Origin of the sequence: Streptococcus sp. HMSC066E07, assembly GCF_001814695.1 — a bacterium.
Taxonomy (GTDB): domain Bacteria; phylum Bacillota; class Bacilli; order Lactobacillales; family Streptococcaceae; genus Streptococcus; species Streptococcus hominis.
In genome coordinates this window covers 62484-120154 of the sequence record NZ_KV817464.1, presented here as the reverse complement: position 1 = coordinate 120154, position 57671 = coordinate 62484, and the positions used below count along the sequence as shown (strand labels likewise).

At 38.9% G+C, this 57671-nt stretch carries 48 protein-coding genes and 2 pseudogenes (1 of these 50 only partly in view); 9 read left to right on the top strand and 41 right to left on the bottom strand.

The features are described 5' to 3' along the window. Together HMPREF2984_RS08260 and HMPREF2984_RS08255 are read right to left on the bottom strand one after the other, a co-directional pair. On the bottom strand, positions 1–68 hold the start of the coding sequence (locus HMPREF2984_RS08260) for a DeoR/GlpR family DNA-binding transcription regulator (protein ID WP_070671076.1). 676 nt of this gene lie to the left of the window's left edge; only the first 68 of its 744 coding nucleotides appear in the window; its start codon is at positions 66–68; its stop codon lies off the left edge, out of view. A 166-nt stretch (positions 69–234) separates the two neighbouring features. Then, positions 235–2778, bottom strand: a complete 2544-nt coding sequence (locus tag HMPREF2984_RS08255) for a M1 family metallopeptidase (protein ID WP_070671074.1) — start codon at positions 2776–2778, stop codon at positions 235–237. A gap of 126 nt (positions 2779–2904) precedes the next feature. Here HMPREF2984_RS08255 and HMPREF2984_RS08250 point away from each other — a divergent pair, with 126 nt between their 5' ends. Continuing rightward, positions 2905–3873 carry an NAD(P)/FAD-dependent oxidoreductase gene (locus HMPREF2984_RS08250; RefSeq protein WP_070671072.1) on the top strand — a complete coding sequence of 323 codons (969 nt, stop codon included), beginning with the start codon at positions 2905–2907 and terminating at the stop codon, positions 3871–3873. Positions 3874–3926: 53 nt separating this feature from the next. Here HMPREF2984_RS08250 and HMPREF2984_RS08245 read toward each other — a convergent pair whose 3' ends face one another. From HMPREF2984_RS08245 to HMPREF2984_RS08160, 18 genes and pseudogenes are all read right to left on the bottom strand, one after another. Continuing rightward, positions 3927–5618 (bottom strand): phospho-sugar mutase, encoded by a 1692-nt coding sequence (locus tag HMPREF2984_RS08245; RefSeq protein ID WP_070671070.1) that lies wholly within the window; start codon positions 5616–5618, stop codon positions 3927–3929. 177 nt (positions 5619–5795) lie between these two features. After that, positions 5796–6346 (bottom strand): annotated as a pseudogene (locus HMPREF2984_RS08240) (glycosyltransferase family 2 protein); the annotation flags it as partial. Positions 6347–6682: 336 nt separating this feature from the next. Beyond that, positions 6683–7423 (bottom strand): alpha/beta fold hydrolase, encoded by a 741-nt coding sequence (locus tag HMPREF2984_RS08235; protein ID WP_059220865.1) that lies wholly within the window; start codon positions 7421–7423, stop codon positions 6683–6685. A gap of 441 nt (positions 7424–7864) precedes the next feature. Continuing rightward, on the bottom strand, positions 7865–9226 hold the full coding sequence (rlmD, locus tag HMPREF2984_RS08230) for a 23S rRNA (uracil(1939)-C(5))-methyltransferase RlmD (protein ID WP_070671068.1): 1362 nt from the start codon (positions 9224–9226) through the stop codon (positions 7865–7867). A gap of 75 nt (positions 9227–9301) precedes the next feature. Then, a complete protein-coding gene (locus tag HMPREF2984_RS08225; RefSeq protein WP_021001854.1) occupies positions 9302–10639 on the bottom strand; it encodes an LCP family protein in 1338 nt (445 codons plus the stop codon). A gap of 12 nt (positions 10640–10651) precedes the next feature. After that, entirely contained in the window at positions 10652–11485 is an 834-nt protein-coding gene (gene pheA, locus HMPREF2984_RS08220; protein ID WP_049534362.1) for a prephenate dehydratase, read from the bottom strand. Further along, entirely contained in the window at positions 11482–11958 is a 477-nt protein-coding gene (locus tag HMPREF2984_RS08215; RefSeq protein WP_049534361.1) for a shikimate kinase, read from the bottom strand. The genes pheA and HMPREF2984_RS08215 overlap by 4 nt, the downstream gene beginning before the upstream one ends. Beyond that, positions 11951–13234 carry a 3-phosphoshikimate 1-carboxyvinyltransferase gene (gene aroA / locus HMPREF2984_RS08210; protein WP_059220870.1) on the bottom strand — a complete coding sequence of 428 codons (1284 nt, stop codon included), beginning with the start codon at positions 13232–13234 and terminating at the stop codon, positions 11951–11953. The genes HMPREF2984_RS08215 and aroA overlap by 8 nt, the downstream gene beginning before the upstream one ends. A 118-nt stretch (positions 13235–13352) precedes the next feature. Beyond that, positions 13353–14267 (bottom strand): L-lactate dehydrogenase, encoded by a 915-nt coding sequence (locus HMPREF2984_RS08205; protein ID WP_049534356.1) that lies wholly within the window; start codon positions 14265–14267, stop codon positions 13353–13355. A gap of 213 nt (positions 14268–14480) precedes the next feature. Further along, entirely contained in the window at positions 14481–14819 is a 339-nt protein-coding gene (locus HMPREF2984_RS08200) for a YlbF/YmcA family competence regulator (protein ID WP_003029032.1), read from the bottom strand. Positions 14820–14830: 11 nt separating this feature from the next. Then, positions 14831–15937: a prephenate dehydrogenase gene (locus tag HMPREF2984_RS08195; protein WP_021001857.1), complete on the bottom strand. Its 1107-nt coding sequence runs from the start codon at positions 15935–15937 to the stop codon at positions 14831–14833. Positions 15938–15946: 9 nt separating this feature from the next. Beyond that, positions 15947–16321 carry a DUF1634 domain-containing protein gene (locus HMPREF2984_RS08190; protein WP_021001858.1) on the bottom strand — a complete coding sequence of 125 codons (375 nt, stop codon included), beginning with the start codon at positions 16319–16321 and terminating at the stop codon, positions 15947–15949. Next, positions 16318–17154: a sulfite exporter TauE/SafE family protein gene (locus HMPREF2984_RS08185; RefSeq protein ID WP_021001859.1), complete on the bottom strand. Its 837-nt coding sequence runs from the start codon at positions 17152–17154 to the stop codon at positions 16318–16320. Before HMPREF2984_RS08185 ends, HMPREF2984_RS08190 begins: the two co-directional genes overlap by 4 nt. After that, the gene (gene aroC, locus HMPREF2984_RS08180; protein ID WP_049534350.1) at positions 17154–18320 is read right to left on the bottom strand and encodes a chorismate synthase; all 1167 of its coding nucleotides are present in this window, start codon (positions 18318–18320) and stop codon (positions 17154–17156) included. Before aroC ends, HMPREF2984_RS08185 begins: the two co-directional genes overlap by 1 nt. Positions 18321–18353: 33 nt before the next feature. Further along, on the bottom strand, positions 18354–19421 hold the full coding sequence (aroB, locus tag HMPREF2984_RS08175; protein ID WP_049534348.1) for a 3-dehydroquinate synthase: 1068 nt from the start codon (positions 19419–19421) through the stop codon (positions 18354–18356). A gap of 10 nt (positions 19422–19431) precedes the next feature. Next, positions 19432–20286, bottom strand: coding sequence for a shikimate dehydrogenase (locus tag HMPREF2984_RS08170; RefSeq protein ID WP_049534346.1), 855 nt, complete (start codon positions 20284–20286; stop codon positions 19432–19434). Further along, positions 20276–20953, bottom strand: a complete 678-nt coding sequence (gene aroD, locus HMPREF2984_RS08165; RefSeq protein ID WP_049534343.1) for a type I 3-dehydroquinate dehydratase — start codon at positions 20951–20953, stop codon at positions 20276–20278. Before aroD ends, HMPREF2984_RS08170 begins: the two co-directional genes overlap by 11 nt. Beyond that, positions 20950–22113 (bottom strand): class I SAM-dependent rRNA methyltransferase, encoded by a 1164-nt coding sequence (locus tag HMPREF2984_RS08160; protein WP_049534341.1) that lies wholly within the window; start codon positions 22111–22113, stop codon positions 20950–20952. Before HMPREF2984_RS08160 ends, aroD begins: the two co-directional genes overlap by 4 nt. A 239-nt stretch (positions 22114–22352) precedes the next feature. Here HMPREF2984_RS08160 and HMPREF2984_RS08155 point away from each other — a divergent pair, with 239 nt between their 5' ends. After that, positions 22353–24530: an LTA synthase family protein gene (locus HMPREF2984_RS08155; protein WP_070671067.1), complete on the top strand. Its 2178-nt coding sequence runs from the start codon at positions 22353–22355 to the stop codon at positions 24528–24530. Between the two features lie 58 nt (positions 24531–24588). Here HMPREF2984_RS08155 and HMPREF2984_RS08150 read toward each other — a convergent pair whose 3' ends face one another. From HMPREF2984_RS08150 to rpiA, 4 genes are all read right to left on the bottom strand, one after another. Continuing rightward, the gene (locus tag HMPREF2984_RS08150) at positions 24589–25344 is read right to left on the bottom strand and encodes a hypothetical protein (protein WP_049534335.1); all 756 of its coding nucleotides are present in this window, start codon (positions 25342–25344) and stop codon (positions 24589–24591) included. Beyond that, positions 25344–26054 (bottom strand): purine-nucleoside phosphorylase, encoded by a 711-nt coding sequence (gene deoD, locus HMPREF2984_RS08145; RefSeq protein ID WP_049534371.1) that lies wholly within the window; start codon positions 26052–26054, stop codon positions 25344–25346. Before deoD ends, HMPREF2984_RS08150 begins: the two co-directional genes overlap by 1 nt. Before the next feature lie 182 nt (positions 26055–26236). Continuing rightward, a complete protein-coding gene (locus HMPREF2984_RS08140) occupies positions 26237–27046 on the bottom strand; it encodes a purine-nucleoside phosphorylase (protein ID WP_022525026.1) in 810 nt (269 codons plus the stop codon). A gap of 182 nt (positions 27047–27228) precedes the next feature. Then, positions 27229–27918 carry a ribose-5-phosphate isomerase RpiA gene (rpiA, locus tag HMPREF2984_RS08135; protein ID WP_059220878.1) on the bottom strand — a complete coding sequence of 230 codons (690 nt, stop codon included), beginning with the start codon at positions 27916–27918 and terminating at the stop codon, positions 27229–27231. A gap of 355 nt (positions 27919–28273) precedes the next feature. Between rpiA and mnmE the strand changes: the two genes are divergently transcribed. After that, the gene (gene mnmE / locus HMPREF2984_RS08130; RefSeq protein WP_070671065.1) at positions 28274–29647 is read left to right on the top strand and encodes a tRNA uridine-5-carboxymethylaminomethyl(34) synthesis GTPase MnmE; all 1374 of its coding nucleotides are present in this window, start codon (positions 28274–28276) and stop codon (positions 29645–29647) included. Positions 29648–29846: 199 nt separating this feature from the next. Here the strand turns inward: mnmE and HMPREF2984_RS08125 are convergent, their stop codons facing one another. From HMPREF2984_RS08125 to HMPREF2984_RS08095, 7 genes are all read right to left on the bottom strand, one after another. Then, complete coding sequence (locus tag HMPREF2984_RS08125; protein ID WP_070671063.1) at positions 29847–33293, bottom strand: GBS Bsp-like repeat-containing protein; 3447 nt, start codon at positions 33291–33293, stop codon at positions 29847–29849. 65 nt (positions 33294–33358) lie between these two features. Further along, on the bottom strand, positions 33359–34117 hold the full coding sequence (gene tpiA / locus HMPREF2984_RS08120; protein WP_059220882.1) for a triose-phosphate isomerase: 759 nt from the start codon (positions 34115–34117) through the stop codon (positions 33359–33361). A 156-nt stretch (positions 34118–34273) separates the two neighbouring features. Next, positions 34274–35470 carry an elongation factor Tu gene (tuf, locus tag HMPREF2984_RS08115; RefSeq protein WP_003023932.1) on the bottom strand — a complete coding sequence of 399 codons (1197 nt, stop codon included), beginning with the start codon at positions 35468–35470 and terminating at the stop codon, positions 34274–34276. 123 nt (positions 35471–35593) lie between these two features. Then, positions 35594–36658, bottom strand: a complete 1065-nt coding sequence (locus HMPREF2984_RS08110) for an anti sigma factor C-terminal domain-containing protein (protein ID WP_070671061.1) — start codon at positions 36656–36658, stop codon at positions 35594–35596. Then, positions 36645–37115: an RNA polymerase sigma factor gene (locus HMPREF2984_RS08105; RefSeq protein ID WP_070671059.1), complete on the bottom strand. Its 471-nt coding sequence runs from the start codon at positions 37113–37115 to the stop codon at positions 36645–36647. Before HMPREF2984_RS08105 ends, HMPREF2984_RS08110 begins: the two co-directional genes overlap by 14 nt. A gap of 124 nt (positions 37116–37239) precedes the next feature. Then, positions 37240–39939 carry a phosphoenolpyruvate carboxylase gene (gene ppc / locus HMPREF2984_RS08100; RefSeq protein ID WP_070671057.1) on the bottom strand — a complete coding sequence of 900 codons (2700 nt, stop codon included), beginning with the start codon at positions 39937–39939 and terminating at the stop codon, positions 37240–37242. Positions 39940–39977: 38 nt separating this feature from the next. Next, complete coding sequence (locus HMPREF2984_RS08095) at positions 39978–41210, bottom strand: cell division peptidoglycan polymerase FtsW (RefSeq protein WP_059220927.1); 1233 nt, start codon at positions 41208–41210, stop codon at positions 39978–39980. Between the two features lie 280 nt (positions 41211–41490). Between HMPREF2984_RS08095 and HMPREF2984_RS08090 the strand changes: the two genes are divergently transcribed. From HMPREF2984_RS08090 to lysS, 5 genes are all read left to right on the top strand, one after another. Continuing rightward, positions 41491–42327, top strand: coding sequence for a glycoside hydrolase family 25 protein (locus HMPREF2984_RS08090; protein ID WP_049533094.1), 837 nt, complete (start codon positions 41491–41493; stop codon positions 42325–42327). Positions 42328–42453: 126 nt separating this feature from the next. Then, positions 42454–43296 (top strand): DUF368 domain-containing protein, encoded by an 843-nt coding sequence (locus HMPREF2984_RS08085; RefSeq protein WP_059220930.1) that lies wholly within the window; start codon positions 42454–42456, stop codon positions 43294–43296. Then, positions 43296–43778, top strand: a complete 483-nt coding sequence (locus HMPREF2984_RS08080) for an aminoacyl-tRNA deacylase (RefSeq protein ID WP_059220932.1) — start codon at positions 43296–43298, stop codon at positions 43776–43778. Before HMPREF2984_RS08085 ends, HMPREF2984_RS08080 begins: the two co-directional genes overlap by 1 nt. Before the next feature lie 12 nt (positions 43779–43790). Then, positions 43791–44432 (top strand): histidine phosphatase family protein, encoded by a 642-nt coding sequence (locus tag HMPREF2984_RS08075; protein ID WP_059220934.1) that lies wholly within the window; start codon positions 43791–43793, stop codon positions 44430–44432. 83 nt (positions 44433–44515) lie between these two features. After that, positions 44516–46003, top strand: a complete 1488-nt coding sequence (gene lysS, locus HMPREF2984_RS08070; RefSeq protein ID WP_070671054.1) for a lysine--tRNA ligase — start codon at positions 44516–44518, stop codon at positions 46001–46003. Between the two features lie 121 nt (positions 46004–46124). Here lysS and HMPREF2984_RS08065 read toward each other — a convergent pair whose 3' ends face one another. From HMPREF2984_RS08065 to HMPREF2984_RS08035, 7 genes are all read right to left on the bottom strand, one after another. Further along, positions 46125–46514 carry a pyridoxamine 5'-phosphate oxidase family protein gene (locus HMPREF2984_RS08065; RefSeq protein ID WP_257362730.1) on the bottom strand — a complete coding sequence of 130 codons (390 nt, stop codon included), beginning with the start codon at positions 46512–46514 and terminating at the stop codon, positions 46125–46127. A gap of 52 nt (positions 46515–46566) precedes the next feature. Further along, positions 46567–47421 carry a VOC family protein gene (locus tag HMPREF2984_RS08060; protein WP_070671052.1) on the bottom strand — a complete coding sequence of 285 codons (855 nt, stop codon included), beginning with the start codon at positions 47419–47421 and terminating at the stop codon, positions 46567–46569. 41 nt (positions 47422–47462) lie between these two features. Continuing rightward, the gene (locus HMPREF2984_RS08055) at positions 47463–48092 is read right to left on the bottom strand and encodes an NAD(P)-dependent oxidoreductase (RefSeq protein ID WP_070671050.1); all 630 of its coding nucleotides are present in this window, start codon (positions 48090–48092) and stop codon (positions 47463–47465) included. Positions 48093–48229: 137 nt separating this feature from the next. Further along, on the bottom strand, positions 48230–48679 hold the full coding sequence (locus HMPREF2984_RS08050) for an Rrf2 family transcriptional regulator (RefSeq protein WP_003028975.1): 450 nt from the start codon (positions 48677–48679) through the stop codon (positions 48230–48232). A gap of 65 nt (positions 48680–48744) precedes the next feature. Beyond that, the gene (locus HMPREF2984_RS08045) at positions 48745–49581 is read right to left on the bottom strand and encodes a metallophosphoesterase family protein (RefSeq protein ID WP_070671048.1); all 837 of its coding nucleotides are present in this window, start codon (positions 49579–49581) and stop codon (positions 48745–48747) included. Positions 49582–49671: 90 nt separating this feature from the next. Continuing rightward, the gene (locus HMPREF2984_RS08040; RefSeq protein WP_070671046.1) at positions 49672–53037 is read right to left on the bottom strand and encodes an ABC transporter permease; all 3366 of its coding nucleotides are present in this window, start codon (positions 53035–53037) and stop codon (positions 49672–49674) included. 14 nt (positions 53038–53051) lie between these two features. Beyond that, a complete protein-coding gene (locus tag HMPREF2984_RS08035; RefSeq protein WP_070671044.1) occupies positions 53052–53753 on the bottom strand; it encodes an ABC transporter ATP-binding protein in 702 nt (233 codons plus the stop codon). A gap of 133 nt (positions 53754–53886) precedes the next feature. Between HMPREF2984_RS08035 and HMPREF2984_RS08030 the strand changes: the two genes are divergently transcribed. After that, entirely contained in the window at positions 53887–54441 is a 555-nt protein-coding gene (locus tag HMPREF2984_RS08030) for a TetR/AcrR family transcriptional regulator (protein WP_070671042.1), read from the top strand. Between the two features lie 188 nt (positions 54442–54629). Here the strand turns inward: HMPREF2984_RS08030 and thrS are convergent, their stop codons facing one another. From thrS to HMPREF2984_RS09960, 3 genes and pseudogenes are all read right to left on the bottom strand, one after another. Continuing rightward, the gene (gene thrS, locus HMPREF2984_RS08025; RefSeq protein WP_049533109.1) at positions 54630–56582 is read right to left on the bottom strand and encodes a threonine--tRNA ligase; all 1953 of its coding nucleotides are present in this window, start codon (positions 56580–56582) and stop codon (positions 54630–54632) included. Beyond that, complete coding sequence (locus HMPREF2984_RS08020; protein WP_049533135.1) at positions 56575–57216, bottom strand: cytidylate kinase family protein; 642 nt, start codon at positions 57214–57216, stop codon at positions 56575–56577. The genes thrS and HMPREF2984_RS08020 overlap by 8 nt, the downstream gene beginning before the upstream one ends. Before the next feature lie 19 nt (positions 57217–57235). Next, positions 57236–57381, bottom strand: a pseudogene (locus HMPREF2984_RS09960) (AAA family ATPase); the annotation flags it as partial. Positions 57382–57671: the final 290 nt, after the last annotated feature.

Here is a 57671-nt window from a genome sequence, read left to right as displayed (position 1 = left end):
TCCAGAGAAACAACTTGATGACGATTGATTTCTTCTAAAATCACCTGTTTGCGCTCTGATTTTAAAATAATTCCACCCCTTCCTGCAATCGTTTACAGATTCATTATACACCATTTTATTTCAAAGTCAAGCATTTTCTTTCAAAAACTATCACTTTTTTAATAAAATAGCAAAATGCAATAAGAAAAGGCTGACATTATCATTCAACCTTTTCTCTTTTATACTGTTATACTGCTATACTGCTGCTTTGATTGCTGCTTCAACAGCTGCTTTTTCTTTGTCAATCAAATCAATACGAGCGGAAATTTCTTTGATTCCCATGCTGATGTTACGGCTGATAGCCAGATTTGATAATTGCGGTTCAAAGAAAGCTTTGTATTCTGCCAAACGTTCATGCGTCTTGAAAGCATTTGCTGGATAAATGACAAATTTATCAAAGCTCATATCTCCACCGAGAGCTGCCTTGATCCAATCCCAGTTTTCACGCGCCCAAGTCCAAATCGTTCCCTGAGTAAAATCATGTTGTAAGAAAGTAAAATACCAACTCATGGCCAAGTCTTGTGGCTTCACAACATCTTTATTTTTCCATTCTTTTAAAAGACGTGTCAATGTTGCTTCACTCTTCGTATAAGACAGAGCCGAAGCCAATTGACGTTGGAAGTTACCATCAACCGTTGCAATGTAGGTTGCTAGATAGTTATCAGTCAATTCTGCTGTCTCATGGTGTTTGATTTGGTTAATCAAAATTTGCAAACGAGTGGCTGCTGGAAGTTTTTCCAAGTTTTCTTGATGTGCTTCAAAAATTTGGCTAGCTTTTTGACTCGCTTTTTCATCATCAGCCGCAATCATATTCGCTACAACAATTTGGCGAACCAATTCATCTTCGTCTGTTTCACCGTCTTTCGCTTCAAATCCAAGTCGGTCAAAGTTAGCTTGATTCAGCTTAACGAGTAATTTCTTGAAAGCAACCTCTGTTTCTGTTCCTTCGTCTACAAAAGTCCGCAAGCTATTTAGTACAGCCTTCACAGCAGATACTACAAGATAAGACTTTTCATTGGTCAATTTTTCGATAACTGGGATTAAGTCTGCAAATGAAACAGAACCAGCTTCAGCCAACAGACGACGTTCTTGTACTACTTGTAACTTACTTGTATTATCCAAGTCCGTAATAGTTGCCAAAATATTGTCTAGCAATTCGCCTTGATAATCAGTAATGTAATGCGCTGTATTTTCCGTATTAAGACGAAGTGCTCCTTCATTTTGAGCTGCAAGAGCTGTATAATTTGGAATTTCAAGCGTTTCTGTTTCTAGGGTATCTGGGATACCAGTCCAATTACTATTCAACGGTACAACCCATAGACGACCTTTTTCTTCTTTTTCTCCAATAAAGAATTGTTTTTGAGAAATTTTGAGAGTGTCATTTTCCACAATCGCTGTCAAAACAGGATAGCCTGGTTGTTCTAGCCACGAATCCATGAAGGCTGCCACATCACGCCCTGAAGCTGCACCGAGAGCATTCCATAAGTCGCGACCAATCGTATTACTGTATTGGTGTTTTGCAAAATAAGCATTCAAACCTTTAGCAAATGCTGCATCACCAAGCCAACGACGAAGCATGTGCATAAGACGACTTCCTTTAGCATAAACAATCGCTGGGTCAAACAAGGTATTGATTTCATCTGGGTGTTTGACTTCCACATGGACAGATTGAACACCGTCAGTCGCATCCCGTTTTAGAGCCAGAGGGACACCACCTGTTTGGAAATCCTCAAAAATGTTCCATGTTGGCTCAATGGCATTCACACAGACATATTCCATCATGTTGGCAAAGCTTTCATTGAGCCAAAGGTCATCCCACCACTTCATTGTAACCAAGTTACCAAACCATTGGTGAGCCAATTCGTGAGCAATCACAAGAGCTACTTGCTGACGGCTTGTAACAGTTGAGTTTTCATCTACTAAAAGATAAACTTCACGATAAGTGACCAAGCCCCAATTTTCCATAGCTCCTGCAGAAAAGTCTGGCAAAGCTACATGCAGAGATTGAGGAATTGGATACTTCACCCCATAATATTCTTCATAAAAGTCAATAGAGCGAACTGCAATGTCTAGGGCAAACTCTAAGTTTGAAGCAGGGTGAGCTTTGGTAGAGTACACGCCGACCAAGGTACCATTCTTCGTTTTTGCTGTAACACCCTGTAAATCACCAGCCGCGAACGCCAAAAGATAAGACGACATGCGAGGAGTCGTTGCAAACTTCCAGATGCCAGTTGCTTTTCGATTTTCTACATCAACTTCTGGCATGTTTGAAAGTGCGACTTCCCCTACTTCTTGGTCAAATTTCAAAGAAAGGTCAAACGTAGCTTTTGCTTCTGGCTCATCTACACTTGGAAAGGCTTCACGTGCAAAATGACTTTCAAATTGAGTAGAAAGAACTTCTTTTTTGACTCCGTCAACGGTATAGTAAGAAGGATAAATCCCCGTCATATTATCTGTAATTTTACCCGTATAAGTCAGCGTTACTTCAACAACTCCTGCTTGACCAAGCTCAACGTAAACTGCTTCATTTTCATTATCTACAGAGAAAGGACGAGCTTCGCCAGCTACCTCAACGGATTGGATTGTCAAATCCTTTTGATGAAGAGAGATTTTTTCTCCCTTTGCTTCCCCGCTAATGCTGACCTTACCTGTGAATGTTTTTTGCTCCCGATTCAAATCTAAAAAAATATCATAATGTTCTGGAACAAATGTTTCAATAAAATGTGCAACTGCTTGCATGTATGTCTCCTTAATAATATAATCTGTAACTATTGTAACATAATTCACGTGTCCTAACACAATTTCTCTATCGTTTTCCTCATTTTGTGATAAAATAGAAATACGTTACTATTTTAAGGAGAAATCATGTCTGAAATTTTTGATATTACGATTGTTGGTGGGGGACCTGTGGGTCTTTTTGCTGCTTTTTATGCTCATATGCGTCAAGCAAAAGTAAGTTTGATTGATTCGCTGCCTCAGCTCGGTGGACAGCCAGCCATTCTCTATCCTGAAAAGAAAATTCTGGATGTTCCTGGTTTTACTAATCTAACAGGTGAGGAATTGATTAAGCGTTTGATTGATCAAGTAAAAACATTTGAAACAAGCATACATCTCAATGAGACTGTATTAGATATTGAAAAAAACGATGAATTATTTACCTTAACAACTAGCAAAGGAAAACACATCTCAAAAGCCATTTTGATTGCTATGGGAGGTGGTGCTTTTAAACCACGTCCGCTGGAGCTAGAAAATGTAGACCAATTTGAAAACATTCACTATCACGTGTCAAATATCAATCAATACGCTGGGCAAAATATTGTTGTTCTAGGCGGTGGTGACTCTGCTGTTGATTGGGCATTGGCTTTTGATAAGATTGCACCGACCAGCATCATTCACCGCAGGGATAATTTCCGTGCTTTAGAACACAGTGTCAATGAGCTAAAAGCTTCTACTGTCACGATTAAAACACCATTTGTCCCAAGTCAACTTATAGGCGATGGAAACAAACTCACTCATCTTGAGATTACTAAAGTGAAAAGCAATGAAACAGAGCTCTTGCCGCTTGATCAGCTTTTTGTCAATTATGGCTTCAAATCATCTGTTGGAAACTTAAAAAAATGGGGACTAGAACTCAATCGCCACAAGATTATCGTCAATAGCAAACAAGAAACTTCTGTCGCAGGTATCTATGCTGCTGGAGATTGCTGTAGTTACGACGGAAAGATTGATTTGATAGCCACAGGACTAGGCGAAGCTCCTACAGCTATCAACAATGCTATGAACTATATCTATCCCGACCAAAAAATACAGCCAAAACATTCGACCAGTCTTTAAAAAGCAAAAAACTTGAAGTTCTCAAAAGAGCGCTTCAAGTTTTTTATATGTGCTTATTTCACGCTATCCATTTTTTCTCGGCAAGCCCTTTCAATGAGATCGAGTTTTTCAACACTTTCCTTTTCGTCTTTACCAATTGAATAGATGTATAGTTTGATTTTAGGTTCTGTACCTGACGGTCTGAGTGCATACCATGAACCATCTTTAAAGTAATATTTCAAGCAGTTTTGTTTTGGAAAATCAAGATAGCCATCTTTAAAGTCAATCACTTTTTCAAGTTCCATTGCTCCAACTGTTGTCAACGGATGTTCTCTAAATTCTTCCATCATGCGACCGATTCTCTCTTGACCTTCTACACCTTCTAGCTCAAGCGAAACCTGTCTTTCATTATAAAATCCAAATTCTGCATAGATATCATTTAAAACATCTAACAGAGTCTTACCCTGTTTCTTAAAGTAAGCAGCCATCTCCACGATCATCATAGAAGCACTGACAGCATCTTTGTCTCTGACAAAAGTTCCATAACAGAAGCCAATACTTTCTTCATAACCGAACACATAAGTTTTTTCTTTGGTGCGTTCATATTCATTGGCTTTTCCACAGATATTTTTAAATCCAGTTAAAGTCTCAACTGTTTCAATGCCATATTTCTTTGCAATTGCTCTAGATAAATCACCTGTAACGATAGATTTCACCATGACAGGGTTTTCCGGCAAATTGTTGAGGGCATAACGTTGAGAGAAGATGTAATAAGCAAGCAAAGCACCGATCTTATTTCCGTTTAAAAAGATATAATCGCCATTCGCATCTCTTACTTCCAGAGCAACACGGTCACAATCTGGGTCATTGGCAATCAAAATGTCACAATTATTTTCTTTTCCAAGCTTTTCAGAGTAAGCAAATGCTTTGGGAAATTCTGGATTTGGATAACCAACTGTTGTAAAATCTGGATCAGGAAATTCTTGTTCTTTTACGACGAAAATATTTTCAAATCCTCTTCTCTTCAGAATTTCTCTGACAGGAATATTTCCTGTACCATTCAAAGGAGTGTAGCCAACTTTGATAGATTTATCAACATCTTCATTGATCGTTAAATTGAGAACTTCTTGGTAGTAATCTTCTTCAACAGATAGATCAATATAATTTGCAAGACCGCTTTCCAAGGCTTCTTCAAAAGGAACGGACTTGATGTCTTCAAAATTCACAATTTCATCCATATGACCTGCAATTTGTCCTGCAATGTCATCTAAAATCTGTGAACCTTCTTCCCAATACGCTTTATAGCCATTGTATTCTTGTGGATTATGACTAGCCGTTACCATGACTCCTGCTTTACAGTGCAATTTTCTAATTGCATACGAGCACATTGGTGTAGGATGAATGCCATTGTAAATATAGGTTTTAATTCCATGAGCAGCCATGATAGAGCAAGTCAATTCAGCAAATTCTTTTGATTTATATCTGACATCATAACTGATTGCAACACCCCTTTTAATCGCTTCTTCACCATGGTCTTTCAAGGTTTCAGCTAATGCTTGGGCTGCTTTTCCTACCATGTATTTATTCATGCGGTTGGTACCAGCACCCAATTTCCCACGAAGACCAGCTGTCCCAAACTCAAGACCCTTGTAGAATCGATCTTCGATTTCAGCTTCATCATCCTGAATAGACAGCAAATCAGCTTTTGTTTCTTCATCGAAGAAATCATTGTTTAGCCATTGTTCATAAACTTCTTTGTAGTTCATATAACGACTCCTTTTAATATATTATTTCTCAATAAATCCATTCTATACTACCTTTTCGTTTTTATCAATCCTTTTTCCGATTTTTCTTTAAAACGCTTGCAGTTTTTTAATTTTTTTGCTACTTACAATCATTTTGATATTTTTATATTCTAAATACTCTGTATCAAAACCAACCTAAGCAAATATTCCCTTGGAAAAACGATTGTATTCAGAAACATCTAAAATGGCATCTACCATTTGTCGGCGCATGAGACGAAAGTCACGCGCACCATCCACCATTTCAACTTGACTAATTTTATTGATTAATTGATAAAACATCTTAGCAAAAAAGCTACGAATCGGAGGCTCTCCATCACGAGTTGTCCATCGTGTTCCCACACAATCCAAATCAGGGTTCTTATCCAGCATGGATTTCATTGTGAGTAAAAGTTCCGGAGGATCTTGCAAATCTGCATCCATGACGGTCACCCAATCACCAGTTGCACATTTGAGACCTGCGTAAAGAGCCGCTTCCTTTCCAAAATTCCTTGAAAAAGAAAGATAATGAACATGTTCATCTACTTGATTTAGGTCGCGTAGAATTTATAAAGTCTATCTTGTGAACCATCATTAACAAAAATATATTCAAACTCTTCGTTCATCTGTGATTCTATTTTTTCCATTTCTGCATAAAACAGTGGAATCGTCTCTTCTTCATAATAACAAGGAATAACTGCTGATATTGCCATTCTTCTCACTTTCTGAATGTTCCTTCTGTTAGAATAGCTCTGACTCGCAACAATCATATTATACCATACCCACATGGCATTCTCTACTATTTCCATAAAGGAGAAACAAGAACTTCTCAACACTATAAATCAAAATATTTTTATTTTATGCCAGCACTTCAGCATTAGAAAAGTAAATTTTACAATTCAAAAATATAATCCACAATTCTCTTAGCCACTTTTTCTGTTGCTTTAGCCATATCTTCTCTAGTCCAAGTATCATTTTGATAATTGACTAGGGATTTTTCAAAGGAGTAACCGCTTTTTGCGTAGGATATGAAATTGCTAAACTGGAATTTAACGAACTAATCTCTTTACTCTTTCAACATAATCATCTGCATGATTTATGCTAATATCTCCATGATAATACCCTTGTAATATTTCAAGTTCACTATTTGGTATTAATTCAGCAATTTTAACTGCCGATTTTTTCATAATAGATCTTTCTTTGCTCCCAACTAGTATTAGAACCTTTGCTCTAGTACGTGATAAAGTATCTTTTAATTCATAACTAGAATTTGACTTCATAAAAGCAATTAAATTATTTTTTGAAATTTTACAAGTATCTTCATAATATAAATCATATAAACTATTTTTTATCTTTAAATTTTTAAACTGTAATTTTGAAAACCAGCTTTTTTTAGTTAAACCATATGTTAAATTAAATATCGGTTCTATCATTTTATAAGTAAACTTCATTGGAATCACCAAAGCACTTTCAATAACAGCATATTCACATATATTGGGATTCCTAGATAATATTTCTAACAATACTTGTCCTCCTAATGATAATCCTCCAATCAATTTTACTTTTCCATTATAATTCTCATTTATAAAATTTATTATTTCTGAAGCATTATTTTCAATAGAAATAAAATTTGTATCACTGTCTGAGTGTCCATCTAGTATAGGAATAACAATATGAAATTCATCTTCAAGCAAGCCTATTTCATCTATATAATTCCACCAAGAAAGACCACCACCGTGTAATAAAATTATAATATCTTTATTTTTTAATCCATACTCTTTGTATTTCATTTTACACCTCTAAATTATAATTTAGCAATTTACATACTCACATATTATGCCATATATTTGTGAACCATTCAATGAAATTCATAACATGACTATCTTTTATCTGTATTCCATTACGTCCCCCTTTTTCATTTTCTCTATGTCCAAACTCTCATAGGGAATGGCAAGTTTGTGTAAACCGCAAGCTTATTGATTGCTACGCTCCAATGATACGCTTGAACAGCTCTAACAGCACGTCCTCGACATCGCAAACATTGAATACCACTTCGATAGCCTTTTCCTTTCAGCTCCAAAAACCTGCCTTTTTCTTCGTCCTGCGAGGTATAGACGAACACATCATCCCAGATAGTAATGCTCGATGTATTTATCGTGTCTGTATTCGGATTTGATCACCCTCACTCGTCAAGACGATATGCTTGAAAAAGGGCTTAAAATAAAGGATTTTCACTCTTTGCTTCGTTGTAGCGACACTACACACTCCACGTGATGCGTCATTGGAAATAAATCCACGGGCTGAACTTTTGTGAGTTTGTACCCCAGTTCTTGATAGAGCTTGATGTCACGCGCCATAGTGGCTACATTACAAGATATATAGATGATTTTCTTTGGATTCATGCTGACACTTGATTTGATAAAACTTTCAGTCAAACCTTTACGTGGCGGATCAACCATGATGACACTAGGTTTTATACCTTGATTTAACCATTTTTTGATAGCATTCTCTGCTGAATCACAAACATAATGGGCATTGCTAATACTGTTTAGCTCAGCATTCTTTTTGCTATTTTCAACTGCTTGAGGGATAACCTCTACGCCATAGACTTCTTTGACGTGTTTCGCAACTGACAATCCAATAGTGCCAATTCCCGAATAGGCATCCACTACAATATCCTCTGTACTCAACTCAGCGAAATCAATCGCCGTTTGATACAGTTTCTCTGCCATCTCTGTATTGACTTGGTAAAATGATGGGGCAGCAATTTGAAAGTCATTATCCAGCATGCGGTCAGTAATATAATCTTGTCCATACAGTACATGAAATTCCTTCCCAAAAATCGCATTACCTGACTGGTCGTTAATATTCTGCATGATAGATTTAATATTCGGAAATCGCACAACTAACTGTTCAATTAACTGATTTACACGGAAAATCTTCGGACGAGTTGTCACTAAAATAACCATGATTTCACCAGAGTAATGTCCACGACGAACCACAATATTGCGCATCAAACCAGATTGCTCTTTCTCATCGTAAGGTTTTAGGTCAAAACGACGCAGCAAATCCCGCACTGCCAAAACGACTTGGTCAATAACTGTATCCTGAATATAAAAATCCTCAATTGGCATTAAATCGTGCGAATTTTTTCGGAAAAATCCCGTTTCTAGCTGTCCATTGACACGGCGAACAGGAACCTGCGCTTTGTTTCGATAATGTAGTGGGTGCTCCATACCAAGGGTTGGTGCCACTTCGATATCTGCAATTCCAGCAATCTTGTAAAGACTATCTCTAACTTTCTTGGTTTTAAATTTCAATTGCTCACTATATTTTAGATGCCCAAGGTCAGCAATACCTGTCCTCAGATAAGCCACATCAACATCTTCGTTTCGATAAGGGGATTTCGTCAGATAGGCTTCTACCTTGCCAAAACCAATTTTTTTATTGACTTTCAGTATGCGCATACGGATACGTTCCGTAGGCAGAGCATTCTCTACAAAGAAAACCAGCCCCTCTGCCTTAGCTACTCCTGCACCGTCATGGCTCAAATCCACAATTTCAACTTCTATCACATCATTCTTTTTTAACATATATTTCTCTTTCTATCAGCTCTGCCATTTCCCAAAAAAAGAAAGCGACAGAATTATCACTTTCTATTCTATCATTTATCTGAGTCCAAGTTGTGCCAATTTTTCTTTATAGGCTTCAAAATCAACTAACAGTCCTTGACCGCCATACATATCATAGGCATCTATCCAATCTCCATTTTCAGGAATGGTCACCTTTTCAACACCATTACGAGCATTGGTAAGAGAAGACAAGCCGTGCGTTAGTAAAAAACTATACGGAACGTTGGTCGAGGTTAAAGCAAATACTTTGCCAAGCGCTTCAGAGCCTGTAAAAAGCTTCGTTGGGTCTTTGATTTGCTGAATAATCGCGCTCATCACCTCTTGTTGGCGACGTGTGCGTCCAAAATCTCCTTCGTCATCTTTACGAAAACGCGCGTAATTCAAAAGCGTGCGACCGTCCATTCGCTGTTTGCCAACCTTAATCGTCTGCTCTGGAACCACGCCGTCTTTCATATTGAGGTCGTCCGGCACCTGTACTTCACTCACTTTTTCACCATTGATAGTTGAAAAATTCGCATTCATTTCAACACCATTTGGGAAAAGGGTATCGATAGCTGTCGCAAAGGTCGAAAAGTCAACCAACGCATAATACTTAATGTCAATATCAAAATTGTCTTTCAGCACTTGACGTACTAATTCAGCGCCTTGATTGTTATTTTGCTCTCCAATGGCATATGCTACATTTAACTTTTGATCATAACCAGAACCTTGACTGACTCCATCAATGTGAACGAGCGTGTCTCTCATGAAACTGACGAGTTTCATTTTTTTATTTTTTCCACCGACATTTAAGACCATAATCGAATCTGTCCGCGTTTCAGAAGAAGATTGACCAATTCGTCCATCTGTACCCAAAATAAGTATATTCACACCGTCTTTGGTATCTTTCCCATTAAAGACTTCTGTTTGGGCAGCTTTGGCATTTGGATTGCTTTTTGAAGTGTTCAAGCCTTTTATAAACATGAACAACATGCCCCCTACAATGAGAACCAAAATTAAAGCAAGCCAAGCTAGAATCCGCTTCACACGTATTTTTCTATGCCGTTTTTCCTTTTTAGGCTTGGGTATATTTTCTACAACACTTTCAGCCACATTAGTTGGTATGTGCTCTGATTTAGCTCGTTTATTACGGCGACTTCTCTCTGGATATTGAGGGAGTCCCTGCTCGGTGTAACCAAAATTCTCAGGTACTTGTTGGTCAGAAAAGGTACCTCTCGATTCACGAGCTGATTCTACTCTTTGGTCTCCTTCTTGCTTTCTCAGAAGATATTGATATTCTTTTTTCTCGCGTTCATTTAAATAATGGATATTTTTGTAAAGATAGTCCAGTCTCAACTGCTCATGGTGGCTGAGATTATCTGATTTTTTACCCATGATTGCTCCAATCTACTGTTCTGAAATAGTATAAACGGTATAATTTCCTAAAATTTTATAAGTAATGCCAATCGCTTCTAACTCTTTCATCGCAAATGACACTAAATCCTCTTTTTCATTATTGATGTCCACAATGAAAAAATATTCTCCCAAAGCGGTCTTCAACGGGCGGCTTTCAATCTTTGTCAAGTCAATTCCCCGCCAAGCAAAAGTTGCAAGAGCTTTGTATAAAGCACCGGGCAAATTGTCTGGCAAAGTCAAAGCAAGCGTTATTTTCTTTTCCTTAGGATATAATGACAAAGTCGGAATCGACTGTCCCAGCAACCAAAAACGGGTGAAATTCTCAGCCATTTCTTGAATATTCTCTGCAATAATCTGCAGACCGTATTCACTAGCTGCACTCCTTGGCGCAATGGCTGCATAATTTTCTTCTGGATGCTGAGCCACAAAACGAGCCGCATAAGCTGTGCTAGCTGTTATTTCGATTTTAGCTTGTGGATAATGCTGGCGAACATATTTTTTCCCCTGCGCAATTGCCTGCGGATGAGAAAAGATTTTTTCTACTGGCTTATCAGCTGCCGTTGCCAATAATTGTTGTTTGATTGGCTGGACGATTTCTGCCACAGCATGAATGGCTGCTTGATGAAAAAGGTAGTCCAATGTTTCATGAACGCTTCCTTCAATTGAATTTTCAACTGGCACTACAGAATAATCCACTTCGCCTGTCTCGTAGGCTTTGACAACTTCCGTGATATTTTCAAAAGCCACCAATGTATCTGTTGGAAATGCTTCTTGCGCCACATGATGAGAAAAAGACCCTTTCGGACCTAAAAATCCAACTCTCATTGCAACACCTCCACGATTTGTTTAGGCGTCAAAGTAGTCACATCAATAACTTTTGTAGCCACTTCTTCATACCAAGTCTGACGTTGCTCGAAAAGATTTTTCAAATCAGCTTTGCTATTGTTCAAATAAAGTGGGCGCTGGTGAGCTTGATCTTCTTCAAGACGCTGGTAAAGCGTTTCAAAATCTGTTTTTAAATAAATATTTTCAGCGTTCTGCTTTAACAACTCGCGGTTTTGAGCATTGCTGATGATGCCACCACCGGTTGAGATGACTTGTTCTGACTGTAGCAATTCTTTTAATAATTCACTTTCTTTTTGCCGAAAAGCTGCTTCGCCATACTGCTCAAAATATTCTTTAATCGGCATTTCCAGTTTCTCTGACAAAAGCTCATCCATATCGATAAAATTTTCATCTAGCAAGCTAGCAATCGTTGACTTTCCAGCCCCCATGAAACCAATCAAAATCTTAGCCATGAAGTAAGTCCTCCAAATCAGCAAAGAAATTTGGATAGCTCGTATTGATAGCTTCGGCGCGCTCCAACTCGACTTGACCGTCGTTTACCAAAAGAGCTGCAATAGCCGTCATCATGCCAATTCGGTGGTCGCCAAATGTATGAACTTTAGCACCGTGAAGAGACGTTTTCCCTTTGATAATCATGCCGTCTTCTGTCGGAGTAATATCAGCCCCCATGCTATTTAGTGCATCTGCCACAACTTGGATACGGTCTGTTTCTTTTACTTTTAGTTCCTCTGCATCACGAATCACCGTTTGCCCCTTAGCTTGCGTGGCAAGAAGTGCAATGATTGGCAATTCATCAATTAAACGTGGGATAATTTCTCCGCCAATTTCTGTGCCAACTAATTCAGACGTCTCTATCGTTATGGTAGCGGACTTAGCAACTCTGTCTATATTAGACAAGTTTATATTTCCACCCATAGCTTTAACAACATCCAAAATGCCAGTCCGTGTTTCATTGATACCAACATTTTCCAAAATAATCTTAGAATTGGGAATGATAAGTCCTGCTACTATCCAGAAAGCCGCACTAGAAATATCTCCTGGCACCAGCACATTCTGTCCAGTAAACTCTTGTCCGCCTTGAACGCGGATTTCCTTTCCATTGACAGAAATCTGACCGCCAAATTGTTTAATCATATCTTCTGTATGATTGCGGGTCATTTCTTTTTCCACAATGACAGACTCGCCCTGAGCTTGTAAAGCCGCAAATATCAAAGCAGATTTAACCTGAGCAGATGCCACAGGCAAGGTATAATGAATGGGCTGTAAGTTCTTATTCCCATGAATGGTGAGCGGTGGCAAATCACGATTGGTTCGTCCAGCGATTTGCACCCCCATTTGACGAAGAGGAATCGTTATGCGATCCATAGGACGTTTAGATAAACTATCATCGCCAAACATTTCCACCGCAAAATCTTGCCCAGCTAATACACCTGAAATCAAGCGAATGGAGGTTCCAGAATTTCCCATATTCAGTTTGTTTGTCGGCGCTTGAAGACCAGCAAAACCCACTCCATGAATCGTTACTACATTGCCGTCATCTTCAATTTGAACACCTAAATCACGAAAAACTTGCATGGTGGATAAGACGTCTTTACCACGCAAAATATCGTGAACCGTTGTCACTCCCTTGGCCAAACTACCAAACATAATCGATCGATGACTAATAGACTTATCACCTGGCACACGAATGCAACCAGCTAACCCCTTTGCATTTGTACGTAACTGCATAGAAAACCTCATACCTGATTCTTTTTACATATTGTACCATAAAAAAAGGAGGGAAACAAAAGAGAGCGGGGAAAAAGCTTCATTTCGTTGAATTCAGCTTTTCCTCACCCTCTTAGAATTATAAACTTTCTGCAAATTTTTGCTTGATGAATTGTGCAGAATACGCTAATTTTTCTTCCTCTTTTTCCGTTAAACTAAGTTTGACTTGCTCAAGAATTCCCTCACGTCCTACAATCGCTGGATAACTCAGGTAGGTGTCTAATGGCTGATAATAATTTGATACTGGCAATTCTTCATGCGAATCCGATACAAGGGCTACTGCTAAACGGATAGCTGCGCTCGCAATACCATAAGATGTGTATTTTTTGCCATAAAAGACGGTATGCCCTCCTTTAAGGGCTTCTAGAGCAATTTCATCCAACTCCTCGACCGAAGCAAATGTAGAAATCGGTTGCCCTTTTATCCGTACTTGGCTCCAAGCTGTAAATTGAGAATTTCCATGTTCTCCAAGATTGTAGCCATAAACGCTTCGAGGATCGACACCAAAGCGAACACCAACTGCACGTTTCATACGAGCTGTGTCCAGTAGCGTTCCCGTTCCAATAACACGCTCTTTAGGCAGACCAGTATAGTGTTGATAAAGACTAGTAATGACATCTACTGGATTACTAATAACAATGATAATCCCTGTAAATCCAACTTTTTTCAATTGTTCAGCGACAAAAGGAACTTCCTTGGATGTAAAGGGTAATTCAGCAAATCGATCGGCGTTGGGGTTATCTTGTAATTTGATATTGCCCAGTGCTGACACCACCACATCCGCATCTGCCAACGCCTGATAATCATTAACAATAATATTTGCGTGATGATTCAAATTGGCTGCGGCGTCCTGAAAGTCAAGTGCATCTGCTTTGACTTTCGCTTCATTTTTATCAATCAACACATAATCATCAAAGGTTCCTTGCGCAATCAGACCATGCGCGACTGCGGCACCAACATTTCCCATACCAATAATCGCAATTTTACGTGACATAAAGCACCTCCATAAAATACACCGTTCAGCTTCACCATTAAACTGAAAATCTGTCTAGTTGATACATTTCATTATACTCAGAAATTAGTAAAAAACAAGTATTTAGTGGAAATATTCAGAAAATTCTCGCTAATTTGTTGAATCCTTTCTTCTCCTATGGATTTCATGCACATAAAAAGCTGGGCTAATTTTGCACCAGCTTGAATCATAACCTTATTTCAACAGTTCTTGAACTGGATCAAAAATGATGCGTTCAATATCAGCCAAGTAAATAGATAATTGTTGTTGTTTATTGAAAAATTCAGTCAGGGCAGGATTGCCTTGAATCTTATCCCCAAACGACTTCATCTTGTCTTGCACTTCTTGCGTTGGCATTTGACCTGATTGCGCCATAGCTTGCAGTTCTTGTTGGAAAGCTAGATAGTCCTTTAAAAGGTTCTTTGCTTCACTATCAGCATCTACTGCTTTTTTGCTTTCGACAACGGCTTTGTACTCAGGAAGGTCACGTAGAGTACGGCTTAATTCATTCGCTAAATCATAAATATTTGACATAGTTTTCCTCCTTAATCTAAAAAGACTTGATAATGTGTCTTTTCTCTTATTATTTTAGCAGATTTTTCCAAATCTTCGCGATTTTTAAAGGTAATTTGCAAAATTCCGTTAATATCTTCGCGATTTTCTTCGTTAATGTGAATATTGACAATGGATGTTCCCCTTAGAAGTTCCAACACTCCTAAAACAGCATCTTCTTCATCGGGAACATTGATGAAAATGTCATAAAAGCTATCCACACCTGCTCGTTTATGAATTTCCATAGCTTTTCGCACTTGGCGACCATGCTGAAAGAAATTCCAAATCACATCTTCATTTTTATTCTGAATAGCAAGTGAAATAGTATCCAATCGCTTCTTAAAATCCTCTATCCTCTCTAAAATAGCATCTGGATTTGTCAATAAAATCGAAGTCCACATGCTCGGTTCACTTTCTGCAATCCGTGTCATATCACGAAATCCCCCAGCAGCGAAATGCTGCGTCATTTCGTGCTGTTGAATATAGGCAGCGGCTTGATCCATAAGACTAGAAGCGAGGATATGCGGAAAATGACTAATCTGGCTGGTGACCCGGTCATGCTCTTTGGCATCAATCTCGATAAAGCGAGCATGCAGACCAGATAAGAGATTCTTCATTTCTGCTATCGTGCCTTCTTTCGTCAAATGAGACGGAGTAAAAATATAATAGGCGTTTTCAAAGAGATTTATATCTGCTGCACTAGCACCTGACTTATGACTACCAGCCATCGGATGAGCACCTACAAATCGAATAGTTTTTTCCTTTAGAGCTTCTTCAGCAGCAGCTACAATTTCAGCTTTGGTAGAGCCTGCATCTGAGATAATCACATCTTTTTTCAAATCTAGAGTTGCTAATTGCCTGATAAACTCAATGGTTTGCTTGATAGGGACAGCAAGAATAATCACATCTGCCAGAGGAGCAAATTCAGCAAACTGATTGGTCACTTGATCTACCATGCCTTTTTCAAGGGCAATTTTTCGGGATTCTTCTCCACGATTGTAACCTAATATAGTATAGTCTAGATGATCACGTCGAATTCCAAGTGCGATTGAAGAACCAATCAAACCAAGACCCGCAATATAAATAACTTTCTTTACCATGCTTACTCCTTACTTTGGCTCAACGATAAATCCCAGAACAATCGATACTAAAATAATAACCATAACAATCGCTGTGAAAATCGTATACATTTTATCTTTTGTTTTGACAAAAATGATAAAAGTTGAAATCACTCGAAAAATCGGTGTCAAAATAAGCATAAAAGCCCCTAGTAACATAAACGTCACTGCATCAAAAATGGAATGGCTCTTCACATAGGCAACTGGATTAAACTGTTCCAAATTTTTTAAAGAAATGACCTGCTGACCACTAAAAAGGTAAAGAACCAAGCCAATAAACATAAAAAGAATGGAGAGAAAAATTCCTATGCGAAGAATTTTCCCCATGACCAAATCCAGCTCTTCTTTTTGCATTTTATCTGTCATTGCATACCTCGTATAAACATCTGCACACCCAGAGCTAATAAAGCGACTAGAAAAATCCAGCGCAATACTTTTACAGGTACATAAGGCATGATGCGGCTTCCGATGAAAGAACCTGCTAAAACACCCAAGGCGATTGGTGTAACCAATACCGGGTTGATTTGTCCTATAAAAAGGTAAAAGATAGCTGAAGCCGTTCCTGTCACTCCCATCATAAAGTTAGAAGTTGCTGAACTAGCTTTTAAAGGCATTTTCATAACAGTATCCATGGCCAATACTTTGAAAGCACCCGCACCAATTCCTAAAAGCGCCGACATAACACCTGCAAAGAACATGACAACAGAGCCACCGGGGACATTGGTCACTTGATACTTGATTGTTTGATTGAGACCTTTGTCAAAATATTCACCACCGAGATTTAATTTCTCTGCGATAGCATCATTGTGACTCACATTCTGATTGTCCTTTTTATCATGAATCTTCTGGTACATATTAAATGCTTGAAAGAGCATGAGAGCGCCATAAAGTAAGAAAAGGACTTGTGAATCTGTTATCACTGATAACATAGCGCCTACAAAAGCTCCTAAAGTCGTAAAAATTTCCAAAAACATGGCAATTCGCAGATTGAGCATATCATCTTTGAGATAGGCAATCGCAGACCCTGAACTAGTCGCTAAAACTGCAATAATAGAGGCTCCTACCGCATACTTAATGTCCACCCCAAATAAGAGAGTGAGTACAGGCGTGATAACAATTCCGCCTCCAAGTCCTAATAAAGCGCCCAAAATTCCTGCAAAAATTCCGACCAAAGTCATTGTAAAAATATAGGTGAGCATTAAAATCCTTTCACATAATCGCGGTGTTGTTGAACGGCTTCTTTTAATTCTTTCAGATTGTCTGAAGAGAATTTCTCCAAAACCTCAGTTGCAAGCACTGTTGCAACAACAGCTTCCATAACAACACCAGCAGCTGGAAGAGCTGTCGGATCGCTTCGCTCCACCGTTGCCTTATAAGGCTCATGTGTCTCAATATCAACGCTCATAAGTGGCTTGTAGAGAGTTGGAATCGGCTTCATCACTCCGCGCACTACAATAGGTTCTCCGTTGGTCATACCGCCCTCGAAACCGCCCAAATTGTTGGTGCGACGAGTAAATCCATCCTCTTTAGACCAGATTATTTCATCCATCACTTGACTGCCCTTAAGCCGCCCTGCTTCAAAACCAACTCCAAATTCCACACCTTTAAATGCATTGATAGAAACCACTCCTTGAGCAATTTTAGCATCTAGTTTTCTATCCCATTGAACATAGGAACCAAGCCCGACTGGCACACCACCGACAATGGTTTCAACAATTCCACCAATCGTGTCACCATCTTTCTTTATCTGATCAATATAGGCTTTAATTTCCTCTTCACATTCTGGATTGACAATCGAAACTTCTGACTGACGAGCACGTTTCTTGATTTCAGAAACGGTCAGATTTTCCGGAACCTCAATGTCAATGCCACCGAAAGTTACGATATGACTAGCTACCTCAACTCCGATTTCTTCTAAAAGACGCTTAGCAACAGCTCCCACCGCAACCCGCATGGTCGTTTCACGCGCAGAAGAGCGCTCCAATGAATTACGCAGATCATCAAAACGATATTTCATACCTCCGACCAAATCTGCATGACCCGGACGAGGTTTAGTAATCTTGCGCAGCTCTTTTTTCTTGTCCTCCACATCTGCTACATTCATGATGTCCAACCATTTTTGATGATCTAGATTGGCCACATTGAGTGTAATCGGTCCCCCTATGGTTCGCCCATGCCGAACACCAGAAGTAATTTCCACTTTGTCACTCTCTATTTTCATACGAGCTCCACGACCATATCCGCCCTGACGGCGTTTCAACTCTGCATTGATATAGTCAGCTGTCAAAGGAAGCCCAGCTGGCACTCCTTCAATGATAGCTGTCAAACGCGGTCCATGTGACTCCCCAGCAGTTAAATATCTCATTCCGTTACCTCATCTGTTGTTACTATTTAGCACTTACTTTTCTAAATAATCTTTCATCTCTTCTAAAGGAATCTGATGAATGGCAGTCCTGCCTAATTCTGGAACAATGACTAATTTGATTGTCTTTCTACGAGCTTTCTTATCATGAAGTAAGGCATGATAGAGCTCTTCTTGTCGCCAAGGTTGATAATCGGTCGGAAGACCAAACTTACAGCACATTTTTTCAATATCTGTGGTAATTCCTTTAGGCATCAGCCCCTTTTTTTCTGCTACGTATGCTACTTGAACCATGCCAATAGCCACGGCTTCTCCGTGCATGACTTTGCCATAACCAGCAGTCGCCTCCACTGCATGACCAATCGTATGTCCAAAATTTAGATAAAGGCGCACACCATTGTCAAGTTCGTCTTCCACTACTAGCTTTCGTTTGACATTGCAAGAATGATAGATGATACTTTCTGCATGCTCCAAAATGGATTCTGGACTACCATACATGTCAGACAGTTCCTGCCATAGCTCCACGTCCTCAATCAAACCATACTTGATGACCTCTCCCATGCCTTCAATCAATTCACGTTGTCCTAAAGTTTTTAAAACATCTGGGTCAATCAGAACTCCGTCCGGCTGAGTAAAAGTACCCACCATGTTCTTAGCCCACGGCGTATTGACTCCTGTTTTCCCACCAATCGAAGAATCTACCTGAGCCGTCAAACTCGTCGGTATCTGTACAAAATGAATGCCTCGCATATAAGTTGAAGCTGCAAAGCCAGCCAAATCACCGACCACACCGCCACCCAAGGCAACAATACCATCACTGCGGGTCATCCCTACTTTAGCGAGAAATTCATAAACTTTATTGACCGTTGTTAAATTTTTACTAGCTTCCCCTTCCAGAAAATCAAATACAAACACTTCAAAGCCAGCAACTTCTAAGCTGCGTTTAACTGTTTCAGCATACAGACTTGCCACATGATTATCTGTGATGACAACGACCTTTTGAGCTGACCATAAACTTGCCAACCATTCTCCAGCTTTAGCTAAAGTCCCTTTTTCAATGACAATATCGTAAGGATGATTGGGGATATTCACATTTAATTTCATAGGCAACTCCTTATTTGTATTTTTTTTCCAATGTCTGCCAAATTTCTTTAGTTGGCATTTCTTTTCCTGTCCACAATTTGAATGCTTCTGCTGCTTGATACAGCAACATTCCCAAGCCATTCACTACTTCAACTTCTTGTCCTTTTGCCCATTTTAAAAATGGGGTTTCAAACGGCTGGTAAATCACATCTGCCACAAGAAGTGAATGTGGTAAACGAATACTGCTTGGTATCGGTAAAGCCTTACCGTCCATACCTAAACTGGTCCCATTGACCAATAAAGCAGAAATGTTAATTTTTTCTTGCAATAATTCTTGATTTTCTAAAGGTAATACCCAAATCTTCGCTGCAGTCTTCTGCTGAATTTCCTTCATTTTCTGCGAAACGCGTTCAAAAGAAGAATGGCGCGTAAACACAAAAATCTCATCAACACCATCTAAAGCAGCCTGCACAATAATCGCTGTCGCTGCCCCACCAGCTCCAAGCATGACCATTTTCTTACCCTTGACGACAAAAGAAGGCAAGCTCATAAAAAATCCCTTGCCATCTGTGTTATAACCAATCAATTTTCCATTTTGATTCACGACAGTGTTCACCGCCCCAATCATCTGCGCAGCCGGCGTGAGCTCATCTAAAAAAGGAATCACAGCCTGTTTATAAGGCATAGACAAATTGATTCCAAACATATCGTAACGACGAATATTTTCAACAGTTGCTTTCAAGTCATCCTGTGAGATTTCCCAAGCCACATAAACTCCATTAACGCCCGTTTGCTCAAACGCTGCATTATGGATAAAAGGAGAAATACTGTGTTTGATTGGGTTGGCGACAACTGCCACTAAACGAGTATAGCCGTCAATTTTCATTCAAAATCTCCTGAATTTGCTTCATATTAATAAGAGAAATTTGACCTGGCGCACTGGATTCATCCAAGCTTGCAAATGACCAACTCGAGCCTGTTAAATCTGCTGTTATCCGCGAAATCTTTCCAATTTGACCCATGGAAATCGTTACAAAATCCTGATCTGGATTTAAGGTTTTAAAACCACGCGTATAGTTCATCAAGTCCAACACATCTTGCTCGCTACGTGCCATAACAGAAACTTTCACCACTTTTGGTGTCAAACTGGTCAATTCAGATAAAATTTCCATCATATTTTCAGGCGTTTCTTTAAAATTATGATAGCTCAAAACAAGATTTGGAAAATCCAACATTTCCTCAAATCTATTTTTGTGAGAAAAATATTCAAAATCAATATAGTCTGGCTGATAAATCGTTGAGATTTCCTTAATGGTAGAAATATATTCATCATCCGTCAATTCAATATTTCCACCTTCGCCAATTGTTCTCAAAGTGAAAATCAATTCACGACCAGCAAATTTTTCAAAAATAGCAGGTGCAACGGTCAAAATATCATCTTTTGCTAAAAAATCAGCACGCCATTCAATAATGTCCGCGTCATCATAACGCGAGCTATCAATATTCTGCGCTTCCTCTAAATTTTTCGGCATCACTGATACGACTAATTTCATTTGTTCACCTTAATGGTAAATACCTTGAGGTAATTACTTCTTTCATCTTTTTTATTATAAGTAAAATCTGCTGGTAAACCGTATTCTTTCAGATAACGGTGCTTCATTCCTGCAAAACCTTTTTCAATTTCTTTTTTAAACTTAGTACGTGAAACATTCGCAGCATTTGTACTAGCAATGATAATCCCTTGGGGATTTAAAATTTCTAAAGACTGAGCAATTAACTTATGATAATCCTTCGCCACTGAAAAAGTTTGTTTTTTATTTCTTGCAAAACTCGGCGGGTCTAAAACAATCACATCATAGGTCAGACCATGTCGCTTTGCATATTTAAAGTAGTCAAACACATCCATCACAAAAAATGTATGGTTGCTTAAGTCAAGATTATTCTCTCTAAAATGCGCTTCAGATAACTCACGACTTCGTTTTGCCAAATCAACGGAGGTTGTCTGACTGGCTCCTCCCATCGCTGCCGCAACCGAAAAAGCTGCCGTGTAGGAAAACATATTTAACAGCGACTTACCAGCTGCTAGACCGTCTACCAAGCTACCACGCACCTCATGCTGATCAAGGAAAATTCCTGTCATCAATCCATCATTTAGAAATACTTTATAACGAACGCCATTTTCCAAAATTGGGAAAAATGCTGGCGCTTCTTGCCCGTATAAATGAGCAGATTCAACATTCAAACCCTTGAAACGAATTTTCTCATACGCTCCTGTAACTTCTGGAAAAACCTGCTGAAATGCTTGAACAATAGTATCTTTAATCTCGTAAACAAAGAGATTATACCAAGAAAAAACAGCATATTCTTGATACAAATCTATTGTCAACCCACCAAAACCATCTCCTTCTTGATTAAAAAGGCGGTAAGCTGTTGTCTCTTTTGATTGTTGATAAACTTGTCGCTTTTCTTTCGCACACCGAAATAACTGACAGAAAAACGAGACATCAAAAACTACTTTCTTATGTGAGATAAACCAGCCGATACCCTTGTTTTGCGCTGATAAGTATCCGATGCCTACAAAATTTCCTTTTGCATTTACCAATTCTACAACTTGATGATGAAAAGAAAGTGAAGGAAAATCTTGTTTTTCTAAAACAAATCGTCCTTTTTTTATGTTTTCTTCGGTATAAGAAGGAATCGTAAGCTGTTTCATAAGCTCTATTATATCAAATGTTATGAATTTTCTCAAAAAAATGTACTACTTATTACAAAATGATTGCAAAAAATGTGTTCATACGTAAAAATTCTATTTATTCTCAATGGATAAAAATTCTTTCTCTGTTTTTTATCTAGCAAAAGAAAATGCAACATTTTAAATTACCAACTTAAATCAAAAATATGTTATACTTAGTAGTGAAAATTTTAGGAAATAAGACAAGGAAGTATATATTTGTGAAAACTATGACTAGGAAGATACTCAACTTCATGAGTACAAGACTAGGTTTTGTCTTGACCTTACTGACCCTTTATTGGCTGAAAACCATGTGGGCTTATTCTGTTGACTTTAATCTTGATATTCAGGGTGCCTATCAAGTCTTTCTCGCGATTCTCAATCCCCTTCCATTGGGATTGCTGTTGATTGGACTGGCACTTTATATTAAGCACACCAAAGTTTTCTATATTCTAGCAGTTGCGCTTTACATTTTATTATTTGTCTGGCTCATTTCAAACTCTATCTATTATCGCGAGTTTAGTGATTTTGTTACTGTCAATACTATGCTCGCTTCAAGTAGTGTCTCTGCTGGTCTGGGAGAGGCTGCGCTTGAACTATTCCGACCTGGAGATTTTATTTACATCATTGATTTTCCAATCTTAGGTTTTCTTTTTTATAAAAAATGGATCCGTTTAGACGATCGGCCATTCAACAAGCGAGCTAGCTTTGCAATTACTGCTCTGTCCAGTATGCTTTTTTCAGCCAATCTCTTTTTAGCAGAAGTTGACCGTCCAGAGTTATTGACGCGCGGCTTCTCTAATTATTATGTTGTCCGCGCTTTAGGCTTGCCAGCTTTTCTTGGCTATAGTGCTAATCAGACATATAGCGCCAACAAAGAACGCTCCAAAGCAAGTGCTGAAGATTTGAAACCAGTTGAAGAATACGTCAAGTCACACTATGCCGAGCCAAATAAAGAGTATTACGGAATTGCTAAAGGTAGAAATGTCATCTATCTTCATTTAGAAAGTTTCCAACAATTCCTGATTGATTATAAATTAAAGTCTGATGGCAAAGAATACGAAGTAACACCTTTCCTCAACTCACTATATCATTCCAACTCAACTTTTGCTTTTTCTAATATCTTTAATCAAGTAAAAGCCGGAAAAACATCTGATGCAGAAACCATGCTAGAAACTGGTTTATTTGGTCTCAATCAGGGGTCCTTTATGGTAAACTATGGTGGAACAAACACGCAGCAAGCTGCTCCGTATATTCTCTCAAAAAATGGATATAATTCTAGTGCCGTTTTCCACGGAAATGCTGGTAGTTTCTGGAATCGAAACACCACCTACAAACAATGGGGATATAACTATTTCTTCGATTCTTCTTACTTCTCTAAGCAAGACAAAACAAATTCATTCCAATATGGCTTGAATGATAAGATTATGTTCAAAGATTCTATTAAATATCTTGAACATTTGCAACAACCATTTTATGCAAAATATATCACCGTTTCTAATCACTATCCCTATACAACTAGCTTGATTGGAGACGAGACTGGTTTCCCACTTGCTTCGACTAAGGATGAAACAATCAATGGTTATTTTGCAACGGCCAATTATCTAGATTCTGCCGTTAAATCATTCTTTGACTACTTAAAAGCGTCTGGTCTTTATGAGAATTCAATCATCGTTCTTTATGGTGATCACTACGGTATCTCTAATTCACGGAATCCTTCGCTGGCACCACTACTAGGCAAAAACTCTGAAACTTGGTCTAGCTACGATAATGCCATGCTCCAAAGAGTTCCTTATATGGTTGTTATTCCTGGTATGACAAAAGGAAAAGTCATTAATACCTATGGCGGGCAAGTTGACCTTTTACCTACTCTGGAACATTTGCTCGGTATTGACTCTAAACAATACTTACAAGTTGGTCAAGATTTGCTCTCTCCAAAACATCAACAAACCGTTGCCTTCCGTTCATCAAACTATTTCGTAACTCCTAAGTATACTAGCTATAGTGGACGTACTTACTACACAGAAACAGGAGAAGAAATTACCAATCCAGATGAAACAACTAAGGCAGAATTGGAAAAAATCCGCAACACAACTAATGAGCAGTTGAAAATGAGTGACCTGATTCAAACCGGAGACTTGCTTCGCTTCTATACTGGAAATGATTTAGGGAAAGTGAATCCTAAGGACTATTCTTATACCAACTCACTTAAATCATTATTATCTATTGAAAAGAAAAAAGGTGATGAATCTACAAGTCTTTATAGCAAACGAAGTGGTAATTCAACTGTTGATCTGTTTAATTCCCCAAGCTATCGTGCTCTTCACCCTGAACAATTTGAATCAACAAGTAGCGGTTCTTCCTCATCAACAGAAGAATCCAGCTCTTCTTCTAAATAACCAAAAATCCCATACAAGTAAAATGAACTGTATGGGATTTTATAATGAAAGAAAGCACTCAATCTATCAATGTTTTGATGACTCGATTGACTTGATCAAAGAAAAATTGCTCCTCGTCATAAGTAATGCCTGTTGCTTTTGCCAACAAAATCAATATTTCCATAAAAAATTGAGAAGAAAAACCTGTAGTGGAATGCAATTCTTCTTCGTCAAAATGTTTAATTAAATGCGCTAATGGGTTCCGAACGGATTTCTCCAACTTTCGTAGTTCTTTGACCATGATTTTAACTTGCTCTGGTAAATCCAACAGTAAAATCAAGCTAGCCAGACTAGAAGAATGAACTGGACTTTCAGCATGGAAAGTACTCAAAATAGGATGAGCTGTATTTTTCATCTTTTCAAAATTCCAACGATCGTAACTCGCTTCTCTGGAATTATGAATGTAGGATTCAATATCAGGAATTTCCAGCTTGATTAAACGCATAAAAATCCGATAAATCGCCGGACTAACGGCACGAATAAAGTCAATCACTTGTTCGTTTTTAAGCTTTGCTTCTAAGTCATATAGATAATTCGCTAATTGCTCATCTTCCTCAGACTCATGACAAAAAAGTTGAAAATCATTTCTAATTTTCAACTGATATTCCATAGCAGGGCGAATATTTAACTCTCTCCGCTCTGCCATGATATACAAAAGTTCAACTAGCTTTGATTCTGCATCGTTCAGTCTTTGAGCCAATTTATAGGCATGAGCATAATCATAGCGAGAAATAGCATACACTATTTCTTCTTTTATATCTAAATTTCCAAGCATCACTCTGAAATAATCGTTTCTAAGCCGACTTTCATCATATCTGTGAAAGTCGTTTGACGTTCTTCTGCTGTTGTATCTTCGTCAAGATTAACCAAGCTATCTGAAATAGTCATAATGCCAAGTGCTTCGACATTATATTGAGCCGCTAGATAGTAAAGAGCTGCCGCTTCCATTTCCACAGCCAGAACTCCCATTTTACCAAGTTCAATATTTTTTTCACCATAGTTTGAGTAGAAAACATCTGATGATAAGACACTTCCAACGTGCGTAGTCATACCAAAATCCTTGGCAAGGTGATAAGCCTTATCTAAAAGACGAAAACTTGCAATTTGTGGAAAGTCATATTGAGGCCAATCATTACGAATGATATTTGAATTTGTCGCTGCTGCTTGCGCTAATACCAATTCACGTACATGAACGTCTTTATTCAACGAACCAGCCGTTCCTACACGAATTAAACGTTTCACGCCGTAGTTAACAATCAACTCATGTGCATAGATAGAAATAGACGGAATTCCCATTCCAGTTCCCATAACACTAACACGATGCCCCTTATAAGTTCCTGTATAGCCAAACATGTTGCGAACTTCATTGAAGCATATAGCGTCCTCTAAGAAGTTTTCAGCAATAAATTTGGCACGGAGTGGGTCTCCAGGTAGTAAAATTTTATCGGCAATTTCGCCTTGTTTTGCTGCAATATGGATTGACATAAGTAAGATACCAAGCCCGTCAAAAACCAAACTGAAAAGTACAAGCGCTAAAAAACTTTTCTTAGGAGCTTATTCATCTCAGAAAGGATTGCGTGTGGGTTTTATTCCTTTCGTTTTTAGTTGAGTTCAGAAAGAGATGTGATTGTACGCTCAATCTTCGACTCTTTTTACATTTATGTTTTTTATAGTTCTGCAAGGATTGCTTTTACAAGTCCTTTAAAGTTTTCCTTGATACGTTCTGTCACTTCTACGACTTCTTCGTGGTTTAGCTCGCTTTGAAAACCAGCTGCAAAGTTTGTAATAGCTGAAATTCCCAATACCTTCAAGCCTGAGTGAGCTGCCACAATTGCTTCCGGAACAGTTGACATACCAACAGCACTTGCGCCTAATGTTTGGAAAGCACGGATTTCTGCTGGTGTTTCATACGTTGGTCCCGTCACACCCAGATAAACTCCTTCTTTCAATTCAATGCCTAATTTTTCTGCTACGGTGTGGGCTTTTTCACGGTAAGCTTTTGTATAAGCATCAGACATATCTGGGAAGCGTGGACCAAATTCATCCAAATTCGCTCCAATCAAAGGATTTTGCCCCGTCAGATTGATATGGTCTGAAATAGCCATTAACGTCCCTGGACCATATCCAATCCCTCCAGCGGCATTGGTAACAATGACACCTTCACAGCCTAGCGCTTTCATTACACGGACTGGGAAAGTCACTACTTCCATTGGATTTCCTTCGTAAAAATGAAAACGTCCTTGCAAAGCCAGTACTTTCCGACCTGCTAAGTCGCCATAAACCAATTTTCCAGCATGCCCAACCACCGTTGAGCGACCCCAATTTGGAATGCCTGCATAGTCAATGCTGACAGCATTTTCAATCTCACCAGCTAATTCTCCCAAACCAGAACCGAGAATCAAACCAAATTCTGGTGCAGTAATTCCTTTATCTTTTAAAAACTGTGCTGTTTCGTTAATTTTATCCATTAAATTCATATCTTTATCCTTTTATATCTTTTTTAATTTTCACTCGAAAAATGCTGAATGACACAATTACATCCCACTCTCAAGAGCATATTCTAATCTTTCTTGTTCTTTTTGAACAGCATTTAGTGCAATACTAATTCGGACCGAATCCATGACAATGACATAAATATAATAACATGTGACATAAAATTCTATTCTCCTTTTGATTTGGTTGATTTTAAAATTTGCACGCCGTTTCTTCCAGCAACAATGACCATATCCACCATTTGATTAAAGAGTCCATGTTCTACCACACCGACTACATGATCTAGCTTTTGCCCAAATTCGACTGGATTTTCAATCACGCCTAAGTCAAGATCGATAATGAAATTCTGCATATCCGTGACATAGCGCTTCCCATTTTTTTCACGAAATGACGGTTTATAGCCTGCATGTTCAAAACGACGGAAAAGCTGTTCTGCTCCGTATTGTACGACTTCTACCGGTAATTTGAAAGCACCTAGTTTACCAACCATTTTACTTTCATCAACTACCCAAATGTAGGTTTTGGTTGGAGTTGCGACAACTTTTTCCATAAGCAGAGCGCCGCCACCGCCTTTGATACCGTTGAAGTCAGTATCCACCTCATCAGCTCCGTCAACGGTCACGTCTACTTCATCTACTTCATCAATTGATTTCAAAGGAATATCTAAACGCCGAGCTTGTTCACTCGTCGTGCTTGAAGTTGTAACTGCTGTTATTTTCAGTCCTTCTTCCTTGATACGCCGTCCAACTTCTTCCACAAAATAATAGGCAGTCGAACCCGTTCCTAAACCAACTACCATACCGTCTTTCACATATTCTGCAGCTTTGATTCCTGCCATTTTTTTGAGGTTTTCCATTTTTGCTCCTTTATTCAATCTGCTTCTAGTATACCATGATTTGCCAACTTTAGCACCCCAAAAATGAAACCACTTTCTTTTTAAATGATCCCTTTTTTACAAACATTCTAAAATCCGAATATTCTATTTTTCTTGATTATAAGACACCAAAAATTCCAAATTTTCTCCGTTATAATTTGATATATCAAACGAATAAGCGAATGATGATTGAACCTTTCTTAAAATTTATTTTATTGTATTAAAGAGAGATGATGAACTTATCTGAACAAAAATAGCATGTAAAAACCTTGCGACTAACCTTGTTTTGCGTTACAATGAATATAGATTGCATAAACACATTATAAGGATTAAATTGATGATAACCAAAGAATTTGATACGATTGCTGCCATTTCCACTCCTCTTGGTGAAGGGGCTATCGGCATTGTTAGACTGAGCGGGACGAATAGCTTTGCCATTGCTCAAAAAATCTTCAAAGGAAAAGATTTAAGTACGGTTGCCAGTCACACACTAAATTATGGGCATATTATTGACCCAGAAAAAAACGAAATTTTAGATGAAGTTATGATTGGAGCTATGCGTTCTCCGAAAACCTTCACACGTGAAGACGTGATTGAGATTAACACCCACGGAGGGATTGCTGTGACCAACGAAATCCTCCAATTAGCTATTCGCGAAGGTGCCAGAATGGCAGAACCTGGTGAATTTACCAAGCGCGCCTTTCTCAATGGACGTGTGGATTTGACGCAAGCAGAGGCTATCATGGACATTATTCGGGCAAAAACGGACAAAGCCATGAATATCGCCGTCAAGCAACTGGACGGTTCTCTGTCCGACCTCATCAACAACACACGTCAGGAAATTCTTAACACACTAGCTCAAGTCGAGGTCAATATTGACTATCCAGAATATGATGACGTTGAGGAAATGACTACCAAACTGTTGCGTGAAAAAACTGCTGAATTTGAAAAACTGCTGACTCAACTTTTAAAAACAGCTCGCCGCGGTAAGATTCTACGCGAAGGAATTTCGACTGCTATTATTGGTCGCCCTAATGTCGGAAAATCTAGTCTCCTTAACAACTTGCTCCGTGAAGATAAGGCTATTGTAACGGACATTGCTGGAACCACTCGCGATGTCATTGAAGAATATGTCAACATCAACGGAGTGCCACTCAAGTTGATTGATACTGCGGGTATTCGTGATACAGATGATATTGTCGAACAAATCGGAGTAGAACGTTCTAAAAAAGCGCTCCAAGACGCTGACCTTGTGCTTCTTGTGCTAAATGCAAGCGAGCCATTGACAGAACAAGACCGCAAACTGTTAGAAATCAGTCAAGACACCAATCGTATCTTGCTGCTCAATAAAACTGACTTAGAAGAAAAGATTGAAGTTGACCAGCTTCCCGATGACTTTATCAAGATTTCTATTCTTCAAAATCAAAACATTGATAAAATCGAAGAACGAATCAACCAACTTTTCTTTGAAAATGCAGGTATTGTAGAACAAGATGCTACTTATCTCTCTAACGCTCGCCATATTTCTCTGATTGAAAAAGCTGTCGAAAGTCTCCACGCTGTCAATGAGGGACTGGATTTAGGAATGCCTGTTGACTTAGTGCAAGTGGATCTCACCCGAACATGGGAAATCCTTGGTGAAATAACAGGTGATGCCGCTCCTGATGAACTCATTAGCCAACTTTTCAGTCAATTTTGCTTAGGAAAATAAATAGACAAATTCGAACAAAAACAAGTAAGCTCTATGATTTCTATAGGAATAACCTTAGAAATCATAGAGCTTCTTACTTTTCATCAAAAAGAGAATAAGACAGAACTAAAAATTTTAAATGTTTAGTTCGTAGTTTCAACCTTTCATTACTAAACCGATAAAATGGCAGAAACTTCGTTCTCACAGAGCAGACACAACATTACGATCTAATTGTCATGAACGGAGATCCTTCTGTATTATCAGTTGGATCCAAACTCCGTACTCTAAATAAATAATCTACTGAATAATAGCCATTATTATTAGCATTATACGGATCCATTACATAAGTCATTCCGTTGTTATAGCCTTTCATGACCAGTTCATGTGTAACAGGATAATTTGCAAATACACTAGTGCCTACTGCACCAAGCACATGGTGTCCCATAGCAAGCGCTTCTCGCACAGCTGCGGTTGAACCCAAAACATCCGTTTTCAACCCCCAATGTCGAGCTGCTAATACAATACCATGGCTCGTTGTACCATAGCTTCTCTTATTAAATTCATTTGTAGAATGATAGAGATAATCTGCCACAGTCGTTGGTAAAACAGTCTGTCCTGTAATACCAGAAATTGCCATAGCGACTGTCGTTGGAACGCAGCCTGTTGCAGCAAACGTATAGCCACCATAAGTTCGTCTTGCCCAACGACTATCACGTTGAGAATAATATGGTGTCGGATAAGACGTTTTAGAAACTTGTACTGTGGTGCCCGCCACTCCAACGAGTTTACCATTGTTTTGAATGTAATACAAATGAATATTGTATTCTCCGGTTGAGTTCTTATGGTCACTCACTTTCACAGTTATCTTATAGGTACCGTCTGATCGTTTCGCAGCAGTGTACCAAATGATGTCATCTTGACCATTCACACTAGACCAAGTTGGCAATTTCACTTCACGAACACCATAAGGACTGGAAACATTAGACACTACCACGTCAAATGTTCCTGTTTTAGGATTATTATTTTGAATCGTGATTTTTCCAGTTGGTTTAAGGTTTTCCGCAGAAATTGTCACATTGGTTGATGTACCGCCTACTCCAATTAATGTTCCATTGTTTTGAACATAGTACAAATGAATATAGTACAAACCGGTTGAATTCTTATGATCACTTGCTTTAATGAATGCCTTATAAGTTCCATTGGTCTGTCTAGTGGCAGTGTACCAGATAATATCGTCCTGACCATTGACATTAGACCAGGTCGGTAATTTCACTTCACGAACACCATCTGGATTAGAAACGTTGGAAACAATTACTTCAAAAGTCCCTTTATTGGCATCTTTATTTTGAATTGTTAATGTACCTTTTGGACGTGCAATTGAAACTTCTGTCGTTGTGCCACCAATCCCAACGATTTTACCATTTCCTTGGATGTAGTAAAGATGAATATGGTACAAACCTGTGCTTCTTTTATGGTCACTCGCTTTGACAGTTGTTTTGTAAGTTCCATTGGCCTGTCTAGTGGCAGTGTACCAGATAATATCGTCCTGACCATTGACATTAGACCAGGTCGGTAATTTCACTTCACGAACGCCGTAAGGGCTAGAAACACCTGAAACAATCACATCAAAGGTTCCTGTGTTAGGATTATTATTCGCAATTGTAATATTGCCTTTTGCTCTTGCTAAAGATACAATTACTTGCGTTCCTGCTACTCCAACGATTTTGCCATTGTCTTGGATATAATACAGATGAACATTATATAGACCTGTTGAATATTTGTGATCACTTACCTTGACAGTTGTCTTATACGTTCCATCAGCTTGTTTTTTAGCGGTATACCAGATAATATCATCTTGACCATCTACATTAGACCAGGTCGGTAATTTCACTTCACGAACACCATCTGGACTGGAAACGCCTGAGACAATCACATCAAAAGTTCCTGCGTCTGGATTGTTATTTGTGATAGTCAAAGTACCTTTAGGATGCGCAATTGAAACTGTTGTCGTTGTCCCTGTTACTCCTACCAACTGATTATTTTCTTGGATATAATATACATGAATATTATACTCTCCAGTTGATTTTTTATGATCAGTCGCTTTAACTGTTACTTTGTAAGTTCCATTGGCTTGTTTCTTAGCAGTATACCAGATAATATCATCTTGACCACCGATGCTGGACCAAGTTGGAACTTTCACTTCACGAACGCCATAAGGACTGGAAACATTGGAAATAAGGACATCAAAAGTTCCTGTGTCTGGATTATTATTAGCAATGGTCACTTTTCCTTGAGGTCGTCCAAATGAAAGCTCGGTAGTTGTTCCACCTACGCCAACCAACTTCCCATTATTTTGGATGTAATAAAGGTGAATGTGATAGAGTCCTGTAGAAAATTTGTGATCTACTGCCCTTACTGTTACTTTATAAGTTCCATCAGCCTGTTTAGCAGCTGTATACCAAATAATGTCATCTTGACCATTGACATTAGACCAGGTCGGTACTTTCACTTCACGAACGCCGTAAGGAGCAGAAACGTCCGACACAATCACATCAAAGGTTCCCGTGTTAGGATTCTTGTTTTGAACCGTGATTTTTCCCTTTATTGGCTGATTTACAGCACGATTGCTTGGAGTTGCCTTATTCGTAAATCGTCCAGTATAATCCACGCTTTGGTCAAAAACATGACGACCAAGTAGTAGTTCAGCTTGCGAAGTAAACTGCCAAGCACCTGCTTCACTATTATATTTCAGTGTTTTCGCATCATCTGCACTTAATTTTGAAGTTGGATATTGTGCTACCCAGAAATTCTCCAAGCCAAATTGCTCTGTTTGGATTGGTCCTTTCGTTCTGAGATTATTTCGATCAAGCCAACTTGCACTTGTATAGTACATCAAATTTGAAAAACCCATACGCCGCATTTCATCTGCCCAAGCTTGAGTAGTTGCATTGATATTCGGACGCATATCAGAATCTTCAATATCATTTACCATAACAGTTGAGGAAGGAAGGTTCAATCGCCTTGCTTCCTCTGCAAAATAGCGCGCTTCTGCTCTTGCTTCTGCTTCATTAGTATAATGAGAAAAAGCATAAGCCGACACTTGCATACCTGCCGCTTGTGCATTCTGTGTTTGAGAAGCCGCATAAGGATTTTTATAACTCGTTCCTTCTGTTAATTTGACAACAACCCCATTTACCCCTTTTTCAGCTAAATGTTGATAATCCTCTTTGCTGATATGTCCATTATGACTGCTGACATCCACAAAAGTTGATTTTTTCACTTGTGCATCAGGATTACTTCTAGCTGTTGCTTGATTATTCTGTGCAGCAAAAAAAGTTGACTTGTTGTCTTTTTTAGTCTCAGTTGTAGTTGTCGAATTTTCTTTTACAACATTTTGTTCTTCTGAAACTTTAGCTTCAGTTGAAGCGGTTGATGAAGCAGTTGCTTCATTTTTAGATGAAGAAGATGAAGTTGTTTGATTTATTGGAGCAGTTTGAGTTACTTCTTTTGTTTGGAGTTCAACTGAAGAATGAGCTTCTTGTTTATTGACTTCTACTGTCGGCTGTGGCGTAGAAGTTTTTACAGGTTCATCAGCAAAAACCTGATGTGAACTAGCTGCAATTAAAATAGCTGTGCTTGCTAAATAAAATAAACTTTTCTTTTTCATTTTATTTCTCCATTTTAAAATAAGCCTGCCATAAAATATGGCAAGCTAACTATTTCTTTTAAGAATTATTTTACAAAGTCCAACAATGCAAGGAAGCTTTCTGCTTCAAGTGATGCTCCACCAACAAGGGCACCGTCAACATCCGGACATGCCATGTATTCAGCTACATTGTTCGGTTTTACTGAGCCGCCGTATTGTACACGTACTTTGTCAGCCACTTCTTGACCAAAGTCAGCTGCTACAACATCACGAACTGCTTTACACATTTTTTGAGCATCGTCTTGAGTAGCTGATTTACCAGTACCGATAGCCCAGATTGGTTCGTAAGCAATGACAAGAGAAGACACTTGTTCTGCTGTCAATCCTGTAAGGGCTGCAGATACTTGAGCACCTACAAATTCCACTGCTTTACCAGCTTCGTAAGTTTCAAGAGATTCACCACAGCAGATGATTGGAAGAAGACCGTTGCGGAAGATAGCATGAGCTTTCTTGTTGATATCTTCGTCTGTTTCATGGAAATAGTCACGACGTTCAGAGTGACCAATTACAACATAATCAAGACCCATTTCAGAAAGAACTTTGGGACTATTTTCACCAGTAAATGCACCAGCATCTTCAAAATAAGTATTTTGTGCAGCAACTTTAAGATTTGAACCTTTTGCTGCAGCAAGAACTGTCGTCAAATCAAGTGCAGGAGCTGCGATACCTGCTTCAACAAGATCAGATGAAGGAAGTTTACTTGCAACTGCTTCTACAAAAGCTTTAGCTTCTTCTGGATTTTTGTTCATTTTCCAGTTACCAGCAATAAATGGTTTACGTGACATTTCACATACCTCTTCTTTTTTTATTTACATCTATTATTTTACCATAATTTAATAGAGAAATAAAGACTGAGTCGAATGAAATCATAAAAAAGAAAGCCCCGCAACAGCGGAGCTCATTTGTCTGACTTTAATTGTTCATCTGGGAACTTAATTGAATTAAGCTTCGATTTCTGTAACCATACCTGAACCTACAGTACGTCCACCTTCACGGATAGAGAATGTAGTTCCTTGTTCTACGGCAATTGGGTGGATCAATTCAACGTCGATTGTTACGTTATCACCAGGCATTACCATTTCAGTACCTGCAGGAAGTTCGATTGAACCTGTAACGTCTGTAGTACGGAAGTAGAATTGAGGACGGTAGTTGTTGAAGAATGGAGTATGACGTCCACCTTCTTCTTTAGTAAGGATGTAAACTTCACCTTTGAATTTAGTGTGTGGATGAATTGAACCTGGTTTAGCAAGAACTTGTCCACGTTCGATTTCGTCACGTTGGATACCACGAAGAAGAACCCCTACGTTATCTCCAGCAAGACCTTCGTCCAATTGTTTACGGAACATTTCAACACCAGTAACAACTGCTTTTTGGATTTCGTCACGGATACCAACGATTTCAACTTCGTCGTTGACTTTAACAGTACCACGGTCGATACGTCCTGAAGCAACAGTACCACGTCCAGTAATTGAGAATACATCTTCGACTGGAAGAAGCAATGGTTTGTCAGTGTCACGTTCTGGTTCTGGAATGTATTCATCAACAGTATCCATCAATTCCATGATGATGTCTTCATATTTTTCATCACCTTCAAGAGCTTTAAGAGCTGAACCTTGGATAACTGGGATTTCATCACCTGGGAAATCGTATTCTGAAAGAAGGTCACGGATTTCCATTTCAACCAATTCAAGCAATTCTTCATCGTCAACCAAGTCAACTTTGTTCATGAAGACGATAAGGTATTTAACACCTACTTGGCGTGAAAGAAGGATGTGTTCACGAGTTTGAGGCATTGGTCCGTCAGTTGAAGCTACTACAAGGATAGCTCCGTCCATTTGAGCAGCACCAGTGATCATGTTTTTAACGTAGTCCGCGTGCCCTGGAGCGTCGATGTGAGCATAGTGACGTTTAGCAGTTTCGTATTCAACGTGTGCAGTGTTGATAGTGATTCCGCGTTCGCGTTCTTCTGGAGCAGCATCAATAGATGAATAATCTTTTGGTTGGTTAACTGAACTTGGAAGACGACGTGCAAGTACAGTCGTGATAGCTGCAGTTAGGGTAGTTTTACCATGGTCAACGTGTCCGATTGTACCGATGTTAACGTGTGGTTTACTACGATCGTATTTTTCTTTTGCCATTTGAGTAAAAGCCTCCAATAAAATATATTTTATAGATAGACAGTAGGCAATACAGTCTAACTTTCCTTACTATTTTATCAAATTTTCTTCAAATTGCAAGCATTTTACGCCTTTTTTATCAATTTATTCTTTGTCCAACTTGTAGTATGGTTGATTTGGTGTAGAAGCCCCAATACTTGATGCGTAAATCCACTCCTTACCTTCCAACTGAGCAAAATTTTCAGCTTTTCCTGTCAAGATGACGCCTGAGAACTCTAATTTTTCTAGGTCTTCTTTCTTAGACAAGTCTAGCTTACCAAATTTTTTCAAGTAGGTTTTAATGTCATCTGACGGAGTTACATTATTGTAGCTGCTTTTTCCAAATCCACTTTTAATATATTTCTTCAGATTAGCCAAGAATCCATCTACATCCTTCATTTTGGAAAGTCTATCACTCAGTTTCTCTCCTTCTTTGAGGTTTTTAATAGCTTCTTCTGCTTCCTTTTTGTGAAGATATTCTTTTTGCGTTAGATAATCTGGACTCGTACCATATAGATTGCTTGGTTGCCACCAGCTTGGATCGCTTGTTGAATTTGTACCAATCCAATACCAATTGGTCTTGAGGTTCTTAGGTATCATTGCCCGAATTTCTTTTAAACTATAGGGTTTATCAAAGGTCAGAGCCACTTCTACCAGTTGATTTTTCATTTCTTTGATATAAGGAAGTTCTTGGGTTGGTTCATGGACAGATTCTCCTTTCTCCTCTTTAGCTTTTTTATTATAGAATTGTGGCACTTTTTGGTTATTTTCTATTTGAATAGTTGCCCCAGATTCTGTATATCTGCCAGAATTTGCATGAAAAAGGATTCCTCGATTGATATTAAAAATTCCAAAATCTGCCTTATATTCACCATAGTCGAGTGGAATTCCATAAATATCTTTAGCTTGTCTACCTTTAATACCACCGTGGAACATATCCCCACCATTAGCAGACCATGTATACGTTTCAATATTAGGAAAGGCGACGCTTTCAACTAATTGTACCTCATTGACCACCTTCCAAGCTTGGTCGCTGATGAGTTTTCCTGTAATCATACGAGCAGCAATATATATTCCAAAAAATACTACCACTACTGTTGTTGACCAGAGGATAATCCGCTTGATATTTCTCTTTTTGTTTTTCTTCGCAACGATTTCAAATGTTTCCATGATGATATCCTTTCTTTTCCAAAACCTGTCGAAGTTTCTTTCGACTGCGCATGAGCTGAACCTTGACTTTGCTCTTAGAATAATGGAGCACTTCTGCTATTTCACCTGTTGAAAATCCTTGAAAATAATAAAGATCCAACATGATTTTATCCTGTGTTGGCAACTTTTCTACCTCCTCCATGAGAAAGTCATAATCTGCTCCTTCAACAATCAATTGATTTTCCTTTGTAAAAAAATCTCGTCGCAGGATTTCCATATAATGCTTATCACGCCGGTATTTGTCAATATAACGGCGAATAGACACACGATACATCCAAGCTCGCATTTTTTGAGCAGGGATGACAAAATCAGACTCTAGCATTTTGATAAAAACATCCTGAACAACATCTTCTGCTTGCTCTTTTGGAACGCCTGAGCCTTGCAGATAATAGACGATTTCTTTCGCAAAGGTAATCAAGACTTTTTCATAATCATCTAGTTTGATATTCTCATCCCCCTTCCTTCACTAGTATAACGAATTGAAAGCGTTTTTGGTTACAAAGATATAAAAAAATCGGACTATTCCGATTTTTTATTCTTCATCAGCCTGAGTTTCTCAGTCCTGTCGCAATTCCGTTGATTGTGATATGAATCAATCGTTCTTCATCCGAGGATAATTCTCCACGGCGTTGACGCTTGATGAGTTCTAGCTGAATATAATTCAAAATGTTAAAGTAACGCATGCGGTAGTCTAAACTGTCTCGCAAGTAGGGATTTTCTTCTAACAGGTCGTCATAATCTTCAATGGCAAGAATAACATTCTTGGTTAATTGCCACTCATCCAAAATTGTATAATAAATTTCTTGTACTTCTTTATCTTCACACAATTGAGCATATTCAAAGGCGATATTCATATTCGACTTTGATAACACCATGTCTACATTGGACAAAAGCGATTGGAAGAAAGGCCAATTTTTATACATCTTTCTCAAGAAAGCTAGATTTTCTTCTGGATTTTCATCAATAAATTCTTTAAAGCTGGATCCAACACCATACCAACCAGGGAACATCACCCGACTTTGTGACCATGAAAAGACCCACGGAATGGCACGCAAGCCACCGATTTCGGTAATTGTTTTACGCGCAGCCGGTCGCGAACCAATATTAAAGCTGGAAATAGCTTTGATCGGGCTTGATTCAAAGAAATAATCATAAAAATGCTCATTGCCAAAAACCAAATCACGATAAATTTGATAGCTTCGTTCTACTACCTGATCCATAATATGCTCATAGCGCTTGGACGTGTTGGTATCACTTTTTTTCTTAGTAATCATACGATTAATCGTTGCCGACACCAGCATTTCTAAATTATAATACGCAGCATCTTTATTTCCATATTTATTGCCAATGACTTCTCCTTGCTCTGTCAAGCGAATCCGGTCATTGATACTACGGAGAGGCTGAGAGGTAATGGCTTCATAAGTAGGTCCGCCACCACGACCAACCGTTCCACCACGACCGTGGAAAAAGGTGATTTTCACACCAAATTCATCTCCGATAGCAGTCAGTTGCTGTTGCGCTTTATAGAGAGTCCAGCAGGATGATAAGTAACCACCGTCTTTATTGCTGTCTGAATAGCCCAGCATGATTTCTTGATAGTTGTTATTAGAGGCAATCCATTTCTGAGCGATTGGAAGAGATAAGTATTTCTTCATCGTGTCATAGGAATTATCCAAGTCTTCAATGGTTTCAAAGAGCGGCACAATCTGTACACGCGCAAATTCTTTGTCAATGAGACCAACTTCCTTGTGCATAACAGCCAACTCTAAAAGGTCAGACACGCTCGTAGCATGAGAAATAATGGTTTGCTTAATAACCGCATCTCCTAGCTTGTCTTTCAACTCACGCGCCGTTTGAAAAATCTCTAATTCTTTTTGCAAAAGGGCAGATTTTTTAGCATGTGTTGCAGAGAGAATCCGCGGATCATAGAGAAGTTCATTTAGCAGAACGTGACATTTTTCGTCTTCAGAAAGCTCGCTATAATGCTCCACAATTCCTGCGCTCGCTAATAACTCCGCAACGCAGGCTTCATGAACACTGGAATCTTGACGCATATCAATGGAAGCAAGGTAAAAACCGAATACTTCTACTGCTTGAAGCAACTCAGTAAACTCACCAGAAATCATTGCTTCGCCTTTATTTTCAAGAAGAGACTGCTTGATAGCTAGTAAATCATGTTTAAATTCTTCAATTTTGTGGTAATGTGGCTCGGTTTTTATCTGATCAATAAAGTAAGTCTTTGTATTTTTTAGTTTTGTTTGAATATAGTAGAAGGCTCGACGATACAATTCTTTTTCGCGGTAAATAGAATTATCTTCTGACAGATAAGCCATTTCCTGCACCGCTTCACTTACTTTTACGATACCTGTTGACAAAGAAAATTCACGGTACAAATTAGCAACTTTCGTATCGTAATAGTTCATAATCACTTCACATTGTGTCAAAGCGGATTTTTTCAATGTTTCAGCTGTAACATAAGGATTTCCATCTCGGTCACCACCAATCCACATTCCCATCGTAATAGGGGTAGGATTTTTCAGGTCAATCCCGTGCTGTTTGGCTAAGCGCTTGTATTCTTCTGTTAAATTAGTCACCGCCTGCAAGAAAGAGCTATTGTAGTATTCCATCACATTGGTGATTTCATTGGTCACTTTTAATTTCTTCTCACGAATCATATCTGTCCGCATGATAATTTCGATATACCGACGAAGATTATTGTGCCATTTTTGCTCATTGAGCAAGCCCATTCGCACATCGCGGTATTTACGCAACAAAACGTGAATATGATTGGTCAAATCCAGCATAGTCGTTCGTTGCACTTGAGTTGGATGAGCTGTTAAAACAGGGACCACATTCAAATGCTCCAAAATTTCAGCAGCGTTTTCCTTTTCAGCAACCAAATCAATCGTTGTGGATAATTTCCCAAGATAATCTTGACCCACATTATTTTGATAGTTAATCTCAAAAGCCAAATCCACATCTTCTGAAATATTGATTAAAAGAGGCAGGATTGAAAAATAACGAGAAATATAGGACATTTCCTTGTTCGATAGACTTTGAACAATCTCATTTAACCCTTCATAATTTCCAACTGCTGCTAATTCTTTTAAAGCAATGATTTTTTCAAAGGTTTCAGGACTCAGCATATTTTTTGTAACTTCTTCTAATAAGTCCGTCAGAATCGTAACTTCTTCTTTGATAACTTCTTTATTGTTGTAATTTTCTAATTTTTGAAGTGACATAATCTACACCTTTCAATAAGCTTTTGCTCAATCTAACGTTAGCGAATAATTCTTAAACCGTGATTGGTTTCTTCGATTTCTCTATACAAACTTTCTCGTTTTTCATTGGCATCAATGTTTAACACAAAAGCAATCGCTACGGATAATACCAACAAACTATTTCCACCTTGTGATAAGAAGGGGAAGGTGACACCCGTCGAAGGAATCAAACCGGAAATTCCTCCAATATTGACAAACGTCTGTGTCAGTAGCATTCCACCGACACCAAGAGCCATCATAGAATTAAATGGATCTTTCGCTCGAATTCCCACAAGAATAATCCGCAAAATAAGGAAAAATAAGAGGGCTAAAATCAAGCTGGCACCGATAAATCCAAATTCTTCAATAACAATGGAAAAGACGAAGTCTGTCTGTGCTTCTGGCAAATAACCACGTTTTTCGATAGAATTTCCTAATCCTAAGCCAAACCAACCGCCATTGCTCATGGCGTAATAGGAATTAGCTAGCTGGTGACCTGCGCCTGATAAATCTTTAAAAGGATTAAAAAAGGCACTAAATCGTTTTGCTACATAGCCAAACACAGGAACCTGAGCAACTTTTTCCACACCAATCAACCAGATGCCTGCTAAAACTGCTGTGGAAAGAGTGACCAATATCCCAAGAAGAGTTGAAAACCAGCGATAACCAATCCCACTAACCGTTACCATGATTAAGGTCGTCAGCAAAAGAATGGTCGCATTCCCCAAGTCAGGCAGCGCTGCCACAATCCCAATGAGCACCACGACCAGAATTCGCCAATCGTTCAGTGCGCGTGGAATCAGTTGATTTCGTGTTAAAGCCTGATAGTCATACGTTGCGATTTCATCTTGCTGATGAGAAAATCGCTGTGCTAAAAACCAAATCAGAATAATTTTTAAATACTCAGCCGGCTGGAGACTAATCGGACCAAATCGTAACCAACCATGTGCACCATTGATTCGGGCACCAAGGAAGCGAGATAAAATTAAAAGCAAGATTTCCACAAAAATAACAATGACAATCAGTCGATTGTCTTTTAAGAAATCTAACTTTATTTTGTAAATTAAAGCAATAGCAAGTAAGCTGATTACCCAGAAAATTCCTTGATTTAAAACAGATCTGAGCGAATTCGCTCCCACCTGTACTAAAGTGGCACTTGATGTCGAATAAACAACTATCAATCCCAAAATAGATAAAATCAAATAAGGAATCAAAATGGAATAATTCAGCAGGTGGCGTTTATCAATTTTCATAGTTCACCTAATATTATTAAATTTTCACCGAACATTATACCATTTTCCAAGGTAAAAAAAAAGTATTTAACGAACGGTATTTTTTAAATCCTTGCAGTATCTAGGCTAAACTTTAACTAAAAAAAGAACAATAAGCTGAGTCTATGAAAAGGATTTATAAGCATTCTTCACCATTATGTCCAATAAACCGCTTTCTTTAATATTTCAATTTGATGACAAATACTTATTTTCTACTAGTTTATTTTGCTTTTTATCTGACTTTACGTTAAAATGAAATTATATGAGAAAGAGGATTAAACCGCTTGTTGTCTTTGTTTTCTTTGTTAGCTTCATTGCGATTATTTTAGGAGCGAAGCATTATTCAGAGAGCAAGGAAACTAAACAGCAAAAGGACGCTATTACACAAACATCAGCTACTTCTCAGTCAACTGATACTTCAGATTCCGATGAAGCAGACAAACCCTATAAACCAATCATTGACTTGTCCGGCTGGCAATTGCCAAGTGATATTAACTATGACGTACTAGCAAAAAATGTTTCTGGCGCCATTATACGCGTGCATAGCGGAGCACAAGCAAAAAAAGAAAATGCAGCTACACACTTAAACGGAATTGATAAATCTTATCAACGCCACATTGAAGAATTTCAAAAACGAAATATTCCTGTCGCTGTCTATGCTTATGTGGCTGGTAGCAACAAGAAAGAAATGCAAAAAGCTGCCGAAAATTTTTATAAAGCTGCTTCAAAATACAAACCTACCTACTACTGGCTAGATGTTGAAGAAAAAACTATGGATGACATGAATGCTGGTGTTGAAGCTTTTCGCGCTAAGTTAGCATCATTGGGTGCTAAGAACATCGGGATTTATGTTGGAACCTATTTCCTTGAAGAACACAGTATCTCAACTAAGAAATTCACAGCTATTTGGATTCCAACTTACGGCTATAATGACGGTTATTACAACGCTGCCCCTAAGACAGACTTGAAATATGATTTACATCAATACACATCACAAGGCTCAATTAGTGGTTTTGCACATGATGTCGATCTCAATCAGCTATCTCCTTTAAAAAATCAGACAAAAACATTTAAAAAGTTATTTGGTAATGGAAAATAATAACTCTGTAATAGTTTGAATCGAAAACTTTGCAGAGTTTTTCTTTTCTTCTCGTCCAGTTATCACTACTTTCTTGTTTCTAAATATGATATAATAACTAACATAGAAAAGTTTAGGGAGTAATGGATGATTTCTTGGTTGATAAGAATTTTTAAGGGAATTGTCATCGCGCTAGGATTTATTCTCCCCGGAGTATCTGGTGGAGTTTTAGCCGCTATTTTGGGGATTTACGAGCGGATGATTTATTTTTTAGCGCATATAAAAGAGAATTTTCGTGAAAATGTACTCTATTTTTTACCTGTTGGTATTGGAATAGTTTTAGGGATTGCACTATTTTCCCTGCCAGTTGAATATCTCTTAGAGCATTATAAAATCATTGTTTTATGGGGATTTGCAGGAGCGATTATCGGTACGACTCCAAGTTTGCTAAACGAATCTACCAGAGAATCTGATCGCGACCGAACTGATGTTATTTGGTTCGTAGCCACTTTTTTCATCTCTGGGATTTGCATTTATTTCCTCAATAGTTTAGTCGGAACATTGCCAGCAAATTTCTTGACTTTTATTTTAGCTGGTGCCCTTATCGCACTGGGAATTCTCGTTCCAGGATTAAGTCCTTCAAATTTGCTCTTAATTTTGGGACTGTATTCTCCTATGCTAATCGGTTTTAAATCTTTAGATATTTTGGGAACCTTTTTACCAATCGGAATTGGCGGTCTCCTCGCATTTGTGATTTTTTCCAAATCTATGCACTATGCTTTGGAAAATTATCATTCTCGAGTATATCATTTTATCATCGGTATTGTCTTGTCGAGTACCATTCTCATCTTGGTACCAAATCCTGGGAACAGTGAAAGTATTCATTATGCTAATACTTCTATCATCACTTTAGTTACTGCTGCCTTCTTCTTTGGTTTGGGAACTTGGCTGGGCGCTTGGATGAGCCAATTGGAGGAAAAGTATAAATAATGGCTAAAAAAACAAAAATTAAGAAAACTCTTGTAGAGCAAATTTTAACAAAAGCAAAAATTCCTCACAAAGGCCTCCAAATTAATGCTTTAGAAGGACAATTACCTGAAGAAATAGAGCGCTCACAAATTTATAAAACTTTAGCTCTAACAGGTGATAAAACAGGAACAGTCATTGGAATTGTGCCCATAACAAAACACCTTGCAGAAAAAAAACTAGCTAAAATATCTGGCAACAAAAAAGTCAGCATGATTCCGCAAAAGGAGTTGGAAAAAACAACGGGTTATATCCATGGCGCAAATAATCCTGTCGGCATTCGGCAAAAACACCACTTTCCTATTTACATTGACAATTCAGCTTTAACACGCGAGACTATTATTGTCTCAGCTGGAGAATTAGGACACAGTATTGAAATAAACGCAAAGGAATTAGCAAATTTTGTCGAGGCAACCTTTGCAGACATAAAAGAGGATTCAAAATAGAAAGGGAACTGTATGAAACTCTACTTCGTTCGACACGGAAAAACTCAATGGAATTTAGAAGGGCGCTTTCAAGGAGCTAATGGTGATTCACCGCTGCTTGAGACTTCTATTGAAGAATTGCACTTGCTTGGAAAACACATGGCTTACATTAAATTTGACAAGATTTTTTCAAGTGATTTACCACGCGCAATGGCAACTGCACAGATCATCTGTAGTGAAAATCAATATTCATCAGTTGTTGAACCACATACAGAGCTACGCGAATGGCAGCTTGGCTCCCTAGAAGGACAGAAAATCTCTACAATTACCGCCATCTATCCTCATCAGATGCAAGCTTTTCGTCATAATTTGGCAAAATTCAACAACTCTATTTTTGGTGCAGAATCGGTCTATAATACTACACGACGTACAATAGACTTCATTAAATCACAAAAAGGACAATCTTATGAAAATCTTCTTTTTGTTGGTCATGGAGCGAATTTAACCGCTTCTTTACGTTTGTTATTAGGCTATGACTTTGCTCAACTGCGTCAGCAGGGAGGCCTTGCCAATGGAAGTGTCACTATTCTTGAAACACAAGATTTTGAACATTTTACACTTCTTGATTGGAACAATGTTGATCACTTAAAAACAATTGAAACCGTGAGCGTATAAAATCACGGTTTTTTCTTTATTTATAGGTGAATTTCTGCCTTATTTATGATAGAATGAGGAAGGTAAACTTTAGGAGGAAGAATATGACTACTGAACATATTGAAGAATTAAATGACCAGCAGCTGATTCGTCGTGAAAAAATGGCTGCTTTAGCAGAACAAGGCATTGACCCATTTGGTAAACGTTTTGAACGTACCGCAGATTCTGCCCAATTAAAAGAAAAATATAGCGATAAAACAAAAGAAGAGCTACATGAATTAGCTGAAACTGCTACAATTGCTGGCCGCCTTATGACCAAGCGTGGTAAAGGAAAAGTCGGTTTTGCTCATATCCAAGACCGCGAAGGTCAAATTCAAATCTACGTCAGAAAAGATACTGTCGGCGAAGAGAATTATCAAATTTTCAAAAAAGCAGATATTGGCGACTTCCTTGGTATTGAAGGTGAGGTTATGCGTACAGATATGGGAGAGCTTTCGATTAAAGCAACTCACATTACACACCTCTCTAAAGCACTTCGTCCATTGCCAGAAAAATTCCACGGACTGACAGACGTTGAAACGATTTATCGTAAACGTTATTTGGATTTGATTTCCAATCGGGAAAGCTTTGAACGCTTCGTAACTCGCAGTCGTATCGTTTCAGAAATTCGCCGTTATCTTGACAACCAAGGATTCCTTGAAGTTGAAACACCTGTACTCCATAATGAAGCTGGTGGTGCTGCTGCTCGTCCATTTATTACTCATCACAATGCGCAAAATATTGATATGGTGCTTCGTATCGCGACTGAATTGCACTTAAAACGCCTGATTGTTGGTGGTATGGAACGTGTTTATGAAATGGGACGCATTTTCCGTAACGAAGGAATGGATGCCACTCACAATCCTGAGTTCACTACAATCGAGGCTTATCAGGCTTACGCAGACTTTGAAGATATCATGGACTTGACGGAAGGAATTATCCAAAGTGCGGCGAAAGCTGTCACAGATGCTGAAAGTGTCCCTTATCAAGGTACTGAAATCTTTATCGGTCGCAAATTTGCACGTAAACATATGCTAGAAGCCATTAAAGAGCAGACGGGTATTGATTTCTGGAAAGAAATGACTCTCGAAGAGGCCACTGCACTAGCTAAGGAACATCATGTAACAGTTGAAAAACACTTTACGGTTGGTCACATTATCAATGCTTTCTTTGAAGACTTCGTTGAAGATACCTTAATTCAGCCTACATTTATCTATGGTCATCCGGTAGAAGTATCTCCACTAGCTAAGAAAAATGCTGATGACCCACGCTTTACAGACCGCTTTGAGCTCTTTATCGTTGGACGCGAATTTGCCAATGCCTTTACCGAGTTGAACGACCCAATCGACCAATTAGCGCGTTTTGAAGCGCAAGCCAAAGCTAAGGAACTCGGAGATGACGAAGCAACTGGTATCGACTACGATTACGTAGAAGCTCTTGAATACGGCATGCCACCAACTGGAGGTCTCGGAATTGGAATTGACCGCTTGATTATGCTGTTGACAGATGTCACTTCTATCCGTGATGTATTGTTGTTCCCTACGATGAAATAAATTTACAAAAACGAGCGACTCTTCTCGAACCGCTAGCTGTCAAATAGACGTTAAAAAATAAAAGAAACACAATGAGCTTGTCTCTCTTAAAATGAGAAACAGGATTGCTGTGTTTTTTCTTTTACAGTTTAATTTCAAAATTATCTTGAAAAGGGGGCAGTTGGGTTAAATCATAAAATTCTCCCTTTGCACGCTTAAAACGAAAGACTTCTAGAAAGGAACGCCCTTCTTCTGTTGGATAAATGTCATACATATAGGGATTCGCTGCAAGAAGTTCCTCCAGCTTTTCTTTGCCTATATGCTCTGCCTGACCTGTCAAAGTAATGGACTTGCGCTCCATGGTACCATTCCCCTGCGTCATACCAGTCACCGACGCACGTCCATCATCTTTCAAACGTTTAAACAATGACTTAGAGGAGGCTGTCAAGAAATAAACAGTCTGTCCATCTTCAAGCATCATATCCATAACAGAAGTATGAGGATTTCCTGCCTCATCAACTGTTGCCACCACAACCGAGTGAATCTCTTAAACCAAAGTTTTAAGGTAATCCATTATATTCCTCCTACTTGACCTTGCGCACCAAAAAAGCAATCCCATTTTGGTCGGTAAAAAGGAGTTCTGACGAAGACAACCACTCACATCTTCCGCCCTTAGTTTGAGCTTGTTCATGGATAGCAATCAATTGCTCCTTATCAGTTACTTCTGCGGTAAAATAGGCCAGACCCAGCTGGTCAGGTTGACGCTGTTCTAAATTAGGTCCTCCCCATTCATTAACGGCTAAATGGTGATGATAAGCACCAGAAGCAAGCCAACTGGCTGAAGGAAGGCTAAATTTTTCAGATAAGCCCAATACTGCTTGATAAAATTGACTAGTGGCTCTGCTATTGTTCACTGAAAGGTGAATATGACCCATGCGAGTTCCTGCAGCGATTGTGAAAGGCTCTAGCTCCCGACCCAGTTCATAAATGGCTTGAGCGTCCAGCTCTTCGGTCACTCCGATAATCCGACCATCTTCACGAATATCCCACTCGGACACTGGCTTGTCCCAATAAAGTTCGATGCCATTTCCTTCTAAATCTTCCAGATAAATAGCTTCACTATAACCATGATCTGCTCCTCCTACCAAAGGAATCTGGTATTCAAGCAAATGTTTTAGAATATCAGCCAAATCCTGACGATAAGGCAAGAGAAGCGCCATGTGATAAAGACCGTAAAGCTGACGAATCGGAGTTTTATCTTGAACTTCCCTCAAATGTACTAAAGCTTTTTCGCCACGACCAAGAATGACTTCTTGTTCTGTCTGGAGCAAAATTTCTAGACCTAATATTTGATGATAAAAAGTTGTTTGTCGTTCAAGACTTTGAACATTGAGTACAACTTCAGCTAAATAAATATGACTTTTATATGGATAATTCATTATATTCCTCCCAAATGAGTACAGAGCACTTCATCTGTTTTCTATTTTCCTAAAACTGAAATCCGTTCTTGAATATGTTTTCCAGATTCGATTTCATCGACAAAGGCAATAGCGTAATCCGCATAAGAAATCTTGCTTTCTCCTGCTTCATTAACTGTAAAGAAATCGCCTGCTAAGATATATTCACCCGTATGAGCACCATCTGGTATAAATTCTGCTGCTGGGCTGACAAAGGTCCAATTCAAATCTTTCTTTGTACGAAGCAAGTCCAATTCATCTGCTTGAGCACTAGCAAGTGGTTTATAATCTGCAGAAAATTCTGCTGTATCTACCAAGCGGACTTTCTTTTCCTTATCAACATAAAGACTACCAGCACCACCCACAACTAGTAAACGTGTACTTGTGCCTGCCAACAAATCATTGAAATGCTCAATAGATTTGCTGTGAAGTGGCAACGTTTCTGGTGTCCAAGCTCCAAAAGCTGTAGCGACCACATCATAACCTGCCAAATCTTCTTTTGTCAAATCAAATAAGTCCTTTTTAAGTAGGTGCTGTGCCTGTGTTTTATTTTCAGAACGAACAATAGCTGTTACATCATGTCCACGTTTTACGGCTTCCTCAACAATGAGTTGCCCTGCTTTTCCATTTGCTGCTACGACTGCAATTTTCATAGTGATTTCCTCCGAAATTGTTTGTTATTTTTAGTTGTAATTTTTTTTATTACAATCATAGTATAACACATTTAGTTGTAATGTCAACAATTACAACTTAGAATCTTCAAGATTATTCAAAAAAAACAATCCATTTCTCACGAAACGGATTGTTTTTGTATCTCTTCTTGGGCGGATGCAACGACATCTGCAAGGCTGGTTTTACTCAATTCTTTTTCCATTGCTGCTTGAATTTCTGCTAATTTATCATCTAAAACTAAATGAATATTTCTGCCAATGGGACAAGATGGATTAGGATGCTCATGAAAGCTAAAGAGTTGTCCAGATTTGCCTAGGCATTCTACTGCTTGATAGACATCCAAGAGGGTAATGTCTTTTAAATCTTTCATAATGACAGCTCCGCCCGTTCCACGCGCAACGGAAATCAAGCCTGCGCTTTTCAACTGTGATAATGTCTTGCGAATAATGACAGGATTTACTCCAACGCTATCAGCTAAAAAATCACTAGTTACCTTATGTTCTTGACATTCTAGTGCTATAACAGTCAACATGTGCGTAGCAATGGTAAAACGACTCGAAATTTGCATGTAAAACTCCTTTCATTTGCTGATTCTATTACTAGTATACTTCATTTACGTTGTAACTTCAAGTATTACTTCTCAAAAAACTCCTTGAGATGTGCAACATAATCTTCTCGCTCACTAATTGCCCGAAGTAAATCATGGTTATGCGTATGATGAATTCCATTGACCAGACTTTCGTAATACACTTCATAATAAGGCAACTTCAATGTTCTCGCCAGTTCCAATTCTTTGTTTACGTCATAAGCGACTCGCCTAAAGTCAACCTCTGCTAAGCCTTGTTCATCAATTTTTAAAATAGCATACTGAGCTCGCAGATCCTTTCGCAAACAAGCATCTAGAAAGAAAGGCTGACCGATAGAGCCTGGATTGATAATCATCTGTCCCCCCGTCGCATAACGAAGAAATTGCTGATGAATATGACCATAAATGGCAATGGCACAATTGTTACCTTCAAACAGGCGATCAAAATTCTCTTGTTGACCAATGTGAATCAACTCTCGGCCCCAATTTTTATCTGGCAAATGATGAGTCACAGCGATTTCTAAATCGCCAACTTTTGTCAAAAGCTGCAAAGGCAATTCATGCAGTCGGTTCAGTTCTTCAGGCGTGACTTTTTCCAAAAGATACTGGCACAAACAAATCATATAGAGATGACTAGGGCGACTAATGTCTAATTTCCCATGAAGGGCATTCCAAATGCTATCTTCCCAATTTCCCCGCACTTGGAGACTGATTGGTAAAGTAGCCATTAAGTCGAGAATCTTCCTTCGACCCGTTCCCGGTGCCAATAAATCTCCCAAAAACCAGTAATCGGTCACCTGTTCCTTTTTAGCGTCCGCCAAAACAGCTTCTAATGCCGTTACATTTCCATGAATATCTGATAATAAAGCAATTTTTCGTTTCATTGTACCGTTTCATCTGTCCTTTATAAAATATTATAACAAACCAAGAAAAAACTTCCACTCCCAAGTTTGAGTGAAAGTTTTACTGCCTCATCAATCTACCGACTTCAACGCTTCCAACATGTCAATACGCCTCAATATTGCATTGACCATAAAGCCTAAGACAATCAAAATCATGATGATAGAAAAGACTGGTACAAGATATACAAACACCGATACTGCCGGATTGAGCAGAAAGGCGTCTGGGGCAATCGTCTCTAAAAGGGAGCGATGTAAGATATTCCCCAAAAACAAGCCTACGATAATACCAATAACAGACAAAAGAATGGTCTCTCGATAAATGTAAAGCGTGACTTCTTTATTATGAAATCCCAATACTTTAATCGTTGATAATTCTCGAATCCGCTCTGCAACATTGATATTCATCAAGTTATAAAGAATCACAATGGCTAGTAAAATAGAGGCAAAGGTTAAAATCTGCATTACAAAGCCAAGAGATTTGACAATGACATCAATTTGTTCCAAAATCCCCGTATTTTGTACGACTGCTCGCACACCAGTTAATTTCATGAAGGCTGCTGCGGTATCCTGCACATTTTTGCTAGAGGAATCTTTCAATTTTATCAGATAAGCATTTTCTTGGAACTTACGAGCAAATACCGTTTGATAATAGTCCTGATTCATAAAGATAAAATGCCCTGCGTACATTTCAGTGATACCAGAAACTTTGATTTTATAGCGTTTTCCTTCATCGGATGTCACCTCAAAAGTATCTCCAACAGAAACATGCATAATGGTTGCTAATTTCTGAGAAATGACCGCTCCATGCGAAGACAAGTTCAAGCTCGCTTTGCTTTGACTATCATATAACTCTATGAAATGATGAAAATCCTTGCCTGTTGTCACAAATAACGCGAGAGATTGTTCATCTTTTGCTCCTTGAATTTTTTTGGTAAATCCTTCCTGATAGATACCGTGTTTCTTGGCTATTTTTTTATCTGCCAATAACTGACTGATTGCTGCTTGCTCATCAGATTTGAGATAATGTTTTTGCGAAATGACAGCATCATATTTGATAATTTCTCCATACTGACGATTTCCTATACCTGCCATAGAAGATGACAAACCGAGACCAGCAAATAAAAGGGCGACGGAGCCTGCCACACCAAAAATAGTCATCAGCATTCTTTGCTTGTAGCGAAAGATATTTCGAGCTGTTACTTTTTGCGCAAAACTAAGGCGATGCCAAATAAAACCAATCCGCTCTAGCAAGATCTTAGAGCCTTTATTAGGTGCCTTAGGTAACAATAATTGAGACGGCTTTTCTTTCAATTCTTTATGTGCAATATAGAGGGCTGGTGCGACGCCACACAAGACCGAGCATAAAAGAGCAATGAGACTAATTTCCCAATAAAAGTCTAATCGCAAAGCTGGATAAGTGGAGGTTTTAAAAATCGTTTTCCCTAAGATGTAGGGTAAGAAATATGTACCTAACAAACTTCCTATTACTGTACCTAGCAAGCTTGAAACAAAGCCATAGATGACAAATTTCTTAACGACATCTTGGTTCCGATAACCCAAAGCTTTTAAAACACCTGCATTTGTGCGTTCTTCGCTGACAAAACGTGTCATTGTCGTTACCGTTACAAGGGCAGCTACCAGATATAGTACAATCGGGAAAGCATTCCCTACAGCTGAGATTCCATAAGCACGATTCCCCGTTGTTGTGTACTCGTCAGCTCCTGGAAATGTCCGACGTGTATACACGCGGTAGGTTGGTACAGACAAGCCAGCTACTTCATCTTTTGCCTTTTGAATGTCTGCTTGCCCATTTTTTATTTTTGTTTCAGCATCTTTCTTTTGCTTTTCGTATTCAGTTTTTTTATCGTTCAATGTTGCCTGAACTTGGTTCAATTGCGTCTGACCATCTGCGATTTGTTGTTTTGCTTGCGCCAATTGGGCTTGACCTGCTTGGTATTCGACTTGTTTATTTCTTAAGGTTGCCTGACCACTTTGATATTGAGCCAAGCCTGCGTCATATTCAGCTTGTTTCGCATTCAATGCCTCAGCCGCAGATTGGTATTGGGCAAGTCCTGCTTGATAAAGCGCTTCTTGGTTTTGATACTGCGTCAGTACAGTTTGAAATTCAGCCTGCTTTTTCTCTAATTCTGCACGAGCAAGATTTAATTTCGCTTCTTCTTGTGCTAGTTGAGTTTGTGCTGCCACAATTTCAGGCACTGTTGCTGGATCAATTCCTTGTGCTTGAAGCGTAGCTATTTTTTTCTGCAAATCAGTTTTTGCAGCCGCAAGTTGCGTTTGACCTTTTTCTAATTCAACCTGTGCTGCGGCTAATGTAGCTTGACTGTTTGCTAGATTTTCTTTTGTAGCAGACAATTGACTAGCTGCCTGATCTAATTGGGTTTTCATTTGGTTCAATTGTCCCCAACCTGAAGAAAGTTGAGCAGCGGCTGTATCCAATTTTGCTTTTGAGCTTGCTAAAGTTTGTTCAGCCTGTGCAATTTGAGCTGCGCCCTGTGCAAGCAAGTTTTCTTTTTCAGTTAGTTGACCTTGAGCAAGCTCTAAATCTGCTCTTTTTTGATCAATTTGATCCTGCGCATTCCTTAGTTGCTGCTGGGCATCTGCCAATGCTTGTTGAGAAGTTTGAATTTTTGCTTCTCCGTCCGCAATTTTTGTCTGTGCTTGTTTTTTTATCTCTGATAAACGATTTTTCCCATTATCAGCCACTAGCTTTTCCAGCTCATTTTCATACTGTTTTACCTTTTTTCGATAGGAGTCTCCAAAAGAATTAAGTGCTTTTAAATCGTCATACTTCAAACGAGCAACTGTATAGACTGAACTTTGAAATGTTTTTGGCATCACCACTGCATAAGCAGATAAGGTCCCACTCCCTGAGTTAGAATTGCCAAGAGAAATCGTCGAAGCCAATTCACTTGAATTGACGAATCCCGTCACCGTAAAGGTATGCTGCTTCAAAGCATAATCATTGGTTCCTTCCTCGTTTAAAGTAATGCTATCGCCAATCTTGTATTTTCCTCGATAAAAACTAGCCAAAGCCACTTGATTTTCCTTGCTTGGAAAATGACCTGAGACAAGCTTGAACTTAGAAATATTAGTTGTCTTAGAAAAAACTCGAACAGAAGTTGAGCTATCGTCAATCACTGTATCTGTGAAATAACCATATTCTACCTGTGCATTTGAAATTGTATTCAGTTCTTTTTGATCAGCTTTGCTAATGCCATAGTCTGATATCACTGCCAAATCCATCATTTTCATCTGTGAAAGATAACGATTGGCTGAATTTTCAATATCTGGACTAGCTGCTTTCAGTCCTACTAGTGCAAAAGAGCCTAACATCATCAAGAACATAATGGACAGAAAGCGTCCTTTGGACTGACGAAAAGAGAGCCCGATGTCCTTATTTAGAATGGATTTTTTCATATCACCACTCCTTGCTAATACTCTAGACTTGCAATGTCTTGAGGATGTTCATTCAAAGTGACGGATTGAATCCGTGCATCGTGCATGCGAATCACGCGATCTGCAATCGGAGCTAAGGCGCCATTATGAGTTACAATAATCACTGTTGCTCCCTGCTTTCGCGACATATCTTGAAGAATTTGCAGCACTTGCTTACCTGTTTTATAGTCCAGTGCGCCTGTTGGTTCATCACAAAGCAAAATTTTGGGATTTTTCGCCACAGCACGCGCAATAGAAACCCGCTGTTGCTCGCCACCAGACAATTGAGCAGGAAAATTATGCAGCCGATTTCCCAAACCAACTGCTGCTAATGCCTCTGCTGCGTCCTGTGCATCTTGAACAATTTCTGAAGCCAATTCAACATTTTCTAACGCCGTTAGATTGGGAACTAAATTATAAAATTGAAAGACAAAACCAACATCATTTCTCCGATAGTCCGTCAACTGGTGAGCGTTGTAATGCGCTATATTTTGCCCATCAATCAGGACATCTCCCTCGTCATTGCTGTCCATTCCACCAAGAATATTCAAAATCGTTGATTTTCCAGCGCCTGAAGCTCCAAGAATGATGACTAGCTCACCTTTTTCAATCTCAAAAGAGATGTCATTGTTAGCAATGATTTCTGTGTCTCCCATTTGATATCGTTTGTAACTATGCTTCATTTCAATATAAGCCATCGCCTTTTCCTCTTTCAATTTCCATGTCCAATTAAATAAACAAGCTGTTGATTGAATCCTATCTTTATTATAAAATAGACTTAACATAAAGGCAATCATCAATTATCAACAGAGTGTTCATTTAAGGAGTATTATGGTACAAAATCGACAAACAGCAACCAAGCAGCATATCAGAGAAGCCCTCATTCAGCTCTTGTTAGAAGAAAAATTTGAAACAATTTCCGTTAGTAAACTCTGCCAACGGGCAGGTATCAATCGTGGAACTTTTTATCTTCACTATCTTGATAAATACGATTTGATTGAAACGCTAAAAGAAGAAATCATCGCTCAATTGAGCAAAAATTTTGAAGAAACGACAAACACGCGTGACCTACTCATTACCAATCTAAGCTATCTCCAACAAAATTATGACCTGATTTATGCCGTTTCTCAAAGTCATTACCTCAATTTCCGTGAAACAATCCGTGAATTCATGCTTAGCATTTTAACGAACGAGCAACACAGACTTCAAACCGAATACTTTTTAAAAGAAAATTTCACCATTTCTAAAAAATATGCGCTGGAAGTCTTTTTATCTAGCGTAGAGGGCATTATCTCACTCTGGATTTCAAGTGGAGTTAAAGAAACACCTGAAGAAATGACGAATACGATTTTACAAACCTTTGATTACGATGCTTGGCGATTGTAAACTAAAAAACTCTATTTCTATAAAAGGGATTTCCTCAATTAGAAATAGAGTTTTTGATATACATTTTTTCTAAAGCTCAAAAATTGAAAGGTTGTAAAATGAGACGACAGCATACAGGATATGATGTTCTATTGCATATCTTTATAACCAGTCATGTCATCATTGCAACCTATCATCTACTTTTTAGCTTAGTTGTCCTTATCATCTATGCGTGATTTTCTAGCAATATCAGCCAAAATATGGTCTACAAATTCTGCAATTGTTTCTGTATGTGTTTGTTTACTTCCGTAACGACGAACATTCACCGTACCGTCTGCTTGTTCCTTGTCCCCTACAATCAATTGGTAAGGAACTTTATGGGTTTGACTTTGACGAATCTTGTATTGCATTTTTTCATTGCGTTCATCAACATCCACGCGGACACCACGATTGCGCAGTTCTTTCGCCACTTTCCAAGCATAGTCAGCATGTGCTTCATTAGAAATCGGAATGACTGTCACTTGATGAGGAGCAAGCCAAGTTGGGAAAGCACCTTTGTAGGTTTCAATCAAGTAAGCAATAAAGCGCTCCATAGTAGACACGATACCACGGTGAATCATGACTGGACGATGCTCTTCACCGTCTGCTCCGACATAATGAAGGTCGAAACGTTCTGGTAGCAAGAAGTCTAATTGAATAGTGGAAAGAGTTTCTTCATTTCCAAGAGCCGTTTTTACTTGGACATCCAACTTAGGACCGTAGAAAGCAGCTTCGCCTTCTGCCTCAAAGTAATCCAAACCTAAGTCATCCATTGCTCCTTTTAACATGCGTTGAGCATTTTCCCACATTTCATCATTATCAAAATATTTATGTTTGTCATTCGGATCACGATAAGACAGACGGAAACGATAATCTGTAATGTTGAAGTCTTTGTAAACGTCAATCATCAAATCCAGCACATGTTTAAATTCTTCTTGAATTTGTTCTGGCATGACAAATAAGTGAGAATCATTCAGCGTCATTTCACGAACACGTTGGAGTCCTGAGAGCGCACCTGATTTTTCAAAACGGTGCATCATACCAAGTTCTGCAATGCGAATTGGCAGCTCACGATAAGAATGCACATGGTTTTTATAGACCTCAATATGATGCGGGCAATTCATCGGACGAAGAACAAATTGTTCACCGTCTCCCATATCCATTGGCGGGAACATATCTTCTTGGTAATGTTCCCAGTGACCTGAAGTTTTGTATAATTCTACACTTGCAAGCGGTGGCGTATACACGTGTTGGTAGCCGTCATTGACTTCGCGGTCTGTAATATAGCGCTCTACGATACGACGAATAGTCGCACCATCTGGAAGCCAGAATGGAAGTCCTTGTCCAACTTCAGGAGAAATCATGAAAAGATCAAGCTCTTTACCGAGCTTACGGTGATCACGTTCCTTGGCTTCTTCACGCATTTGAAGATAGTTTTTTAGGTCTTTCTTATCAAACCAAGCTGTTCCATAAATCCGTTGCATCATAGCATTGTCACTGTTCCCACGCCAGTAAGCACCTGCTACATTGAGCAAATGGAAAATTTGAATACGCCCAGTTGACGGTACGTGAGGGCCACGGCAAAGGTCCACATACTCACCTTGACGGTAAATTGTAAGACCTCCTTCGTCTTCTGAATGCTCTTCAATCAATTCTAACTTGTAAGGATCGTTTTTGAAAATTTCTCGTGCTTCAGCTTTCGTTACTTCTTCGCGGATTGACGGAAAATTTTCCTTGACAATCTTCTTCATTTCTTCTTCGATACGAGGCAGGTCTTCGTTAGAGATTTGACCAGCTGTATTGTCCGTATCATAGTAAAATCCGTCCTGAATAGCTGGACCGACACCCAAGTGAATGTCTGGGAAGAGACGACGAGCAGCTTGAGCGAACAAGTGAGCAGCAGAGTGACGCAAGATATCCAAAGCGTTTTCATGGTCAGGTGTTACAATCTCAATCGATCCATCTTCTGTAATGGCACGAGTGATATCAATGAGTTTACCGTTGAATTTACCAGCCAAAGCTTTTTTAGCTAAGGAATTGCTGATAGATTGAGCAATTTCAAAAGTCGTGCTGCCTGATTCATATTCACGAACAGCACCATCTGGGAAAGTAATCTTAATCATAGTTTTCTCCTTTAATATCTATTTTATTTATATTGGGCAATTTTAAGAGCCGAGCAATCTCTTCAGCGGTCTCCTTTTCCGATCGACTGCCGTCTGTCATAAGGCTAGGATAGCCTAATTTTTTTGCTTCCTTCCGCACCATTTGGGCAAAAAGAATGTCCCGCTGCATCCAGTTTTCAAAAGCTTGCTCGGGATTGGATGTGTCCTCTAAAACATAGGGAACCCATTCTCTCTGCTGATAATGCTTTGTCTGAAAATCAGCTGTCGGAGTCAAGCATAGATAGGAAACCGCTGGTCCGTCTAGGCTTTTTACCAAGTGAGGCAACAGCCCTGCTCCCTCCACCAAAAGTGGCTTCTCTTGGTGTTCTAGCAAGTAAGACGCTACATAAGGAAAAATCTCCTCATAAAAACGCCATTCTTCATCTGCCATCTCCTTTGGATGTCTCAACCAGATTTGATCCGGACTTCTGTCCTGTCTCAGAAGGGAAATCGGCTTTGCGTTCGCTCTTGCTTGATCCATCATCTGGTCTGTCAAATCATCTAACTTGATATGAAGCAGATCGTACTTCCGAGCAAGAAGGAAAGCAATTGTTGACTTCCCGCTGTAAGGCGATCCACCAATCATATAGAGCATAACTCTTCCTCCTTCCGACAAAATAAAAAGCGACAATCCTAAAAGGACGTCGCAACGTGGTTCCACCTTCATTCATGTACAACAAAAAAGTTTGTTGACACCTCTGATTGGCTCTAACGTAGCCACCGTTTCATGTTTGCATAAAAACAAATCGAGTAGTCCCAGCTACATCCTCTGCGTGATTCCCAGCTCCACACGCTCTCTGAAAGATTTCCTGTAGGTGATATGTCTCTAAAAAGTATTATAACACGATTGGAAAAATTTGCAAGCCCTATGATTAAAATGTATTGTGTTTTGGAACCATTCGAAACAGCACAGCTCTAAAACGCTTCTGTTACCGTGTAGCACAAAAAGAAAGTTTTGGAACCATTCGAAACAGCACAGCTCTAAAACATAGCCACATTATTATAAGGACCTGTTCTAGTTTTGGAACCATTCGAAACAGCACAGCTCTA

Bases quoted from the DNA above. Each gene is read 5' to 3' on its own strand.
- HMPREF2984_RS08090 (WP_049533094.1), top strand. From the start codon at position 41,491: ATGAGAAAGAGGATTAAACCGCTTGTTGTCTTTGTTTTCTTTGTTAGC.
- ppc (WP_070671057.1), bottom strand. From the start codon at position 39,939: ATGTCACTTCAAAAATTAGAAAATTACAACAATAAAGAAGTTATCAAA.
- HMPREF2984_RS08125 (WP_070671063.1), bottom strand. From the start codon at position 33,293: ATGAAAAAGAAAAGTTTATTTTATTTAGCAAGCACAGCTATTTTAATT.
- aroD (WP_049534343.1), bottom strand. From the start codon at position 20,953: ATGAAATTAGTCGTATCAGTGATGCCGAAAAATTTAGAGGAAGCGCAG.
- rlmD (WP_070671068.1), bottom strand. From the start codon at position 9,226: ATGTTAAAAAAGAATGATGTGATAGAAGTTGAAATTGTGGATTTGAGC.
- HMPREF2984_RS08060 (WP_070671052.1), bottom strand. From the start codon at position 47,421: ATGAATTATCCATATAAAAGTCATATTTATTTAGCTGAAGTTGTACTC.
- HMPREF2984_RS08040 (WP_070671046.1), bottom strand. From the start codon at position 53,037: ATGAAAAAATCCATTCTAAATAAGGACATCGGGCTCTCTTTTCGTCAG.
- HMPREF2984_RS08190 (WP_021001858.1), bottom strand. From the start codon at position 16,321: ATGACAGATAAAATGCAAAAAGAAGAGCTGGATTTGGTCATGGGGAAA.
- thrS (WP_049533109.1), bottom strand. From the start codon at position 56,582: ATGATTAAGATTACTTTCCCAGATGGTGCTGTTCGTGAATATGAATCA.
- HMPREF2984_RS08150 (WP_049534335.1), bottom strand. From the start codon at position 25,344: ATGCTTGGAAATTTAGATATAAAAGAAGAAATAGTGTATGCTATTTCT.
- HMPREF2984_RS08250 (WP_070671072.1), top strand. From the start codon at position 2,905: ATGTCTGAAATTTTTGATATTACGATTGTTGGTGGGGGACCTGTGGGT.
- HMPREF2984_RS08095 (WP_059220927.1), bottom strand. From the start codon at position 41,210: ATGAAAATTGATAAACGCCACCTGCTGAATTATTCCATTTTGATTCCT.
- aroA (WP_059220870.1), bottom strand. From the start codon at position 13,234: ATGCAGTTACGTACAAATGCAAAGGGGTTAGCTGGTTGCATTCGTGTG.
- aroB (WP_049534348.1), bottom strand. From the start codon at position 19,421: ATGAAATTAAATGTGAATATCCCCAATCATCCTTACGATATTGTCATT.
- HMPREF2984_RS08225 (WP_021001854.1), bottom strand. From the start codon at position 10,639: ATGGGTAAAAAATCAGATAATCTCAGCCACCATGAGCAGTTGAGACTG.
- deoD (WP_049534371.1), bottom strand. From the start codon at position 26,054: ATGTCAATCCATATTGCAGCAAAACAAGGCGAAATTGCCGATAAAATT.
- aroC (WP_049534350.1), bottom strand. From the start codon at position 18,320: ATGAGATATTTAACTGCTGGGGAGTCACATGGACCGCGTTTGACAGCT.
- lysS (WP_070671054.1), top strand. From the start codon at position 44,516: ATGACTACTGAACATATTGAAGAATTAAATGACCAGCAGCTGATTCGT.
- tpiA (WP_059220882.1), bottom strand. From the start codon at position 34,117: ATGTCACGTAAACCATTTATTGCTGGTAACTGGAAAATGAACAAAAAT.
- HMPREF2984_RS08020 (WP_049533135.1), bottom strand. From the start codon at position 57,216: ATGCTCTATATGATTGGTGGATCGCCTTACAGCGGGAAGTCAACAATT.
- HMPREF2984_RS08045 (WP_070671048.1), bottom strand. From the start codon at position 49,581: ATGAAACGAAAAATTGCTTTATTATCAGATATTCATGGAAATGTAACG.
- HMPREF2984_RS08080 (WP_059220932.1), top strand. From the start codon at position 43,296: ATGGCTAAAAAAACAAAAATTAAGAAAACTCTTGTAGAGCAAATTTTA.
- tuf (WP_003023932.1), bottom strand. From the start codon at position 35,470: ATGGCAAAAGAAAAATACGATCGTAGTAAACCACACGTTAACATCGGT.
- pheA (WP_049534362.1), bottom strand. From the start codon at position 11,485: ATGAGAGTTGGATTTTTAGGTCCGAAAGGGTCTTTTTCTCATCATGTG.
- HMPREF2984_RS08055 (WP_070671050.1), bottom strand. From the start codon at position 48,092: ATGAAAATTGCAGTCGTAGCAGCAAATGGAAAAGCAGGGCAACTCATT.
- HMPREF2984_RS08170 (WP_049534346.1), bottom strand. From the start codon at position 20,286: ATGAAAATTGACGGCTATACTCGTTTAGTGGCAGTTGTCGCCAACCCA.
- HMPREF2984_RS08110 (WP_070671061.1), bottom strand. From the start codon at position 36,658: ATGGAAACATTTGAAATCGTTGCGAAGAAAAACAAAAAGAGAAATATC.
- HMPREF2984_RS08200 (WP_003029032.1), bottom strand. From the start codon at position 14,819: ATGTCAAATATTTATGATTTAGCGAATGAATTAAGCCGTACTCTACGT.
- HMPREF2984_RS08245 (WP_070671070.1), bottom strand. From the start codon at position 5,618: ATGAACTACAAAGAAGTTTATGAACAATGGCTAAACAATGATTTCTTC.
- HMPREF2984_RS08035 (WP_070671044.1), bottom strand. From the start codon at position 53,753: ATGGCTTATATTGAAATGAAGCATAGTTACAAACGATATCAAATGGGA.
- HMPREF2984_RS08235 (WP_059220865.1), bottom strand. From the start codon at position 7,423: ATGAAATACAAAGAGTATGGATTAAAAAATAAAGATATTATAATTTTA.
- HMPREF2984_RS08140 (WP_022525026.1), bottom strand. From the start codon at position 27,046: ATGAATTTAATGGATAAAATTAACGAAACAGCACAGTTTTTAAAAGAT.
- HMPREF2984_RS08030 (WP_070671042.1), top strand. From the start codon at position 53,887: ATGGTACAAAATCGACAAACAGCAACCAAGCAGCATATCAGAGAAGCC.
- HMPREF2984_RS08085 (WP_059220930.1), top strand. From the start codon at position 42,454: ATGATTTCTTGGTTGATAAGAATTTTTAAGGGAATTGTCATCGCGCTA.
- HMPREF2984_RS08205 (WP_049534356.1), bottom strand. From the start codon at position 14,267: ATGTCACGTAAAATTGCGATTATTGGTATGGGAAATGTTGGTGCCGCA.
- HMPREF2984_RS08255 (WP_070671074.1), bottom strand. From the start codon at position 2,778: ATGCAAGCAGTTGCACATTTTATTGAAACATTTGTTCCAGAACATTAT.
- HMPREF2984_RS08160 (WP_049534341.1), bottom strand. From the start codon at position 22,113: ATGAAACAGCTTACGATTCCTTCTTATACCGAAGAAAACATAAAAAAA.
- HMPREF2984_RS08075 (WP_059220934.1), top strand. From the start codon at position 43,791: ATGAAACTCTACTTCGTTCGACACGGAAAAACTCAATGGAATTTAGAA.
- mnmE (WP_070671065.1), top strand. From the start codon at position 28,274: ATGATAACCAAAGAATTTGATACGATTGCTGCCATTTCCACTCCTCTT.
- HMPREF2984_RS08195 (WP_021001857.1), bottom strand. From the start codon at position 15,937: ATGGTAAAGAAAGTTATTTATATTGCGGGTCTTGGTTTGATTGGTTCT.
- HMPREF2984_RS08215 (WP_049534361.1), bottom strand. From the start codon at position 11,958: ATGGCTAAGATTTTGATTGGTTTCATGGGGGCTGGAAAGTCAACGATT.
- rpiA (WP_059220878.1), bottom strand. From the start codon at position 27,918: ATGGAAAACCTCAAAAAAATGGCAGGAATCAAAGCTGCAGAATATGTG.
- HMPREF2984_RS08185 (WP_021001859.1), bottom strand. From the start codon at position 17,154: ATGCTCACCTATATTTTTACAATGACTTTGGTCGGAATTTTTGCAGGA.
- HMPREF2984_RS08050 (WP_003028975.1), bottom strand. From the start codon at position 48,679: ATGCAAATTTCGAGTCGTTTTACCATTGCTACGCACATGTTGACTGTT.